This is a genomic window from Phocaeicola intestinalis, from assembly GCF_014837065.1.
GTDB classification, from domain to species: Bacteria; Bacteroidota; Bacteroidia; order Bacteroidales; family Bacteroidaceae; genus Phocaeicola; species Phocaeicola intestinalis.
On record NZ_JACSPP010000031.1, the window covers coordinates 1 to 41,218 of the forward strand.

The 41,218-nt window shown below is 46.8% G+C and carries 28 protein-coding genes; 7 read left to right on the forward strand and 21 right to left on the reverse strand.

Features of this window, described 5'->3' with window-relative positions; translation table 11 throughout:
* Positions 1-146: 146 nt before the first annotated feature.
* The 15 genes from H9625_RS10380 to H9625_RS10450 all read right to left on the reverse strand — a co-directional run bounded on the left by H9625_RS10380 (position 147) and on the right by H9625_RS10450 (position 26,715).
* A complete protein-coding gene (locus tag H9625_RS10380; RefSeq protein WP_022039263.1) occupies positions 147-1,457 on the reverse strand; it encodes a DUF4995 domain-containing protein in 1,311 nt (436 codons plus the stop codon).
* Positions 1,458-1,595: 138 nt separating this feature from the next.
* Positions 1,596-5,600: a hybrid sensor histidine kinase/response regulator transcription factor gene (locus tag H9625_RS10385; RefSeq protein WP_191764252.1), complete on the reverse strand. Its 4,005-nt coding sequence runs from the start codon at positions 5,598-5,600 to the stop codon at positions 1,596-1,598.
* Positions 5,601-5,956: 356 nt separating this feature from the next.
* Positions 5,957-7,921 (reverse strand): heparin-sulfate lyase HepC, encoded by a 1,965-nt coding sequence (gene hepC / locus H9625_RS10390; protein WP_394354934.1) that lies wholly within the window; start codon positions 7,919-7,921, stop codon positions 5,957-5,959.
* Between the two features lie 347 nt (positions 7,922-8,268).
* Positions 8,269-9,960: a RagB/SusD family nutrient uptake outer membrane protein gene (locus H9625_RS10395; protein WP_087209793.1), complete on the reverse strand. Its 1,692-nt coding sequence runs from the start codon at positions 9,958-9,960 to the stop codon at positions 8,269-8,271.
* 150 nt (positions 9,961-10,110) lie between these two features.
* Entirely contained in the window at positions 10,111-13,332 is a 3,222-nt protein-coding gene (locus tag H9625_RS10400; protein ID WP_394354933.1) for a SusC/RagA family TonB-linked outer membrane protein, read from the reverse strand.
* A gap of 156 nt (positions 13,333-13,488) precedes the next feature.
* The gene (locus H9625_RS10405; RefSeq protein ID WP_191764278.1) at positions 13,489-16,005 is read right to left on the reverse strand and encodes a DUF4962 domain-containing protein; all 2,517 of its coding nucleotides are present in this window, start codon (positions 16,003-16,005) and stop codon (positions 13,489-13,491) included.
* A gap of 680 nt (positions 16,006-16,685) precedes the next feature.
* A complete protein-coding gene (locus H9625_RS10410; RefSeq protein ID WP_140406964.1) occupies positions 16,686-18,260 on the reverse strand; it encodes a hypothetical protein in 1,575 nt (524 codons plus the stop codon).
* Between the two features lie 55 nt (positions 18,261-18,315).
* Complete coding sequence (locus H9625_RS10415; RefSeq protein ID WP_191764254.1) at positions 18,316-19,380, reverse strand: DUF6562 domain-containing protein; 1,065 nt, start codon at positions 19,378-19,380, stop codon at positions 18,316-18,318.
* Positions 19,381-19,402: 22 nt separating this feature from the next.
* A complete protein-coding gene (locus H9625_RS10420; RefSeq protein ID WP_191764256.1) occupies positions 19,403-20,164 on the reverse strand; it encodes a DUF3575 domain-containing protein in 762 nt (253 codons plus the stop codon).
* A 133-nt stretch (positions 20,165-20,297) separates the two neighbouring features.
* Complete coding sequence (locus H9625_RS10425; protein ID WP_191764257.1) at positions 20,298-22,901, reverse strand: DUF4962 domain-containing protein; 2,604 nt, start codon at positions 22,899-22,901, stop codon at positions 20,298-20,300.
* Between the two features lie 147 nt (positions 22,902-23,048).
* The gene (locus H9625_RS10430) at positions 23,049-24,401 is read right to left on the reverse strand and encodes a sulfatase family protein (RefSeq protein ID WP_087250764.1); all 1,353 of its coding nucleotides are present in this window, start codon (positions 24,399-24,401) and stop codon (positions 23,049-23,051) included.
* A 319-nt stretch (positions 24,402-24,720) separates the two neighbouring features.
* Positions 24,721-24,954 (reverse strand): hypothetical protein, encoded by a 234-nt coding sequence (locus H9625_RS10435; RefSeq protein ID WP_022039275.1) that lies wholly within the window; start codon positions 24,952-24,954, stop codon positions 24,721-24,723.
* A gap of 104 nt (positions 24,955-25,058) precedes the next feature.
* Positions 25,059-25,283 (reverse strand): hypothetical protein, encoded by a 225-nt coding sequence (locus tag H9625_RS10440; RefSeq protein ID WP_164496649.1) that lies wholly within the window; start codon positions 25,281-25,283, stop codon positions 25,059-25,061.
* Positions 25,284-25,375: 92 nt separating this feature from the next.
* The gene (gene proC, locus H9625_RS10445) at positions 25,376-26,155 is read right to left on the reverse strand and encodes a pyrroline-5-carboxylate reductase (RefSeq protein WP_255376610.1); all 780 of its coding nucleotides are present in this window, start codon (positions 26,153-26,155) and stop codon (positions 25,376-25,378) included.
* Positions 26,156-26,268: 113 nt separating this feature from the next.
* Positions 26,269-26,715, reverse strand: coding sequence for an acyl-CoA thioesterase (locus tag H9625_RS10450; RefSeq protein WP_022039278.1), 447 nt, complete (start codon positions 26,713-26,715; stop codon positions 26,269-26,271).
* Positions 26,716-26,834: 119 nt separating this feature from the next.
* On the opposite strand from H9625_RS10450, the gene H9625_RS10455 reads away from it, so the two are divergent.
* The 4 genes from H9625_RS10455 (at position 26,835) to H9625_RS10470 (ending at position 30,678) form a co-directional block, all read left to right on the forward strand.
* The gene (locus H9625_RS10455; RefSeq protein WP_191764259.1) at positions 26,835-28,118 is read left to right on the forward strand and encodes an O-acetylhomoserine aminocarboxypropyltransferase/cysteine synthase family protein; all 1,284 of its coding nucleotides are present in this window, start codon (positions 26,835-26,837) and stop codon (positions 28,116-28,118) included.
* A gap of 108 nt (positions 28,119-28,226) precedes the next feature.
* The gene (locus H9625_RS10460) at positions 28,227-30,023 is read left to right on the forward strand and encodes a MutS-related protein (RefSeq protein ID WP_191764261.1); all 1,797 of its coding nucleotides are present in this window, start codon (positions 28,227-28,229) and stop codon (positions 30,021-30,023) included.
* 78 nt (positions 30,024-30,101) lie between these two features.
* Positions 30,102-30,392 (forward strand): hypothetical protein, encoded by a 291-nt coding sequence (locus tag H9625_RS10465; protein ID WP_191764265.1) that lies wholly within the window; start codon positions 30,102-30,104, stop codon positions 30,390-30,392.
* A gap of 82 nt (positions 30,393-30,474) precedes the next feature.
* Positions 30,475-30,678: a hypothetical protein gene (locus H9625_RS10470; protein ID WP_191764267.1), complete on the forward strand. Its 204-nt coding sequence runs from the start codon at positions 30,475-30,477 to the stop codon at positions 30,676-30,678.
* Here H9625_RS10470 and H9625_RS10475 read toward each other — a convergent pair.
* A complete protein-coding gene (locus tag H9625_RS10475) occupies positions 30,642-31,082 on the reverse strand; it encodes a DUF6078 family protein (protein WP_022039281.1) in 441 nt (146 codons plus the stop codon). The genes H9625_RS10470 and H9625_RS10475 overlap by 37 nt on opposite strands.
* Positions 31,083-31,354: 272 nt before the next feature.
* Here H9625_RS10475 and H9625_RS10480 point away from each other — a divergent pair, with 272 nt between their 5' ends.
* Positions 31,355-33,298 (forward strand): glycoside hydrolase family 97 protein, encoded by a 1,944-nt coding sequence (locus H9625_RS10480; RefSeq protein ID WP_191764280.1) that lies wholly within the window; start codon positions 31,355-31,357, stop codon positions 33,296-33,298.
* A gap of 65 nt (positions 33,299-33,363) precedes the next feature.
* Here H9625_RS10480 and H9625_RS10485 read toward each other — a convergent pair whose 3' ends face one another.
* The 4 genes from H9625_RS10485 to H9625_RS10500 form a co-directional block, all read right to left on the reverse strand.
* The gene (locus tag H9625_RS10485; RefSeq protein ID WP_022039283.1) at positions 33,364-33,948 is read right to left on the reverse strand and encodes a hypothetical protein; all 585 of its coding nucleotides are present in this window, start codon (positions 33,946-33,948) and stop codon (positions 33,364-33,366) included.
* Between the two features lie 14 nt (positions 33,949-33,962).
* Positions 33,963-34,442, reverse strand: a complete 480-nt coding sequence (locus H9625_RS10490; protein ID WP_087251580.1) for an RNA polymerase sigma factor — start codon at positions 34,440-34,442, stop codon at positions 33,963-33,965.
* 286 nt (positions 34,443-34,728) lie between these two features.
* On the reverse strand, positions 34,729-35,508 hold the full coding sequence (locus H9625_RS10495) for a radical SAM protein (protein WP_087212751.1): 780 nt from the start codon (positions 35,506-35,508) through the stop codon (positions 34,729-34,731).
* A 173-nt stretch (positions 35,509-35,681) separates the two neighbouring features.
* Positions 35,682-37,706, reverse strand: coding sequence for a helix-hairpin-helix domain-containing protein (locus tag H9625_RS10500; protein ID WP_225226401.1), 2,025 nt, complete (start codon positions 37,704-37,706; stop codon positions 35,682-35,684).
* Positions 37,707-37,872: 166 nt separating this feature from the next.
* Between H9625_RS10500 and H9625_RS10505 the strand changes: the two genes are divergently transcribed.
* A complete protein-coding gene (locus tag H9625_RS10505; RefSeq protein WP_225226404.1) occupies positions 37,873-38,424 on the forward strand; it encodes a DUF4294 domain-containing protein in 552 nt (183 codons plus the stop codon).
* Between the two features lie 61 nt (positions 38,425-38,485).
* Here the strand turns inward: H9625_RS10505 and H9625_RS10510 are convergent, their stop codons facing one another.
* The gene (locus H9625_RS10510) at positions 38,486-39,025 is read right to left on the reverse strand and encodes an RNA methyltransferase (protein WP_022039080.1); all 540 of its coding nucleotides are present in this window, start codon (positions 39,023-39,025) and stop codon (positions 38,486-38,488) included.
* Positions 39,026-39,467: 442 nt separating this feature from the next.
* Here H9625_RS10510 and nadA point away from each other — a divergent pair, with 442 nt between their 5' ends.
* Positions 39,468-40,460, forward strand: coding sequence for a quinolinate synthase NadA (gene nadA / locus H9625_RS10515; RefSeq protein ID WP_087396300.1), 993 nt, complete (start codon positions 39,468-39,470; stop codon positions 40,458-40,460).
* Positions 40,461-41,218 lie beyond the last annotated feature (758 nt).

The window sequence follows — 41,218 nt, forward strand, 5'->3', positions numbered from 1 at the left end:
TACAAAAGGACGTTCGGAAGATGGCTGGAACTGATTGATTCTTTGGGCTACATAATTAGCTGCCCATTCGGAAAGAGACCGATAATCTGATTCAATAATTACTCTCATCGTATTTCTTTTATTAAGGATAATTCACAACTATATGTTCATTTCTTTTCGGCTAATGCTTCCGATGCAGCCAAACCGTTTCCTTCCTTGATGTCCAGATAACGCTTCATCGCTTCCAGGTAATAATAATCGGCATAGTTAAGAGGCGTATCAATTTCCGAGCCGTGCGGCAAAGAACCGGTAGAATGCATCAGGACGAAACCTTTGTTAGTGCCTTTTTGCGCCAGATAGTCTTTGCCCGACAAGCTTTCCAATTGTTTCTGCGCATAATCGAAATACCTTTCTCCATCGGGCACCATCGTACTCAGTTCTAAAAATGCCGAAGCGATGACCGCACCTGCCGAAGCATCACGCGGCGTATCTTTCTCTACAGGTGCATCAAAATCCCAATACGGAATCAAATCACTGGTGTTCACCCGTTTCATAATCATATCTGCTACCTTGACCGCCTGATTCAAGAACACGGTATCTTTGGTTTCCCGATAACAGGACGTATATCCGTATACCGCCCAACCTTGTCCACGTGCCCATGCCGATTCGTCGTTCTTGCCCTGATGAGTCATCCGGTATTGCACGGTACCGTCGTCGTTATAGCTTACCAAGTGATACGATGTATAGTCGGGACGGAAATGATGCTTCATCGTGGTAAGCGCATGTTGGACTGCTACCTCTTTATATTTAGGGTTGCCGGTCAACCGGCTCGCACTGAACAGCAAATCCAAGTTCATCATATTATCAATGATGACCGGGAAATTCCAATATCCGAAATCCCACGAACGGATACAACCTATCTGGGGGTCGAAACGGGCACACAGGTTATCGGCGGTCTTTACCAATACATTCTTGATGGTATCGTTCGGAGCCAGCCGCAACGCATTCCCGTAACTGCAATTAATCATAAAACCGACATCGTGGGTATCTTTTGCATCCGATATCGGATACAGCATGTTCGTGTACTGAATGGCATACTTCTTCAGTTCTTCATCACCGGTCAACTCATACGTGTACCACAAGCTTCCGGGGAAGAATCCGCTTGTCCAGTCTCTTATCGAACATAAACGAAGTTTCCCCAACTTATCGGCTGGCGGAGGCGCCAACAAGGAATCTTGAAACGTAGCCGGATCGCGTTGCAATTGACGGACCAGAAAATCCATCGAATAACCCGTCCAAAGCGAACGGGGCATAAGAGTGGAATCACCCAAATCAGAAGCCGTCTGTTTCAACTGGCAGGATGCTACATCCAGGGCATGAGTCACCCATTCATCCGATTGCACCGAAGGTTTTTCACTACAGGCACATACTCCGATAACCAGAGCCATACCCAACACAGGAATAGAAATTGTCTTCATACTATTACAATAAAGTCAGCTGTTACTATTAAATTCTTATCACCGCAAAAGTAAAACGATGCAGCCAACTTCGGTTTCTCTTATGTGGAAAGGAGTTTCAATCCCGTCAAAACAATTTCATTCCTGTAGAAAAAACTTTCATTTTTGTTGAACAGCCCCACCCTTGGCATATTCAGAAGGCATACAACCTATGTATTTCTTAAAACTGGTAGAGAAATACGAAGGGGTGCTGAAACCTACCATCGTGCTTATCTCCGCCACGTTGTACCGTCCTTCTTTCAATAATTTGCATGCTTGGTTGAAACGTATTTTCCGGATAAATTCCGTTGTAGACTCTCCCGTTATGCCTTTCATCTTCAGATGGAGCGAAGAACGGCTCATGCCCATTTCCAGTGCAAAGTCATCGGCAGAAAAATCAGGCTTCTCCAGATTCTTCTCCACCACCGAGACCGCCTTCGACAGGAATTCCTCATCCAGCCGGTTCAAGGCAATCTTTTCAGGTTCTATCTCCAATGATTTTGAATAATGCTCGATGGCACGATAATGGGTACGAAGAATGTTTTTGATTTTCATTACTACCACCGAGAGAGAAAAAGGCTTGGCTATGTAATCGTCTGCCCCTACTTGCAGGCCGTCCAACTGATCTTTTACCTCTGCCTTGGCAGAAAGGATAATGACGGGAATGTGACAAGTCTTCAGGTTCTGTTTTACATATTTGCACAACTGTATACCGTCCATAACGGGCATCATCACATCCGTTAGGATCAGACTGATTTCTTCGGTTTTCAGCAGCTCTACCGCCTCTTCTCCGTTTTCCACTTCCTTAACGATAAAGAAGCGTTCCAATCCGCGACTCATATAGTGCCGGATTTCATCGTTGTCTTCCACCACCAGCACGGTTTCTTTCCGTTCTGTATCCACATCTGATTCCGCCGGTTCCAGTGCCTCTTCCGTATCTACGATATACATATCCCGCGCATTGGTAGAATAGACCGGCTCCTCCTGTTGTGTTCCTCCGGACAATTCCTCTTCGGCATAGGCTTCCCGCGATAAAGGCAAGTAAACGGAAAAACAACTACCCTTGCCCACCGCACTGTCCACTTCTATCCGCCCGTGATGCAACTCTACCAGTTTCTGCACCAGCGAAAGCCCGATGCCGCTTCCGATGTGCTCGCTTTCCACCTGATAGAAACGTTCGAATATCTTTGCCTGCTTATTGACGGGAATCCCTACCCCCGTATCCTGTACCTGCAAAAGCAAGTCATCACCTGCCGCCTTCAAGTTGACGAAAATACTTTGTCCGTCGTTCGTATATTTGAAAGCATTAGACAGAAGATTGTTCAATATCAGTTCGATATAACTGGCATCACACCATACCTGCCGACCACCCAGTTCCGAACGCAAGTTATAATCAATGTGCTTCTTACGTGCCAGCGGTTCATAGTAACGGAAATTCTTTTCCACAATCTGACCGACATTGATGCATTTGACACGCAATTCGAATACCCCTTTCTCTGCTCTCCGATAATCCATCAACTGGTTGACCAAATGCAACAACCGGTCGGTATTGCGTTTCATGTATTCCAGCTGGCTACGTACCCATTTATCTGTCACCTTGTCCAGCAAGTCCTGCAAGGGAGCCACTATCAGCGTAAGCGGTGTACGTAATTCGTGAGAAATATTGATGAAAAAGCGTGTTTTCACCTCCTGCAATTCTTTCTGGCGCACCTTATCTGCCCGTTCCCAGTAAAAACGGATGACTAGAGTTATGACACCTATTATCATCAATGCGAACAACGCAATCGCCCACCATGTCTGATACCATGCCGGAAGTACCTTTATCTCCAGGCTGGTCACCTCGTCACACCACTTGCCGTCGTTATTGGCTACCTTTACCAGGAAATTATACGTACCGTGAGGCAAATTAGCATACGTCGCCCACCGCTGGTTATCGTCTACAACAAACCAGCGCTTGTCATATCCGTCCAATTTATAGGCAAACGTATTGTGCTTATCGGCTATGTAATTCGACACGACAAAGCTCAATGCGAAAGAAGACTGCTTATGATTTAAGGTTATCCGGTCCGTCAGGCTGATATGCTTCTGCAAGATGCCGGTCTGGTCATTGGGATGAACCGGATCGCCGAACAATCTCAGCTCGGATATGACCGCTCGCGGAGCGTATGGATTGTCCTGAAGACGTTCGGGGTGGAAAGCCGTAATGCCGTTGATGCCTCCGAAATACATCTCGCCCGATGAAGCCAGACAACAGGCATAGGGAGTAAACTGATTGCTCTGCAGGCCATCCACATCCGTAAAGTTCCTGAACTTCCGGCTTTCCGGATCGAAACAGGAAAGCCCGTTATCCGTACTAATCCATAACCGGTGTTTCTCATCCTCCAACACACCATATACGATGGCATCGGGCATACCGTCTGCCACCGAATAATGCACGACACTATCTCTTCCAGCTGAAAAGCCATACAAACCGTTACGGGTCGCAATCCATATATCACCGTCCGAAGCCTCGAATACACCGTAAACCGTAGCCGATTCAAAAGCAGATTCGCCGCTCACCATTCTGACCGAAGAGAGCGAATCTCCTTTACCGGAACATACCGCCAATCCGTCTTCGCCGCCTACCCACAAACGGTTCTCCCGGTCAAGCAGTAAAGTACGGATACGTTTCACACCCAATGAAACATTCCCCTTGATGTCCGAAAACGTTTTCGTCGCCTTATCGAAATGCACCAGTCCTTCTAACGTGCCAATCCATAAATGACGGCCGTCGGCACACGGCTGGATGGCGAATACATTCATATTGGTTAGCCTAGTAGTTTCCGGCATCAGGCTTTCAATCCTGCCCGTACGGCGGTCGAGAATGTTCAACCCTCCCGTATGGGTGCCGATATACACTTTACCGGCCTGTTCGTCTACATAGATGGCCTTCACATCGTTCGAGCCAAGCCCTTGTTCCTTGGTATAATAAGTATATTCCCCGGAACGGATATCGTAATAATTCACACCCCCGTTATTCGTCCCTATCCACAGATTGCCCGCACGGTCTTCGGTGATGCAACCGATGACATTATCATTCAACGAATTTCCTTCGGGCGAGAAACGGATATGGCGGAAACGCTCGCGAAGCGGATGATAGTAATTCAATCCGCCAAAGTAAGTACCCAACCACATGCCTCCCTGCGAGTCCATAAAGATGCTTCGGATAGAGCTTTGCGAAAGGCTCCGGTTCTGGCGGCGGTTGCTGGTATATACCTGAAACCTTCCGGTTGCCTCATCGTAAATATCCAGCGAAGTAAATGTCCCCACCCATAACCGGTTCCGGGCGTCAAGAGCCAACGAACGCACGAAGTTAGAACTTAATCCGTCCGGTCCTCCTGCCGTATAATGACGCAATTCACGTGTAGTCCTATCCATGCGGTAAAGCCCGTCGCCTTCGGTTCCTATCCAAAGGTGATTGCCGTGTTGCAATAAAGTCAAGATTTCCTTTCTTCCCAAAGGCAAAGCATGAAGATGCTCCAATGTCCGCGATGCGAATGAATACATCCACAATCCGTCTTTGGCTCCTATGTACAAAGAATCTTTGCTACGGTATATCGCCGTAGCTTTCAACCGGAACAAATCAGCGGGCAATCCGGACTGCACAAAAGATGTATCCGCTACATGAAACACATACAATCCGGCGGACGTATTGACCAACAAACGGCTATCGTCCACATCGGCGATTTGCATCACCCGGACATCTTCTTCTTTCTGAGGGCAACGGTAATTGCGGAAAGCATCCCTGTCCGCATCGTAATACGAAAGCCAGTTATTCGTACCTACCCATACGCCTCCTTTACCGTCTGCTTTGACGGCATACACCATGTTATCGCCAATGCTTCCGGCATTCCCGGTCTCGTGACGATAAACGGTAAAATCGTATCCGTCGAAACGGTTTACTCCATTAAACGTGGCAAACCACATATTGCCTTGTACGTCTTGGGTAATACTAAGCACGGTGCTTTGCGACAAACCGTCTTCCAGTCCGATATGGGCAAACGAAACCTGCCCCTGCATCCCGGTGCAAAACCAAACGAGGCATACGATCCCTGCGATTAGATTCCGAATAGGCTGTAATTTCATTTTGTGTTTCTATTTTTCCCAAAAGTAAGAAAAAATATGAATAACCGTACACTTTCTTTACTTTTTATTTGCAGACACACACGCATATAGATGCGCAAGCCCGCGAAAGTATATGCGTGGGGCTGCGCATATAGCTACGCATCAAGCGTTACAATTGTTACAATTACAGTTAATCGAAATTGTTTTTCATGTAAGCGCAACGGACGGAACAAGTGATACATTAAAAATTATATAGTATATATATTATATTATAATATATATACTATATAATTTTATAACCTCTGTTTCTTCCATTGGGAAGTCAATTCAAATTAACTGTAATTGTAACAATTGTAACGCATAAGCAACTAGAGCTATCAATAAGCAAGCGTGCGCTTCTGCCCGTCTACCGAAACCTCAATGCGAGACTCCCCTGCGAAGCGTGCCTTTATCTTCGGTTCCCCTTCGGGCAAGCGGTAGGGACAGATGACGGTGATATAGCGCAAGGGTTCCGATGCCTTCGGGGTGTTCAGCGATACGGAGGTACGCTCGGTGCGCTGGCGGTAAGCGATGGAATACCAGCCTTCTTCCTCCTTCAGCACGGTATGGCGGGGTGCGAAGCACTGGAGCTTGACCTGCACATCGCCCTCGAAAGCAGACGAAAGCGCCAGGTGTTCGGGGTCGATATTCACCTTTCCGTCACACAGGTGCCAGTTCAGGTTGACGGTGCCCGTAGCATCGCCCAGTGCCTCATCTACTATCACGAAGTACGAACCTTCGATGAAGAAGAACGTGCGCCGGTGAGTCAATCCCTTATAACTCTCGTGCTCGGTGACCAAGGATTGCACCTCGCCTTCGGGTTGCCAGCTTTTCGTGTGCGATACGCGGTCTTCCAGGTTCTTCCCGTCCAGCGTCAGGGTATTGTGCGAAGCGGTGCGGCGGAACCAGTTGCGCAGGCGGGTCACTTCCTCATTGCCTTCGTACACATACGAACCTGAGTCGGGGAACAAGTTCTTGCCTTGCACCCAAAGCTCGAACGTGCCGTTATCGGGCTGGCTATGCCATTCTCCCGCCGGTCCGGCTTTGATGACCATCACTGTGGCATCCTTCCCCCACCCGTTCCGGAAGGCGAAGAAGCCCGAATCGAGGAAGCCTTTCGAGAGGTTGGCAGGCGGAAGCCCTTCCTTTCCTTCGGTGGCAAAATACCGGATTTGGGCATTGTCGGGGAAGAGTTTCGCCCAAGCCTTGTATCGGGCAATATCCCCTTTCCGGCTGCCCCGCTTGGCATCGCTGAAGCAAGGATTCGTATAATCGGGGAAGCAGAGGTTCATGTAGAACACAATCATCGACTCAATGGTGTCCGTGTAGCTCTGCGGGAACTCCGACCGGAAACCGTTCACGTCCGCCATACGCAATGCCTTGCAGAAGATGTCGATGCACGCCGGGTGGTAATGCAAGTCCAGTTCGTATTGCCCTCCGTCAGGATAAACCTGCTTCTTGATTTCACGGTTCAGGATATCGATGCCACTCTTGCGCCATCCTGCAGCTTCCTTAAATTCGGGAAAGAAAGCCCCTGCATAGAGCACCCGTTGCGCCTCGAAAAGCAGGTGGTTGCCCTCTGCCGAATAGTTGCGCATCACGTGCAGGGCATGGCGGTGGTAATTGCTTAGGAACTGGGTGAGGAAAGCCGGCGTAAACGAAGGCGAAGGCAGGAAGAGCAGGAACTGGTTAATCTGGTCCTGCAAGCGGTGGCTCGCCTCCAGCGGACGCCAGGCGAAACGCACATTCTCCGCCTCGCCCTCGGCATCGTCCTGCAACTCATAAAGTGCCTTTGGTATCTCCACCAAAGGATTCTTCTTTATCCAGTCGGCATACTGAAGCGCCCACTCGCGGGCATACTTCTCATCTCCCGTCAGGCGGTAAGCCTTTCCCATGGGTGTAAACCATTTGTGGCGGTGCAATTGCCAGCGCAATTCATTGTCCTGCACAGGCCAATAGCGCCAGTCGATGTCTTTCCCGTAATTGAACGGAGGCTGGTATCCGTCGTGCACGTAGAAAGTATGTTCCAGCGCATCGTCCGCCCAGCCACGTTCGCGCTCGCTGAGCGAAAGATGTTCCAAGTCCAGGTCGGGCGTAGACACACCCGTCCGCGAGCGGTAATACGCCAACAATTCTTCGGCGGCACGGAGCGTATCGCCCGCATCGCAAGCCGTCTTTACTTTCTCCAGACCGGGATAGTCCAGGTTCAGCAACTCGAAAGCACTCCGGTCGAGCACTTGTGCCCGCATCAGGTTTGCCCATAGACAAAGGCAAATCAGGCAAAAAGTCTTCATGGTTTTGATTGTATTCATTTCTTTTATGTATGTGGTTAGGTATAGCAATTCTAAAGAAACGCGGATTATCGCAGATTCTTTTAATTTACGATTTGACAATTTACTATCTACTATTTAAGCTTTAAATCGTACTTCGTAAATCGAAAAATAGTAAATCAAAAGAATCCGCGTGAATCTGCGTTTCAAACATTGTTGTTGTAATAAACCAACAGAAGCCTCATCAAAAAAAGACAAGGCTTCCGCCGAACAGTAAAACTTATATGAAACCTACTAAAATAAGAATTAAGAATGAAGAATGAAGAATCACGTTGACCGTATGGCATTCTTCATTCTTAATTCCTCATTCTTCATTTATATCAGTATCCCGGATTATTCTTTCCTTCGTAATTCGGGTTGCTTTGTATTTCTACCAACGGGATGGGGAGCAATTCGTTCTTGCCGTCCACGAAGTTCTGGTATGCCGGATAAGCGGCATTCGTACCCCGGTTGACCGAGCTTTGCGAACCGAACAGGCGGAGTGCATCTCCCAACACACCCCAGCGGATGAGATCGAACTTGCGCTCTCCTTCGAAAGCCAGCTCGAAGCCACGTTCCCAATAGAGTGCCGTACGGAAACGTCCCTGTGCCGAACCATCATCGATGAAGGTCAGGTCGTGTGTCGCCTTACGGGTTGCCATCAGTTCTTCATAATTGGCATCGGTATATTCCGTAGCCCCTGCACGGGCACGCACGCGGTTCAGCAAGTTCCACGCCTCGGTGGTATTCCCTGTTTCATTGTAAGCTTCCGCCGCCATCAGCACCACATCGGCATAGCGCAACACGCAATAATTCACATCACCGTAATTCATGTTCTTGTTCCATGTTTCGGTAGGCATCCATTCGCGACGCCATTTGCCCGGATACCACGAACCGGCATTACGTTCCTGCTTCACGTGTTTCATGCTGTCCGTATTCCAAATGAAACGATAGGTACAGATGCTTACATCGCGGCGCACATCGGTTTCCTCGAAGAAGTCACGCCATTCGGGCACCACAATAAAGAACCCGTTGGCACGTCCCATGTAGTTCGCCATCTCCGAAGTAGGCACTCCCTGCACTTCAGCTACCGAAGGACCATTGTAGATGCCCCACGCTCCACCGTTGCGTGCTCCCTGCTGGTGGAAGAAAGCTATTTCGAAGATACTTTCCTGCGAGTTCAGCACATCTTGCGAAAAATTACGGAACAATTGTTCATAACCTCCGCTATAAAAATCATGATACCCGTTAGCCTGAATGGCTTCCCATTCGCTAATCACGGCATTGAAGTATTCGGCACGCTTGGTATCGTCCGGCCGGGTCATCTGCCCGTCCATTTGCAGGCTATAGCCGGCACGTTGCAGGTAGACACGCATCAGCATGGCTCGCGCCGCTCCCTGTGTTGCCCGTTCGGGGCTGGAGCTTGCATCTGCCCATGGCAGGTGTTCCTTGGCAAAGTTCAAGTCTTCGATAATCTGGTCGTAAATCTCTTCGCGGCTTACCCGTGCGCCGAAAGCGTCCTCATAATTGGACGTATAAGTAGTCTTGAACGGCACATCGCCCCAATACTTTATCAGGTCGAAAGCCAGGAAAGCACGCAAGAAACGGGCTTCGGCATCCAGCTCCTGCAGGTTCTCGCTCTCGGCATACCCGGGCATATTCACAATACCGTCTATCGCCATATTGGCACGGTCGATGCCCTGGTATTTCAATTGCCAAAGCCATTCTACCCATTCATTAGTGGAAGTGACCCGATAGTGCACCATATCGTGTATCGTATTGTCGGAATGGGTACGGGAGGTGTAATACATATCATCGGATGCCTGCCCCGCCATCTCGTACCATCCATAGTGGCGATAGTCGGATATGGAACTGTAAATGCCCATCACCGCCATATCGGCGTTGGCTTCCGACTCGAAGAACGAATCCTTGTCGTAGCTGGAATCGGGAGTCTCTGTCAGTGTGTCCTCGCAAGAGGGAAAGACGGCCAGCGAAAGAGCCGCCATTGCCATATAGAATATATGCTTTTTCATTTTACGTCAAGATTTGAAATTAAAGTGTACAAAGAAGAAACGCAGATTTCCGCAGATTAACACAAATTGAAATGATTATTAAAATTATACTCTGCGGAAATCCGCGTTAATCTGTGTTTCTAAACTGACACATATTTGTTGTTACTTAAATCAGAATGCCACGTTCACACCGAAGATAAACGAACGGCTGCGCGGATAAGCGCCGAAATCCACACCCGGAGTCAACGGGCTGCGCATGTTCGACACTTCGGGATCGAATCCGCTATACGGTGTCCATGTCGCCAAGTTATATCCCGTAGCATACAGACGCAGCTTGCTCAGTCCGAGTTTCGTAATCAGCTTCTTGGGGAAACTATATCCTAATGTAATGTTGGTCAGCTTCAGGAACGAAGCATCCTCTACGCCCCATGAGTGAATGTACTTGTCCCCCTCTTCGTTGTCGCGGAACGAAGCCACCGTCTTCCCTGCATTCATCGCCGTAAGCTCATCGGGGTCAGTCACCACCTCGCCTTGTGCATTGACGGTCATCCAACGGTTGGAACTGTTCATGACGTCCAATGCATTGTTGTTTTGCCGCCCCACCTTACTGTTTATCAACTTAGTAGCATTCAGCACATCGTTGCCATAGCTATACGTAAGGAAGATACTCAGGTCGAAACCTTTGTAGGTAAAGTTATTGTTCAAACCGCCGTAGAAAGTCGGAGTGGCATTGCCGATAACGGTCTTGTCGTTCTCGTCAATGATTCCGTTCTTATCCAAATCCTTAAACTTCCAGTGTCCGGGCTGCACACCTATCTGATTGGCGGAAGAAGCCACGCCGTCCTTCAGCGTATACGTCTGTGTAGCGGCATCATAAATGAAATCATTTACCTGATACAGACCTTCGGTCACGTAGCCGTAGAATTGTCCCAACGGCTCGCCCACGGCAATGCGATGCGTACTTTGGTTGTACCCGAACTGGGCTTCATACAGCTGCACCTGTTCGCCGGTCAGTTCCAATACTTTGTTCTTATAGTGTGAGAAGGTCAGCGTAGTGGTCCAGTTGAAGTCTTTCTTCGCGATGTTGACCGTATTGATGGTCAGGTCCACACCTACGTTCTTCGTTTCGCCGGCATTCACCATCATCGTGGTATAACCCGAAGAATAAGGCAATTGAGCACTTAGCAACAGGTCGCTGCTCCGGTTGATGTAGAACTCGGGCGAAATCGTGATACGCTGGTCCAAAAAGCCAAAGTCGAGTCCTAGGTTGAAAGTCTTGTTTGCCTCCCATTTCAGGTCTTCGTTCGGAATCTGCGTAGAAGCATAACCCGGCACCAGTTGTCCTCCCATCGCCGTATTGAGCGAAGAAAGCAACGCCAGACTATTGTAGCTTCCGATACGGTTGTTTCCGGCAAGACCGTAACCGATGCGGAACTTCAGGTCGGAAAAGATGTTCAGTTTCTTGATGAACTCTTCCTCTCCCAAACGCCATGCAGCCGACACGGCTGGGAAATAGCCCCACTTGTTATCCTTGCTGAACTTGGAAGAACCGTCGGCACGCATCGTCGCACTGAACAGATACTTGTCCTTGAAGTCATAATTGACACGGGCAAAGAAAGAGACAAGGTTATCGTCATCGTTCAGGAAACTATCCGAGTTGGTCGGTGTACCCAAGCCCATATCGTTCAACTGGAACTCATCGGTGGGCAAGTTACCTACTTCGGTCAATACATAACGTTCCCAGCGATGCACGTATTCCTGACCTGCCTGCACCATGAGGTGGTGTTTCTTCTGGAACCGCTTGTCGAAAGTAAACACGTTCGAGGTAGAGAAACTTCCGTCCTCCGTATTGCGGATGCTTCCGTAAATGCCGTTACGCAATCCCATAATCGACTCATCGCCATAGAAGAGTTCCCGGCGTTGCGTACGGTAACGCATACCGGTGGTATTACGGAACGTGAATCCTTTGAAGAAGGTATAGGTAAAGCCTCCGTTTGCCTGCAAGGTACGTATCTCGCGGTCGTCTTTTTCTTCGGCAGCATTGACCAGCGGATTCTGCACCACATTGCCTTGCTCGTCTACCAGCAACGGGTCTCGCCCTGCCAGCAATTCCTCATCGCTTCCCTGAATACCGATAGTCGGGCGGTATTGCAGGATTTGAGCCATCTTGTTGAAACGCGCATCGGTCGAGCTTCCGTTCTCGGTCGTACCGTTTCCGGCAACACCTGCACCCCAGATGTTACGCTGGTCGAACTGGAAACGGGCGTTCACACGCAACTTATCATTTACCTTTCCGTCTACATTCAAGGACAAGTTGTGCCGTTCGCTTCCGCTATACACCATCGCGCCTTCGTCTTTATTGTAGCTGTATGCCATACCATACTTGATGCGGTCGCTTCCACCATTCACACCCACACGGTAGTTCTGCGTAACGGTAGTGCTGCCCATGGTCAGGTCTTGCCAGTCCAGTCCACGGTTGGCATAATTTTCGTGTATTTCCAGAAAACTTCCATAAAGGTTCTGCCAGGCAGGCATCTGCACAGCAGGGTCGGTAGCCCACCCTATCGTACGTTCGTAATCGGCAAGTACGAACTCTTCGGTACTGAGCAGTTCCAGTTGCTTGGCAAGTTTGCGCACGCCCACGTATGCGTCAAATGTTACGGTAGCCTTCCCTCCATCGTCCTTTCCACTCTTAGTCGTAATCAATACAACACCGTTCGCACCCCGTGCACCATAGATAGCGGTGGCAGAAGCGTCTTTCAACACATCGATGCTTTCAATGTCGGCAGGGTCAAGGCTCGACATACCGTCTTCGGTAGGAAATCCGTCGATAACGTAAAGAGGCTCGTTGCTCTGCGTGATGGAGATACCGCCACGCACACGGATAGATGCCTCGGCACCCGGCTGGCCATCGGTCTGTATTACCTGCACACCCGCCATACGTCCGGCTATTGCCTGTGCCATATCTGATACAGGTGTCTTGGTAAGCTCTTCACTCTTCACCGAAGCAACCGAACCGGTCAGGTCCTTGCGTTTCATCGTGGCATACCCTACTACGACTACTTCTTCCAGCAACTGATTGTCGGGCTGCAAAGTGACATTGATTTGTTTCTGTCCTTTTACTGGAACTTCCACCGTTTTCATACCGATGTAAGAAAATACCAATACATCTTTTGATGCATCATTAACTTGGATGGAATAGTTACCACTCATGTCGGTAATGGTGCCACCTTTCGCATTCTTGATTGTAACGCTTCCTCCAATCACTTCCAGACCTTCATTGTCGATTACCTTACCAGTCACGGTAAAGCCTTGCGCCCATCCCACCGCTATGCCGACAAAGAAAAAGAAGAAGGCAAACAAGACGCCCTTCATAGTTTTCGGTTTTTTCATAATACGATTTGTTTTAAATTTATGACTAAGTTTTATTATTTTCATCTGTCGGCAAAGATAACGGGAGAAAACGAACTCTACGTTTTCTCCCGTTAAAAACAATTGCAAATACCAACAATAATATTTCAATCCTGTGCAAAACGCTTTCGAATTTGTTTAAAAACCCTTCCGGGTGGCTATCGGAGCACGGTCAGTCATTTCCATAACCTGATATTCGCCATCGGTTTCATCATAAAGCAATGACGAACTTGCTTCTTGCCGAAGATAAGGCACACCATCGATTACAGGAGACTCTTCGCCATAACTGAACACTACCGGTTCTGTATGATGACGCACCACAAGCCGGGGACTGTCCGAAGCATTCAGGCAGGCTTCTACCGTCCAGTCACCCCACGTAAACGTATCTCCGTCCCTGCGGATGATATAAGGACTTTCGCCTGCTTCGCATACTTGGATAAGGACAAGGTAGCGTGTTGCCGGTTGGTTGTCCGTACAAGCCGTCAGATGCCACTGGTTGGGGTATTCCGCTCCGCCGGTTGCAGGAGGCACCGCAAACTGGTCGGTCTGGGTGATATCCATCTCGCTTGAGCCAAACAATTGGGTTACGGCATAAAAACCGTCCGCTTCATCAGCAGTGCTCAACACCTGTTCTGCTTCGTTTATGTCGAACCGGACCGGACTATGCAACAACCAGTCCCAACGAACCGGCTCGGATGCCTCCAGTTCATCATAAATAAGCACCGTACGCGGATGCAACATCAGGACGTGCCGGCGGTATCGGGTAAGAGGAGTTTCACCGAATCCGTTATCGGGTGTCTGCGTGATACCTGCCTGGGCAAAATAGTTCACCCACATCGGGTCCTCGCTGATGCCGCAATAGGCATGAGAGGCATCACCGAGCGCATAACTGATGTGATTCCCTCCCAAGGCACGGACAATGCTTCCGTATCCCTCCGTAGAATAAGGCTGGCCGATGCCGTTCACCAGAATCGTATTATGGGCACGGGTATGCCGGTACGACATCAGGTTGTGTGCATCGGCAAACGCCTGGTAATAGCCTGTACTGCGGTACACATCGTGTCCTTTAAATAACAAATTAAACGCATTCTGGCTTGCCGTGGTATGGCTTCCCGAACCGAAGGTACTGGAACGGAACGACAAGGCAAGGTCATTCCCGGCATCTCCCAAATGGCTATGCATCGACACTTCTCCGGCATCGCTGTACCACACCATTTTGGCAGCATCTTCGGGCAAGGCAGACTCGTAAGTCCGGTTGGAACACATGCGGTACAAACGCAATTCGTAATCCTGCCGCACCAGCGACTGGCATTCACCGGCATACCACCCGGCATACGCATCGCCCGTCTCGCGTGCCAGATAATCGGCAAATGCAGCCGTAAGCCGGTTGGGCTGGTCGCCATTCTCACTGTTGTCTCCAAAACCAGTACTCTTCGAATCGGGCGGATTGGTGTAGGCAAGAGCCCGTCCTGCATTGCGGTACCACGGATGTTGCAGGAAGTCGAACCGCGCCACGTAAGAGAACAAGGCAGGCATGTAGGCAAGTGTCTTCACATTGGCAGGGAAATAGCCCGTCCCGTTATGCCAGATGCCATCGCGGTTGAAGCCCGAAGCCGGAGCACGTGCTGTCCAAAGCTCGTAATAATACTTCAATATCGGAAGCGCCTCATCGGCATATTCCGCCTTGTCATACAGCAGGAAAGCCGCCTGTGTCAGGATACGCATGTTCTGTTGCCAGAAATGATTGTCGAAGATATGGTTTTCTTCCACACCGCATTGCTCCTGATACGAATGACGCAGGGCACGCATCATCAGCTCCTCCGCACCCGAACGCTGCGTGGCGGTCAGGCGTCCGTAGAGCAAATCGTAAACCGCGGCATGAGCCAAAGTCAAGGCAGAGGTCGTAAAGTTATCGGTAAAGAGTTGTGTATCCGTAGGAGGCAGGGCAAGCATCGCATCCAGTAGCTCTACCAGCTTATCGGCATACCGCTCGTCCTGAAGCAGATAGTAAGCGTGATACAGCCACGTGGCATGCTGGCGCAAGGTCTCGGCATCGGCATAAAGGTCCATGGTGCCGTAGTCCGCCTCCAGTGCTATCGAGGCGCGCGCCGTCAATTGGCGGTATTCGGGATGAGATGTCACGTTCTGCCTTGCCTCATGGATATACGGATTGAGGAAACAATACAGGCGGGGATGCACACGGGGGGCATTCTCCAGGAAGTCCTCGAAAGGCGGAGTAATAAATACCGGCGTCTCTGACTTTACCTCGAACGCATACGTCTCACTCCATGCGCCGGGACTGGCACCCTCGGCATCGGTACTCCGGAAACGCCAGTACCATGTGCCGGTATCCAGCGCCCGGTGGAGGTTATACATACATCCGTCCTGCGGCTCGCTGATTTCGGCATCTTCGAAATCTTCCGTCCGCGAAAGGGCATACTGGAGTCGCTCGCCCGTCTTCATGGCTTGAGGGACAAGGAAAGGAACTGGATTGACTATCAGCTCGTTCGATATCTTGGGATAAGGCTGGGTGCGCACTTTGTCCTGATACGCATCCGGATAGGTCGTTTCAGGCTGCGGCACAGAAGGTTCCGGCTCTACTGCCTCATCGGAACAGGCAGGGCATCCCAGCCAACATACCGCCAAGGCAAGCATCGGCACATAGCACCGGAAAGGCAAGAAGTTTTTTTTCATTGCATGATGTTTATAGAATGTTGAAATTACTGTTCGTAATGATATGAGAGTGTACATTTTTGTTGATGCCATCATTGAATACCGGCTACACAGAATGCACAAATCTATACCGTGCATGATATACATAAATATCTGTAAAGTGGACAACACAATAATATACGTATAACTGCGTTTCCGGTAAGATTAATAATCTTCACGCTGTAAGATTAATAATCTTCAAGCCGTAAAATTAATAATCTTACAAAACGGGCAGTTCATTTACCGGATTGTAGCAGCCGGTTTTCCGGGCTGAGTTGTTCCTTTGCTCTGCGTTTTGGTATCTCCCGCATATAGCAAGATGCACCTATGTTCATCGGCATACGAACATAGGTGCATCAGTTATCGGATACAGGTTCTTCGGACCATGAATCCTGCTTACGAGCCAAGCCCGAAAGTTCATGCAAAGAGAATGTGTTCCCGAAACGTCCCGTATCGGTCACGCCGATTCGTTTCCATTCATTATTAACCGTTCATTTACCCCTCGGCATAACTCTGCCGGTAAGTATCGAGACACAACCTCTAACGCACTAACTAACGAACCATAACACTATTCCAACTCTGTTTACAGTATGAGTCCGATGATACCATGAACAATTCCTTGATTATTCGAAGATGGTGACTACAGGGAATACCACAGCGGAAGCACCTGTTCCAATGGTTTCAGGACTACCGGATGTTCCATCTGTAATATTATAAATAATACCCTGAAGTCCTTCTGCGGTTACCGTAGAAGATGCGCAATAGTAATTACCCGTATAAGCAGCTTTCAGCGCAGCAATCAAGTCTGCATTTGTTGTAGCCAAAGCTGCCTGCAGCTGTGCAAGGGAAGGAATATACCATTCGCTCAAGTTTTCTGATGCTGTAGCTTCTACCAGACTGTTATTAAAGAATGAGTTGAACATCTGATAAGCTGTAGCATCACTTGCCGTTCCTAGAGCCGTTTCAATAGCAGTACTGAAAGCCAATCCAGCATATGCATTAGCAGCATCATCTGTTACTGCCAGACCCAAATCTGTATAAGTATCTACTCTGTTACGATTCGTAGCCTTATTTAATGACATGGCGTATGCCTCTACAGTCTTACCTTCTGCATAAGTAGAGTTATCATTTTGACCTCCTAATGCGAATACCACAGCGATAGCTTCTTCAGCAGTTGCTACTTTTTCACCATTGGTATTGATATAGTCGCCTACTGCAAGCTCAGTAGAAGGTGTCGGGTCTGTTCCGGGTTCTTCTGTTCCGCCTTCTTCACCAGTATATTCATTGTCGATGATAATGTCTACTTTAATAGTTTCATCTCCCGGTTGAACAGGATTATCTTCATCCGGTGTTAAATAAACGGCATTGTTGGAAGAAGAAGCCTTTTCTTGCATTTCAGCAGCTGTTATTGAAATGCTCTTGCCTATCTCATCCGAAGCACTTGTAAATTTAATATTCGTATTCTTTGTTACTGTACTGTTCACGGGGAACACATAGCAGTAAAAAGCCAAATCGCCTGTAGATACATTCAATGTTTCATTGATGTTCAACTGAAGAGTTACAGCAGCTGATGCGGTTTGATTCAATACGCTATATCCTTGCATAGCATTGATGCTCGGAGTAATGATATCCAGTCCGGTCAATCCCAATTTCTCCAGATCTGAAGCCTTGATGGCAATGCGGCTAAAAGGACGCTTCAAAGTAATGCTACCACCAATATTTGCAGCACTTGCCACAGCACAAAAAGCATCGGCAGCAGGATTGTTAAAAAGCTTTACATTCTTATTCAAATTGTATTTCACTTCAAGCAAACTTGTCGCATTATAGAGAGCGGACTTACTCGCTTCAATATCACTTCCTTCTACATAGTCTGCCCAAAACAGATAGTTGGCTGCACCTTCCGGAGCTTCAAACTCAAAGCTTGCCTTGCCATCCGTTACAGCAACGATTTCATTAAAACCTTCAATCAATGTGCCTTCCGCATTTACCGCCTGGCAAATACAACGCATTACATAGCCTTCTACATCTAATGATTGGCTCGCACGAGTGACAAGCGCTTCATCCGAAACATTCACGCTCAGTCTTACCATACCGTCATTACTACCCGTACCTGAGGTAGAAACAATCTCTTCTTGGCTACAAGATGCGAAAAGCATCCCGAATACTGCCAACAACGAATACAAAAAATTCTTTTTCATGTGGTTAAGGATTTAAGTTAATATTATAAGTTAATATTATAGTTTATGGTTATTCTTATTCTACTGTAACACCAAGATCGGTTTCGTTATCGTAATCCGGATCTATGCCGATTCCGCCTTCATCTTCTCCGGGTTCATCTCCTCCTTGTCCACCTTGGTCATCACCGGTCAGGAACTCACCCGTCCATACGGTATTCTTGCCCCGTTCAAGCGGTACATTGAGTACGGAATTGGCTACGGTTACGTTTTCTTCGTTCACGATTTCAATTTCCATCGGGACGGAAGCGGAACCCTCGTTGGATACAAATACATAATCGAACCCTACACGAAGTTCGTCAGTACCTTCCTCGGGCAATTCGAACGAAGTGTTATATTGCATGTACATCAGCGAGTGCTTAGGCACATTATCAAGGGCGTTATAGCCTACCGGCAAATAACCGCTATACTTGATACGCGCGGTAAAGGTTTCGCCATTGACTTCACCATCGGCTACACGTTGCAGGAAGTCTGCCACATCGGTTGCAATCAGTTCGTAACGTGCCACGGGACGTTGGAGCGTTACATCCTGCTCGACCACCGCTCCCCACTGGTCAGCGTAAGCGGTAAGGTCGAGGGATGTAGTGCCCACAAACACATCTTTATATTCAGTATTGCCCGTATGAGAAGCACGGTTCGGGATTACAGGTACCAGACTTTGGGTGTTGTAGTGCAAATCTTCTTCGGGAGTCTCGGCACTTACATAGTCTTTCCATACCACCAACTGGTAGGAACGGGCATGCAGTTTCATGCTGACCGGCAAAGAAAGATGCGTGCGGTCGGTAATGTTCTCTACAAACACCTGTCTTGCCACAGGCTGGCGGTTGAAGTATGCCTCTACAATGAAACGGTGCAGGTAATCGGTATTGGCAGAAACCCGCGCACTGCTATTCTCCTCATTTCCCTGCTCGGGCAAATTCAAGTCGAGCGTCAGGTTTACTTCCACATTCACTTCTGTCGGGTCTACACCCAGCTCGCCATCGGCGGTCAGTTCGGGTTCCTCGTGCAAGGTGCAGGCAGCCATCAGGAAGGGCAATGCCAACAAGCCTGACCAAAACTTTCGTATATGTCTGTTTCTTTTCATGGAATGTTCGTTTTAAGTTCGTTTAAAAACGGTATACTAATGATGCACCTACCTTTGTCGGTCCCCAATAATGGCGGATGCGGGTGTCTATCTGCGCTCCGTTGTCTATATTATAATAGGTATCATACTTCATATTGGCATATCCGAAGCCTACGGTAAACTCTGCTCCCCAATGCTCGGACAAGGGAAGCTTATACCCGTAGCTCAATCCGGCTCCTGCCAACGGACGTCCGGTGTCCTGATAACGGCGGTCATCCCATTTCAAATTGTACCATCCCACATGGGCATGCAAGCCGAAGAAATGGCCTTTGCCGGTTTCCTGTCCCATCCACCAACGCAATTCGGGCTGGATAGCGGCTACACGTAACGCCTTATCAGGTTTCGCATCCCACAAACTCCACATCACTGGGATATCTACCGTCATGCGGGAATGCACCTGCACTTCGTAGTCCAAATTCAATACACCGATGGCATCGTAAGCAATGTTGGTCTTCAGCGCCATATAACGTCTGTCTGAAACAGATACGGTTTTCTTGTCTTTCTTGCGCTTTTCCGAAGCACGGGCTTTGCCTTGCTCTTTGGCTGGCTTCTCTTTTGTTTGTGCCACATTCTTTTTCGCCTGTGCTACATTCTTTTTCGCCGAAGGATTGTATACCGCAGTTTCTTCGGGTAAAGCCGAAGTCTGTATGCGGGGCTTCTCTACCGCTTGCGCCATTGCCCCTAAGGGCAACGCCGCTACGGCAAGAGTAAAGCAGGTATGTAAAAATCGTATTTTTAATCTCATGGCTGTAAATAAGTTTTTTAAGTTCTTAAGTTTGTGGGTTCTTGAGTTTTTAAGTTTGTGAGTCTTTAAGTTTTTAAGTTTGTGAGTCTTTGAGTTCTACAAACTAAAAAACTAAAAAACTCAAAAACTAAAATTATATTTCCAAGTCGGGCACTACGTCACGCATGGTGGTCACATACCCGTTCTCGTTCACCACGGTTTCTTCTCCTTTATACGTAATGCTTACATCGTCTTTCGTGCTGCGGATGAAGAACGAAGGCGCTCCGCTTGCCGAGACATTCACGCTGATGAGCCAGCCTCCTGCCTTAATGCGTCCGTCGGAAAGGATTTCGGGGTCTTTTGCCGGATACTTCAAGGCATGCGTATTGATAATCGTGGCAAAGCGATATACCTTTGCTTTTTCTGATTTCGCCGTAAAGTGCCAATGGTTCGGGTATTTCTTAAACTTTCCCTTATCGTCTGCACGGAGCCAGTTGACCGGCGGAACAAAGAACTGGCTTGTCGTATCGGTCTGCAAGGTTCCGGTAGAGAAGATGTAAGCATCCGATGCGCCACCCCGTCCCGACAAGCCTTGCACATGCACAAAGCGCGGATTGGAAGTATCTACCGTCATCGGCTGTGCCGTAGTATGCAACATAAAGGTATAATCAGCCGGTTCTGAAGCTTCCAGCTCGTCATAGATAAAGATAAATCCGGTCTTTCCCAAATTGACAATATGCCGGCGGAACTTGGTGAGGGGCACATCGTCCCAACCGTTTTCAGGCGTGTATTCCACATCCGAAACCTTGCCACGCTCTAACCACAGCGGAGAAATCACTTTTCCGTAAGCGTTAGAAGCATCGCCCAACACATAACCTATTTTGTCACTACAATAGTAACGGGGAATCCAACCGTATCCTTCGGTACCAATGCGTTGCCCCATACCGTTTACCAAAATGGTGTTGTGAGCGCGGGTCGCACGGTGGCACAACATGCTGTGTACGTCGGTAAACTCGATGTGATGGCCACTGCTATAGAAAATAGGCTTTCCTCCGTAGAACGTATTGAACGCATTCTGATTCGCCAGCGCATGGGAAGTGCTTCCATACGGGCTGCTCCGGAAGCTCCACATCGCATTGCCTCCTACACGGTCCCAATTGGTCTGGTACGAAGCCAAACCTGTTTCGGGGAACACTCTTCCGAAAGGCAAGGCAGTCAATCCCGGACCTTCGGGCAACGGCTTGTCGCATTGCAGACGGAACCAAGCCAAATCGCCGGGCTTGTTCAGCAACGCTTTCTTCATGTATTCAGGCTCAACCTTCAACGTGCGGCGCACAAAGTCGGCGGCAAACGAGTTGTTGGTCAGCTTAGCCAGTGCATCCAGGTAACTGATACGGATGCTGTTGGGGCGTCCTACATTCTGATGAGAGCTGCCGTTTCCTCCCGATTTGGAGAACGGAGGCTGCTGGTAAATGGTATACATGATGTTGTTGGTATACCAAGGATCGCTGAAGAAATCATATCCCGTCAGATTGCTATAATAATAAGGCACTTCTATCAGCGTACGGGTATTGACCGTAAAATATGAATCGCCGTTGTGCCAGCCGCCGTCTTTGTTCAGCCCGGGGAAACGTGCCCGCCATACATTGTAGCAATAATCCGTCCATGTAGCGGCTTCAGGCAAATCGCCATACGTGGCAAATGCAGCCATTGTCAGGATGCGCAGGGTCATCTGCCAGATGTGGTTTTCGGCGATATGGTTTTCCAGATAGTTATTGAAATGCTTATACATGGCTCCCCCTTTCTCCCGGATGGCATCCAGCAAGGTTTTCTTCTGCGCGTCGGTCAGCAACTCGTAAAACGAGTCATACGCCATGGAGCAAAGCGAAAGCAATGCCGAAGCGTTGAAGTCTCCTTTCACATTCTTATCCTTATCCCAGTCGGTCATCTCCAAGACACGTTTAAGAGCCTCATCGGCATACTTCCGGTCTTTCGTCAACAGGTAAGCACGAATCAGCGCCTCGGTATTCCCTTCCTCGGCATCAATGATGCGGCGGCTCTCGCGGGTAAGGTACGAATTGATTTGCATCTGGTTCGTGAGGTTCTTCACCTGACTGGTATTGATATCCTTCACCGTTTTCATCGGGGTCTGCATCACCTTATCGGCACGCTCCAGATACCATTGGTATTCTGCTTTCGGCTTTGCCTGTGCGATAAACGCATCCCAGCCTGCCTTCTGCACCCATATACGAGGATGGGTTGCAGGCACCTTGGCGATGGCTTCCTTATAAGAAGGCGGACAGAACTTCTTCGGGTTATCCCCCACCGTAAGTTCCTGCGTACTTTGCCATTCTACCTGCTCGGCTTCATTTACATAGCCGTATTGCCAATACCATTTCCCGGGCGCAAGGTCTTTATCAGGATTATAGAAAGGCCAGCGGGTTTCCACCTGCTTGACATCTTTCTTAAACTCTTTGTCACGGGCATAACGAAGCTGATAGTGTAATGTCGTTTTGTCCACCTTACGTACAGATTTCGCGTCCATGCCGTCCAGTATATCCACATTGATATTGGCATCGGCACGAAGCGGCCATTGGAAAGAGACATAACGGTCGTCCACCACCGCCTTATCTTTCGGATAAGGAGTGGCACGCATTTCATGCATCAAGGTGGTTTCGGTCAGCCTGATGTTCGTCTGGGCAGACGCCCCTACGAAGAATGCGCTCCATAGTAATGCTAAATAAAAGGTCTTCTTCATCGGTGTTTTTGTTTTTTTCGTTGTTGCAAAAATAACCAATACTTCGCTGATAGGCTTACACAAATGTTTTGTTTTCATTCAAAATCCAGCAAAGAATGTTCGATATTGTCTAATACATTTTTAAATTTGTGCAAAATGTCTGTTCTTTTAATCCTTTGGAATATATTTCTCTTTGAAATGAGTGGCTGCAGACGGATGGCAACGCATCCATTCGTCAAGCAAGGCACGATGCTCACGAACAATGGTTGAATACTTTTCTTCTACTGCCAGATTACGCATTTCTCCCCGGTCGGTACGCATATCGTAAAGCTGCTCGCGGTTCTTTCCGGTATCATACAAGACGTATTTATAATAAGGTGTACGCACCATCCAGCCCAATGTGCCTGCAGTCTCTCCGAAGAAGGTTTCGGTCACCACGTACGGGCGGTGCGCCTTTGCCGTATCTCCCTCCTCTGCCACCTCACGGAAGCTGACTCCCTGACGTCCCGAAGGCACTTCCACTTCCGCCCAGTCGCATACGCTCGGCATCAGGTCTTCTCCATTATTGATGAACTGGGGCAATACCTTTCCCGCATTCTTCCCGCTGGGAAGGCAAACGATAAAAGGCACGTTCACCACCTCTTCATACAGGGCGGTTTTCTGGTTCCATTGGTGTGCGCCGCATCCGTCTCCGTGGTCGCTGGTAAAGATAACCACGGTATTCTCCCACAAGCCCTGCTTGTCCACCTCATCCAGAATCTTCCCGATTTCCTTGTCCACCGCTTCAATCAGGCGGTAATACGCATTGCGGTACCGACGCCAGTCGTCCGGCGTGAAAGTCACGGTCGGATAAAGCCGATGGTTCTGCCTGCGCTCGAAAGCCAGGGCGTCGGCATCATACGGATTGACCGCAAAATTGGCAGGCAAGCCGGGACAATCTTCAAGCGCCGGCTCTTCGAACGAAGCATAGGGCGGATTCTGATGACGCGCATACTCGCAAATGTTATGCGGATTATCGAAAGAGGCGACCAGGAAGAAAGGCTGTTCGGAATTGCGACGCAAGAAGGCAACACATGCCTCGGCAAGACCGAAATCATTATGCCCGTGCAGGTTCTCGAAACCGAAAGCCTCCTTCGCCGGCAAGGAATTGGTATGCGCGTGCCATTTCCCGGCATATGCGCATTCGTATCCGCTTTCTTCCAATAACGTGCCCAATGTCCGTGTGCGAATAGAGTCGGGCATGGGTGTCCCGTTCTCGGTCAGTCCCACCTGACCGGGCGTGTATCCCGTAAACATGGACGAACGCGAGGGACCGCTCAAGGGCATGCTGCAATAAGCGTTCGAGAAACGCACGCCCCTCTGGGCAAGCCGGTCCATATTGGGGGTATGCACCTCTTCATTTCCGGCACAACTCATTGCCGTAGCGGTCTGCTGGTCGGTCATAATATAAAGGATATTGGGTCGCTCCTGTGCCATCAGTGCAGCAGGGGCAAAGAGGGAATAGATAATAAATGGTTTCATAGCGATTATCGTTTTTGACAAAAGTAACCGTTCTCCCTCAAAAACGACTTCAACAACCTGCAACGTTCTTTCAAATCCGTGCACCGGCTTTCACTTTTATGCAAAATACTTTCGAATCTGTACAATTCTGCCAAAGATAGTACTTCCGGAAGATTTTTATAAGTAACTCGCCTATATCATGGCACACAGACGCTATTTTAATGTACCAATGAATAATAAGGGCAATGTGCTAATTTATTCTCACATTAGCACATTGTTTATTTGTCTCTGTGTATTCTTGCGTAGTCTGTGTCCAATGATAGCATCAACAAATCTTGATTTAAACGAGATACCTCTTCCTCAGATACTTCACCCACTCCTGGTGCTTGCATGACTTGAATACCTTTTCTATCCTATTAAACAGCCATTCGTAAGTCAAATCAATGAAAGTATCTTTGCCTACATCGGTAAGCAATGATTTATATTCGGGTATGGCATACTCGCGGAAATGCTTGTTGCCTTGTGGGTAAAGATGGATATGGTGAAAATACTGAATATCTCCTTTGCACAGCATACCCCTATATGTGATTACGCCAAATTTGTCGCAAATGATTAGCTTTTATGAAAGAAACAATGTCTAATTCCCCGAACCATTATGCTGTTGTTATTATTCAGATATCACATCACTTGAACCAAACGGAGATAAAAGGCGATGATACAGACCAGATCGATAACCAACGCTATGACCGACCACTTGATGAACAGTTTCTTTTTCTTCACCACACCATACACAATACCGATAATTGCCGAGATCAGTATGCCGGCAGCTATCCCGAAGATGCCTTGCACCGCAAGCCCCACCAGTATCAACAGAGCCATGGTTATCAAAATGTTGTTTCTCATATTTGTTTAAGGAGTTAAGAAGTTAAGAAGTTAAGGAGTTAAGAAATCAGATGCATTACTATTGACTTTTAACTCCTTTAACCTTTTTTTAATCAGATACTTGCTTTAATGGCTTTGATAACCGCCGAAGTAAACCCATCGTGCTCCAGCGAGTTAACGCCCTTAATGGTGATACCACCCGGTGTGGTAACCTTCTCTATCTCCAGTGCCGGATGCGTGTCTTCGTTTTCCAACAAAAGACGTGCCGCCCCTTCTACGGTCTGCGCCACCATCTTCATGGCGTCTTTCGGACGGATGCCTGCTTCCACACCTGCCTGCATGGCTGCCTGCACATACTTCAGCACGTAAGCAATGCCGCATGACGTAAGCGAAGTGGCCGCCGCAAGCTGTTTTTCTTCTATCAACATGGCAAGCCCCATTTCATTGAACAAGTCCAACATTGTCAGTGTCTGTTGTTCGGATGCATTCCGGCAGGCTATCAGTGTCATACTTGCCCGCAAAGAGATAGCAGTGTTCGGAATAATACGAAACATTGGCATTTCGGGGTCTACAAAGTGGGCAAGGTCTTCGAAAGTCATCCCTGCCGCTACCGATACCAATACCTGAGGCTGGCGCAAACGCAAAGGCTTCAATACTTCTTCTACCTTCCAAGGCTTGACCGCTACAATCACCACATCGGCATCTGCCGCTTCGTGATTGTCTGTACTGACCTGTATTGCCGGAAATTCGACTTTCAGCTTTTCCAATTTGGGCATACTTGGATTGGTCACCGTGATGTCCTGTACCCGCACGTAATGTCCTTGTGCCAGCCCACGGGCAATGGCTCCGCCCATATTGCCGGCTCCGATAATTGCTACTTTCATGTCTGTTATTCTTTTTAGAAACGCAGATTTTCGCAGATGTTTTTATTCAATAGTCAGTGAAATAAAATTTCAATCTGCGTTAATCTGTGAAAATCTGCGTTTCCCCACATTATTAAATCTATTTACAATGGTTTCGAAAGTTCCTCCAACGACTTTCCTTCATATTCGCAAATGGTCTGCTTGAACGAATCAGGAAGTTCTACCGGTTCTTTGGTTGCCACGTCATAACCTACCATTACCGTACGGCACTGGCATTTCAGTACACCACTCGCCTTGTTGACGGCACGCTGCAACAAAGTAAAACTTTTATGTCCCAAATGAATGACTGTAGTTTCGATATACAACTCATCCGAGAAAAATACCGGAGCCAGGAAATCGGCATTGATGTTAGCCACTACGATACCTAGTGTGTTCCACTCCTTATCACCGAACACATCGCGCATATACGATGTCTTTGCCAAATCGTAAATGGAAAAATACGACGAATTGTTCATGTGACCATACTGGTCGACATCACTAAAACGAATCTGCACCGGCATCACATGCCTGTATGTAAGTTTTGTTGCCATATCATTTAAACTTTGTTCACCTCAAATATATATCTTTTTTTCCGTAAAACGCAACAAGTGCAGCATTTATTTCTTATTTTTGCGCACAATGCAATGAAATCAACTAATAGACATAAATAATGGAACAGAAATTAAGCAAAGAAACCCTCTGCGTACAGGCAGGATGGACTCCCAAGAACGGCGAGCCCCGTGTAGTGCCCATCTATCAGAGCACAACCTTCAAATATGACGATAGCGACCAGATGGCACGCTTGTTCGACCTGAAAGATACCGGATATTTCTATACCCGCCTGCAAAACCCCACCAACGATGCCGTAGCTTCCAAGATTGCTGCACTGGAAGGCGGTGTAGGCGCCATCCTTACTTCATCGGGGCAGGCGGCAAACTTCTATGCCGTGTTCAACATCTGTGAAGCAGGCGACCATATCGTCTGCTCGTCTACCATCTATGGCGGTACGTTCAACCTCTTCGGTGTCACCCTAAAGAAACTGGGTATCGAATGTACCTTCATCGATGCCGATGCGCCCGAAGAAGAAATCGACAAGGCTTTCCAGCCCAATACCCGTTGTATGTTCGGCGAAACCATCTCGAATCCCAGCATCAACGTATTGGATATCGAAAAATTTGCCCGCATCGCCCATAAGCATGGCGTGCCACTTATCGTAGACAACACCTTTGCTACCCCCATCAATTGCCGCCCCTTCGAATGGGGAGCCGACATCGTGACTCATTCTACCACCAAATATATGGATGGACACGCCACTTGCGTAGGCGGTGTCGTAGTAGATAGCGGAAACTTTGACTGGATGGCACATGCCGACAAGTTCCCCGGACTGACTACTCCCGATGAGTCTTATCACGGACTGACCTATGCCAAGGCATTCGGCAAGATGGCATACATCACCAAACTTACGGCACAACTGATGCGCGACCTAGGCTCCATCCCTTCACCAATGAACGCTTTCCTGCTTAATTTGGGACTGGAAACCTTACACTTACGCGTACCCCGCCATTGTGAAAATGCTCAGAAAGTGGCCGAATGGCTGGAAGCCAACCCTAAAGTAAAATGGGTGAACTTTTGTGGGCTCCCCGGCAACAAATATTATGAACTGGCACAGAAATACCTTCCCAACGGTTCGTGCGGTGTCATCGCTTTCGGCTTGAACGGCACACGCGAGGATGCCGTGAAGTTCATGGACAGCCTGAAGCTGGCTTGCATCGTGACCCACGTTGCCGATGCCCGTACCTGTGTGCTCCATCCGGCAAGCCATACCCACCGCCAGCTGAGCGATGAGCAATTGATAGAAGCCGGCGTAGCTCCCGACCTGATCCGCCTTTCGGTAGGCATCGAGAACGTAGACGATATCATCGCCGACCTTGAACAAGCATTGCAAAGTATTTAAATGAAGAATGAGGAATGAAGAATGAAGAATCGCTTCGCCCGCATAGGATTCTTCATTCTTCATTCTTAATTCTTAATTCTTCATTCAAAAAAATTCTTCATTCACCCCATGGCTCCAAACACCTGGTACACTCAACGCATAGACGAAACTTTACGACAACTTTCCCAAACCAAGACACAGATTAACCGCATCAGCCTGCTGCGCGTCCTGCTCTTTGTGGCAGGCTTTGCAGGACTGATTTTGTTCTATCGTTCCGGCACGTGGGCGGTAGTGCTCACCGTGTGCTGCACCTTCCTGCCTTTCTTTATCTTGGTCAAGGTGCACAACCGGCTTTATTTCCGCAAGGAACAGTTAGAAACCCAACTCAAGCTGAATCAAGATGAGCTGAAAGGACTGGAAGGCGACTATTCGGTTTTCGACGAAGGGCGCGAGTTCATCGATGCCGGACATCCTTACTCGTACGACCTCGACCTCTTCGGACGCAAATCGCTCTTTCAGGCCCTCGGACGTACCTGCACGCATATCGGGAAACAAACTCTTGCCACATGGATGCAACATCACCTGACAGAGAAAATCGCTATCGAAACCCGTCAGGAAAGCATCCGCGACATGAGCCGGCGGATGGAGTTCCGTGAAGCATTCCGTGTGACCGGTTCCATCAACCGCGGCGCGGATTCCGATGAAGAAGAGATAAGCCGCTGGAGCCGGACTCCTTCTGTCCTGCAACACCTGTGGTGGGTGAAACTCTGCCTTTGGGCTGTACCCGGCATCAATATCCTGCTGCTTGCGCTCGGATTGCTGAATATTCTTTCACTCAGCTGGTTCGGAATGATGTTTACCGTCTTCGTCATCCTCAGCTTCGGACTTATCCAGCGGGTAACCCTGATACAGGAAAGCTACGGAAAGAAGCTGAAGACCCTGAACCGCTATGCCAGACTGATAACCCTTGCCAAAGGAGAAACGTGGCAAGCCCCTGCCCTACGCCAACTGACCGATAAACTGGACATCGACGGACATTCTCCCGCCGAAGCCCTGACGCAACTCTCAAAGGAACTGGACCGCCTCGACCTGCGCAACAACCAGCTCCTGTATGTCATCTTAGAGGGAAGCATGTTCTTCCAGCTCCGGCAAATCGTGCGCATCGAACGCTGGAAAGCACGCTATGGGAAATACCTCATGGACTGGCTGGAAGCCGTAGGCGAACTGGACGCACTCTGCTCGCTCGGCACCTTTGCCTATAATCATCCGGCATACACCTATCCGACAATTACCAATCAGCCGTTCTGCTTCCTCGCCCGCAACATGGGACATCCGCTCATGCCCGAAGCCCAATGCGTGAAAAATGATGCCACCATCCCCTCACGCCCTTATTTCCTGATTATTACCGGAGCCAATATGGCAGGCAAGAGCACCTACCTGCGCACCATAGGTGTCAACTACCTGCTGGCATGCATGGGCTGCCCCGTGTGTTGCGAAAGCCTGACGCTTTATCCTGCACAACTCATCACCAGCCTGCGCACCACCGATTCGCTCTCAGACAACGAATCTTATTTCTTTGCCGAACTGAAACGCCTGAAACGCATCATCGACCTGCTGGACGAAGGACAGGAACTTTTTATCATCCTCGATGAGATACTGAAAGGGACGAACTCAGCCGACAAGCAGAAAGGCTCGCTCGACCTTATCCGCCAGTTCATGCGCCTGAAAGCCGACGGCATCATCGCCACCCACGACCTGCTATTGGGCACACTTGCCGACCAATTCCCCGAATATATCCGCAACTATTGCTTCGAAGCAGACATCAAGGATAACGAGCTGACCTTCTCCTACCGCCTGCGCGAGGGCGTGGCACAGAACATGAACGCCTGCTTCCTGATGCGGAAAATGGGGATTACCATCAGCTGATGGAAATGTCGGAGAAAGACACGGAGACATGCACTTGCTTGTGAAAACCCTTAGAAGCTGTTTTGAATTTATCGTGCGATGATTTGGGATGAGTTTTTGAGGCATTTTCGCTTCTGTGATGAGGAAGATAGCGGGCTATCTGACGAAGAACAGGAGCGAAAAGGACCAAAAAATCGCCCAAAGCACACACGAAAACAGATACATCAAGCCAAGAAAAACTTTTTGGAGAAATTCAAAACAGCTTCTTATATTGCATTGCATTCTCCCACGCAACAGGAAAGCTTTCCGCACGCAATAAGTGTTTCAGCCAGTTTTATTGCATTGAAACTAAAGTTTCAATGCAATAAAACTAAAGTTTCAATTATATAAAATCACCGATGAACTTATATTAGTGAATAAAGGCACCGGCATACATACAGCTTATCAGAAGCTGTTTTGAATTTATCGTGCGATGATTGGGGATGAGTTTTTGAGGCATTTTCGCTTCTGTGATGAGGAAGATAGCGGGCTATCTGACGAAAAACAGGAGCGAAAAGGGCCAAAAAATCGCCCAAAGCACACACGAAAACGGATACATCAAGCCAAGAAAAACTTTTTGGAGAAATTCAAAACAGCTTCTCATTCTTTTTTCCAAGTGTATTCGTACTGGCAATAATCGTATTCCGGTTCTTCAGCGATGCCATATTTACGGAATACCATGCGCACGTAGTCTTGTGCCTGAGGCGTGAAAGCCCTTTCGTGCCGCTTCAGCCGATAAAACAAATTTTTCCCGAAACTGCACAACAAGTCATTCTTTATCGCCATCGCCTTCTCGTGCATCAGTTTGTCGAACATCTTGCTCCAGCCGTAAGCGTACTTCACCGGCGTATCATCAAGAAACTCAGTGCACTTCTTTCCCGTCTGCTTCCATTGGGGGTTGAGCATGCAGACGTAACGCACGTCTTCCGGAATGAATTTCGTCACCTGATAACGCAAGCACTTGTCCGCGCGCTTGCAATTCCCGTTCAGGCAATGCCCGAACCTCTTCGGCACGATGCTGTAATCTAATTCTTTTATCATGATAAAGAAAAACTTTTTGTAGAAATTCAAAACACATTCTTACACAAAGGAACAATTTTATTAGGAAACAAGCAAGCCGAAAACAAAAATATTCACCACAGAGGCCACAGAGTACCACAAAGGAAAAATTTAAAAGACTCTGTGTACCTGTGGTGAGAAAATGCACAAAGCTATACCGCAACAGTATAAGCAGAACAGATTTGCATATCCGGAAAATTATTGATAACTTGTCGCCATATTTCAAATACCAGTAAAAACAAGATTGAAACATGATGAAGAAACAGGCATTTTTATTACTCCTTGCCTTGGGTACCTCTCCGGCATGGGCGCAACAAGCCACCGTATCAGGTCCTGATAACCAACTCAAGGTAGACATTACGGTAGAAGCAGGTACCCCGTTTTATTCTGTAACCTACAAAGGCAAGACCATGCTGGAAAAATCACCGCTGGGTTTCGTATCCAATGTAGGCGACTTCAGTCAAGGGATGACTTACATAAGCCAGAAAAACCGCACCCTCGAAGAAACTTACCGGATGGACCGCACCAAACAATCGGAAGTAAACTACCGTGCCAATGAACTGACCGTCACCCTGCAGAATGCAGAGCAGAAACCGATAGACGTGACTTTCCGGGTGAGCGACAACGATGTAGCTTTCCGCTACGAAATACCCCGTTACGGCGATACGGGCAGTATCGTCATCGAACGCGAAACAACAGGGTTCGATTTTCCTTCGTATACCACCACCTTCCTTACGCCACAAAGCGACCCGATGATAGGCTGGAAACGCACCAAACCCAGCTACGAAGAAGAATACACACCTGATGCCCCACTGACCACCCGCTCGCAATATGGCCACGGATTTACCTTCCCCGGCCTGTTCCGCATCGGTGAAGACGGATGGGCATTGGTCAGCGAGACCGGAGTAGATGCCAGATATTGTGCCTCACACCTGAGCGATGCCACTACAGAAGGTTTGTTTACCATCGCCTTCCCTATGCCGGAAGAGAATAACGGAAACGGAACAACAACGGCAGGACTGGCACTTTCGGGTACAACACCCTGGCGTACGATTACGGTAGGCGACGGACTGAAACCAATCGTGGAAACTACTGTGCCCTGGGACGTAGTAAAACCCCGTTTCACTTCCGGACATACCTATAAATATGGCAAAGGGACCTGGAGCTGGATTGTATGGCAAGACGCCAGCATCAATTACGATGACCAAGTGCGCTACATCGACCTGGCTTCGGCTATGGGATTCAACTATGCCCTGATAGACAACTGGTGGGACACAAACATCGGACGTGAAGGGATAGAAAAACTGGTAAAGTACGCACGTTCGAAAAACGTAGAACTGTTCTTATGGTATAGTTCAAGTGGCTATTGGAACGACATCGTGCAGGGACCTACCAACCGGATGGACAGCCCCATTGAGCGCAAACAGGAAATGAAATGGATGCAGAAAATCGGAGTGAAAGGCATCAAGGTAGACTTCTTCGGAGGCGACAAGCAGGAGACCATGCGCCTGTACGAATCCATTCTGAGCGATGCCGACGACTACGGCCTGATGGTTATCTTCCACGGCTGTACCCTCCCGCGCGGTTGGGAACGCATGTATCCCAACTATGTGGGAAGCGAAGCAGTACTGGCTTCGGAAAACTTGATATTCAATCAACACTTCGATGATATGGAAGCTTTCAATGCCTGCCTGCACCCGTTTATCCGCAATACCGTAGGCTGTATGGAATTTGGCGGCACCTTCCTGAACAAGCGTTACAACCGCACGAATGATGGAGGAACCACCCGCAAAACTACCGATATATTCCAGCTTGCCACGGCGGTTCTCTTCCAAAACCCGATTCAGAACTTTGCCATCACGCCCAACAACCTGACCGATGCTCCCCAACTGGCTCTCGACTTCCTGAAAGAAGTGCCCACTACCTGGGACGAAACAGTATTCCTTGACGGTTATCCGGGCAAATATGTCGTACTGGCACGCCGCCACGGAGACCGTTGGTACATAGCCGGTATTAATGCCGGAAAAGAACCGTTGAAGCTAACCTTAAATCTTCCAATGTGCCAGAAAGGCGATAAAGTATCGTTCTACTCAGATGCAAAAGACCGTACGCCCCAACTGGAACAACAAGAGATAAAGAAACCAGCCGAAGTAAAAGTAACCATCCAACCCGAAGGTGGCGTGATATGGGTGAAATAAAAAAATAACACACCAACACGAAGACACAAAGGATATTTCATCCATGTGTCTTCGTGTCTATTGTATCAATTCATCCGGGTATATTCTTCAATGTCACGGATAGCTTCTTTTGCCTTGCGACGAACGCTGACAAGATGCGACACACCTAAAATGGCTCCCAAAATGAAACCTGCCGTACCGCCATAACAGATAATTTCTCCTCCGACTTTCGGGTAACTCTCCACCATAAACCAGGCAATCCAGCAAAGGGCAAACGGTATGCCGAAATAAAGCCACCTTACTCCCAAACGATTCATGCGCACCAGTGCCTTGCTGACATCCAATAAGTTTGCAGCTGCTATTTCCTGCGCACTGATTCCCCGATGATTATAACGCTGAAAATACCAGGCAACCAGCAAGAAACAAGAAGTAAACACACAAAAAATCCACGAGTAACCCATCAGAATGAAATATACGTTGCAATAGACAAGGGCAAACCCAATCAACACATAAACGGTTTTCTTCTTCCGGTCAATATAAGAAACCTTGTCTTGCGTAGATTGCCTGATAAGTTTTTCGCTGACAATGGTTTCTTTCTCCAACTTAGCTTTCAGCAATTGTATTTGCTGCCGCATATCTTCCAGTTCGAAACTCTCTGAACGATTTTCCATAATGATGCATGTTTTTAATGGTTCGACATTTTTTTCAACTCTTCTTTGATACGATACAGGCGCACGGATACATTCTTAGCCGAAATCCCGACAATCTCGCCTATTTCTTCGTAACTGATATTCTCCAGCCACAACAAAACAATGGCACGGTCGAATGGCTTGAGCCGATGGATGCGGTCATACAACTGTCGGATTTGCCGGGCATCTTCATCTTTATCCTCAAACAAATTGATGTCCATGACAAGCGGAAGAGCAGCCCGTTTCTTCTTTTTCCTTTCGTAAGAAATGCATGTGTTAAAACTGACCTTCCATATCCACGTATCCATACTGCTGAGGTGCCTGAATGAACTGTACCCTTTCCATAGGTTGATGAGCACTTCCTGAAACAGGTCACTGACCTCATCGGAATCTTTCGAAAACATAAAACATACCGTATAAATGGTATTTTTATGCTCTTTCACCATTTGCGCAAATGTTGTATCCAATGTTTCCATATCCTTTAAAAGTTGTTTTTTAACCATTAGACGCAGCAACCAACGGGAAAACTACACAAAAATAGACATTTTTTCTACAAAATATGCTGGTGAATTAAGATAATTACTAGAGAGGAAAAGCACAAAAGTACTGGAAATAAGAAAATGCTATGCTACTAATGACGAATTTACAATTTGTCATCATATCTTCGTTTGTCGGATACGGTTCAGACACAAAGCAAAAGACTTTTACTTCATCGATTTCAGATTTATGCCTTGTTTCTTTCTACCACCGTACCCGATTCATTTAATAAGAAGCACTTGCCCGGAGACCAGCCTGTTCCAAGAGAGTCACGATGCGATCGAGTTCTTCGTGAGTAGCTTTCTGAAGAAAACTATCGGGCGTTTCTCTATCTATTGTATAAATCATCACCTGACGGGGAGCTATTGCCTTTACTACTTCCAGCCACGGAAGAACGAAAACATCCGAAGTATTGTCTACATCTTCGCCTTCATCAGTCTTTCCTTTCAGAAACATGGTCTGGATAATCAGATTGCCTTGGAAAGCCTTCATTCCTTCAATGATGCGATTTACATCGTATGAACCTGCCGGACGGTCTACCTTATTAATATAAGCAGTATCTACCGTATCCAGCTTCAGAATGTTATTGTCTACCCGGCACAACGCTTCGAACACTTCAGGACGATGTATTTGGGTAGAATTGCTCAACACACTTATTCTGGCATTAGGGAAATAACGGTTACGCAAGGTAATGGTATCTTCGATGATTTCCTTAAAATGCGGATGAAGCGTAGGTTCACCATTACCGGCAAAAGTCAAGACATCAGGAGCAGGACCATTTGCCTGCATATTTATCAGACGGCGTTCCAAAGCATTGTACACTTCTTCGCGTGTAGGAAGTTTCGCATGAGGACGATGGTCTTTATTGTATCCGCACTCGCAATAAATGCAATCGAACGTACAACATTTCCCGTCAGCGGGCAAAAGATTAATGCCTAGCGATACACCCAGCCGACGGCTATGAATGGGTCCGAAAATGGGAGAAGGATAAATGATGGTAGACATAAGCTTTCACATGTTTCTATTCGCATGCAAATATACAATAAGTAACGCAGATTGATGCAGATGAATGCGAATAAAATGAAGATAACTTCATAGACAGCTTCAGAGGCAGCTTCAGATAACTGTTACCGCTCGCACAGATAACTGAAACGGCAAAGTAATATATCTTCAGCTTATCACCATTTCAAACGCACCTGCACCTGTAAGTCCGCCTTATCACTTCCTTGTATTTCTTCAGTACCCGAACTGATACGGTTCCGGTCTTGATAGTGTGTCCATCCCCATTTGGCTTGAATCATCAGACGGTTCTTCCACGTATATTTCAAGTTGATTGCCATACGGGTACCTTTGCCATAAAACGAATTCATCGAAAAAGCATAGAGCAATCCGGGTTCGTAAACATAGATTCGGGAATTATAATCTTGCGTATGAAACCAAGTACCTGTCAATGATACCTGAACAGGAATTGGAGGAATACTTCCTTTCACCGTACCGCTCACATATCCCCCTTTCGATTTTTCCCGTCCGTTATACGAAGTCATCACTCCCTCTCCCACTCCTTTCAACGAAAGATATGCACTTGGCGCATACGAACATTGGTAATGCAAACGTTGCCTTACGTAAGGCAATACAAACTTTGTTTCATCAGGAGAAGTATAGTTTTTAGCCTTGTTCTTATAAGTATACTTTATTAACATCGAGAGTGAATTTGATGGTGAATAACTTAATTGGCATAATCCGTCGAATCCCGATGTATGGTCACGGTCCACCTGATACTTTCGATAGAAAAAATGAAAGAAATCACCGTAACACAAAAACTTGAACTGTCCTAAAAAACTGGTTTCCAATCCTAAATAAGCTCCTGTCTCGTTTTGAAGTTTCGAGTTTTCTCCGAAAGCATTCCCATAAAGCGACTGATAATGCTTGTCATAATACCGGTGAATAAGTAAAATATTAGTATGAACAGCCGGTTGATAACAGAGTGCATGAAGCGTAGCAACCTTTCCATGCTTATCTACAGCAGTCTCTCCTGAAAATGTAAACCGGTTCAGAAAGAATTTATAATAAACACCTGCATTATAAAAATACATTCCACGTGGATAATACAAATTATAATCACGTGCATCAGGATTCAACATCTTGTTAAAACGATTATACACAGCAGTTAATCCAAATTCTGTGTATTTTCCATTATAAGTTAAATTACATCCAGTCAAGTGATTGGATACCGTATGTTTCTTCTCCATATCTTTTTTCAACCGATGATATCCATCTGTTTTCAACGACCTTATAAACCCGTTTTCAACACGTGCATCCTGCTTCCTGAACGAATAAAAAGCAGAAACATTCCAGCATCTGCCCAATTGATAAGTGGCAGCTATCCCTTGCAGGTACTCCCCTTCTCCCACTGAAGTATATTTGGTAAATCCTTGTCCGAAACGGTTCTGGTTTATCATTCCTTTTCCTAAAGTAAAACTTCCTATGTTCAACACCAGTCCATACCCGAAATTAGCCTTAAAATTACCAATGGCCAATGTCTTGAGACGTTTAAAATTGGAAAGAAATACATATCCCGAATAGGAATCATATCCTTTCCGGTTGTATTGCACGAAAAAAGGTTCTCCTGCATCCTTCTCTGCGGTCAGTCCGATATATATCTGATTGCGATACTGAAAACGATAACGTATATTATGGTAAAACGGATCGCCATAATACCGTTTGTTAGGACTTTCAGCCAAGGTTTCTTCATCGTAACCGGCATACCCTGCCTTAGTGTTGAAAGGAATGTCCAAGCGTGTTAATAACTCTTGTTTATTGTATTTCCACAAGTTTTTCCATTTAAGTCTATCTTTTTCATTATCAGATGGTCCGATGTAGATAAAGTCGGTTAAAAACTTTCGTGTCTGCCAGTCCATTCCCTCTATTCCCAACAGTTCATTTTTGGTAAGCATTGGTCCGTATTTGTAGATATAATACAAGATATTCTCTATCATCCGGTCGGATAAAAATGGTAATTGCTCCAATTCTTCCTTAGTAATGGTATTGATATTAAAAGGATGTTCAGCTATTTCGCTCAACTCTTCATATTTTTCCTGCCAGCCCGCCAGTTCTTCAGGAGCTGCTATGTCTTCATTCCATTCCAGCCAGTCCGATTGTGCCAACAAGGGTGTTAATACACAAACAATTGATAGACAAAACATAAATAATCGTTTCAACATGGTATTCACAAGTTTTCAACAGAGATAAATACGTTAATTTTTCGTATAAGCTCTATTCGGGTTTAACTACAAATCATTATTATTTCTATTTTTGCGCATTATGAAAAAAACTCTCTACATAGCACTGGTTCTGTTTTTGGTTTTCGAGATGAGAACCAAAGCACAAACACATTCGGGTACTGCCTCAATGTACAAAGTACCTGTGTGTGTGTACAACGGAGATACTATACCTCATATAACGCTGAGAACCATCTATGTTTACCCCGAACTGCATTTTAAAAACAAACGCCAAAGAAAATATTACAACAAACTGGTAAGGGATGTAAAAAAAACCCTGCCATTGGCAAAAGAAGTAAACCGTGCCGTAATTGAAACTTATGAATACCTGATGACGCTTCCCGATGAAAAAGCTCGCGAACGCCATATCAAAAAAGTAGAAAAAGGACTGAAAGAGCAATACACTCCACGTATGAAGAAACTAACATTCTCGCAAGGGAAACTGTTGATAAAGCTGGTGAACCGTGAGTGTAACCAGTCATCCTATCAACTGGTAAAAGCATTTATGGGACCTTTCAAAGCAGGATTTTACCAAACTTTCGCTGCACTCTTCGGTGCCAGCCTGAAAAAAGAGTATCATCCCGAAGATGAAGACAAACTGACTGAACGGGTTGTGGTACTGGTGGAAAACGGACAATTATAAAGTTTATAGAAACACAGATCATCCCAACCACGTATCTGTGTTTCAGCGTTCAAACTGCATGTCACTTCGCCAACTCCTTAGCAAATTCCCATAAAATAATCCCTGCTGTAACTGACACGTTCAAAGAGTGTTTGGTGCCGAACTGGGGGATTTCGATGCATCCATCACACATATCCACAACCTCTTGCTTTACTCCTTTTACTTCATTTCCCAACACTACAGCATACCTTTTATCTGTTTCCAAAACCAGTTTGTCTAACATCGTACTTCCCTCGCATTGTTCAATAGCAAATACAGTATATCCCATCGTATGCAATTCATTTACAGCATCCTCGGTATTTTTAAAATATTTCCAGTCAACTGTATATTCGGCTCCAAGTGCTGTTTTATGCATTTCCGGATGTGGCGGAGTAGCCGTAATGCCACATAGATAAATACTGTTTACCAAAAAAGCATCCGATGTACGGAATACCGCACCGATATTGTGCAAACTTCTCACCTCGTCTAACACGACGACAAGAGGAAGTTTTCGGGATTCCTTAAATTCGTCTACCGTCAGACGGTGCATTTCGGTTACTTTCAATTTTCTTAATGTTCCCATAATTGCTGAATTATGATGCAAAGATAAAAAGTATATTCATAACCCAGTTGAAAACGGTTGAAAACCTGTAAAAAAAGAATGCATAGAAAATAAAAACTTTATCTTGGTTTATTCGGATAAATCTTTATAGACAGATGAAATCGAACTTTCAAAAAAAGAAAAAGAAAAGTTTCATCACAGGTTTAAACAGATTTTTTAATAGAAAATACCAAGACCATTAAGAGAAAGTTTTTAACTTTGCCACATATCAACTGTAAGTGAATAGCAGACATAAATAATGCATAATCAGATTATAAGCCTGTTGATGAACACTTGATAGCAATACAACATGAACTTATAACTTAAAAAACAAGATTTTTGCCTGATTTTTACGAACATTATCAACGGGATATTATAACAATCATAGATTTTCTTAAAAAAGAAAAGATTTAAAAATATGAATATGAAAAAAGAAGAATGGTTGAAAAAGGGATATGCTGATGAAGCTATCGACAAAGGTATGGACTTGAAAGCCGAAATCAGACGTTTGTGTAAAGAAAAGAATGCCGTTATTTTAGGGCATTTCTATCAAGCTGATGAAATACAAGAAATAGCCGATTTTATAGGAGACAGTCTGGCATTGGCACAATGGGCTGCTAAAACCGATGCGGATATAATCGTAATGTGTGGAGTACACTTTATGGGTGAAACAGCGAAAATCCTTTGTCCGGACAAGAAGGTGTTGATTCCTGATTTGAATGCTGGATGCTCGTTGGCGGATAGTTGTCCGGCAGACGAATTTGCCCGGTTCGTCAATCAGCATCCCGAACATGTGGTTATTTCATACGTAAATACCAGTGCCGCGGTGAAGGCATTGACCGATGTGGTGGTAACTTCTACAAACGCCAAGCAAATCGTTGAAAGTTTTCCTCAAGACCAACCGATAATTTTTGGTCCTGACAAGAATTTGGGGAACTATATAAATTCTGTAACCGGAAGAGATATGTTGCTGTGGGATGGTGCATGTCATGTGCATGAAAAGTTTTCCGTTGAAAAGATTTTAGAACTGAAAAAGCAGTATCCTGATGCTGCAATACTGGTGCATCCCGAATGTAAAGGACCAGTTGTGAAATTAGCAGATAAAGTAGCTTCTACTGCCGGACTATTGAAATATGCTGTAGAGAGTGATAAGAAAAACTTTATTGTAGCTACAGAAAGTGGTATTCTTTATGAAATGCGTAAAAAATGTCCGGATAAAAATTTTATACCTGCTCCACCAGAAGATAGTACATGTGCTTGTAACGAATGTAATTTTATGCGATTGAACACACTTTCAAAACTGTATAATACGTTGAAATATGAGTGGCCGGAAGTGAAGGTTGATGGAAAGATAGCTGAAAAAGCCATTAAACCCATACAAAAGATGTTGGACATATCTGCTAGATTGGGTTTGTAAAAAAGATTTGTTAAAAACTTTAGGGTATGCTGGCAAATTTCTTAAAACGTATTATAAAACATCTATTTGTTATGAAAAAGCTTGCATATTCCGTAGAAGTTCGTACCTTTGTACTGTGTTTTTCATAGTATTAGATTTAAGGTTAACAAAGGTTGGAGTACAGCGGTACTCCTTTTTTTATGTCCGTACGTTTGGTCCGGCTTCTTTTTGATAGTCCCACTATTCTTGTGGATTTCCCAGATTCAAGCATGCCTTTTGATGAACATAAGTGGGTTGCCCGTTTCACATAAGTACCCCTGCCGTTTCACATAAGTGGTCCTGCCTTACCACTTATGTCCGTCAGGATGTGTGGGGATGTTTTTTTTGTCCTGTGTGCCCCTCGCGCGCGCATAATTATATTAATGAGTACCCGTTTCAACCATTTTTCATCAGTTTTAAGAATATTCGTCCTGTAATATGTTGTATGGCAGCATTTTGCGTTTATATGTGTAAAAAAGTTCAGAAAAAAGTTTCCATATTGCTTGCAGTTCCGGTAAAAAGGCGTACCTTTGCAACCGCTTTCCGAAAGGGACGCCGCCTGAAAGGGTGACGGTCGGCGGGGCGGCGAAAAAAAATATTCCGAAAAATTTGGAGGAATGGAAAAAACGCCTTAACTTTGCAAACGCTTTCCCTCAAAAACGGGAGCAAGATCTTTGATATGATTTGGATACAGGAAACGCAGTACGAAAAGTGAATGACGTGAAGGTTAGAAAGATGTA

Coding starts and splice junctions, on each gene's coding strand:
- H9625_RS10500 (WP_225226401.1), bottom strand. CDS start 37,706: ATGTTTTGTCTATCAATTGTTTGTGTATTAACACCCTTGTTGGCACAA.
- H9625_RS10510 (WP_022039080.1), bottom strand. CDS start 39,025: ATGGGAACATTAAGAAAATTGAAAGTAACCGAAATGCACCGTCTGACG.
- H9625_RS10410 (WP_140406964.1), bottom strand. CDS start 18,260: ATGAAAAAGAATTTTTTGTATTCGTTGTTGGCAGTATTCGGGATGCTT.
- nadA (WP_087396300.1), top strand. CDS start 39,468: ATGAAAAAAGAAGAATGGTTGAAAAAGGGATATGCTGATGAAGCTATC.
- H9625_RS10400 (WP_394354933.1), bottom strand. CDS start 13,332: ATGAAAAAACCGAAAACTATGAAGGGCGTCTTGTTTGCCTTCTTCTTT.
- H9625_RS10470 (WP_191764267.1), top strand. CDS start 30,475: ATGATTGGGGATGAGTTTTTGAGGCATTTTCGCTTCTGTGATGAGGAA.
- H9625_RS10420 (WP_191764256.1), bottom strand. CDS start 20,164: ATGAGATTAAAAATACGATTTTTACATACCTGCTTTACTCTTGCCGTA.
- H9625_RS10495 (WP_087212751.1), bottom strand. CDS start 35,508: ATGTCTACCATCATTTATCCTTCTCCCATTTTCGGACCCATTCATAGC.
- H9625_RS10425 (WP_191764257.1), bottom strand. CDS start 22,901: ATGAAGAAGACCTTTTATTTAGCATTACTATGGAGCGCATTCTTCGTA.
- H9625_RS10505 (WP_225226404.1), top strand. CDS start 37,873: ATGAGAACCAAAGCACAAACACATTCGGGTACTGCCTCAATGTACAAA.
- H9625_RS10465 (WP_191764265.1), top strand. CDS start 30,102: ATGATTTGGGATGAGTTTTTGAGGCATTTTCGCTTCTGTGATGAGGAA.
- H9625_RS10480 (WP_191764280.1), top strand. CDS start 31,355: ATGAAGAAACAGGCATTTTTATTACTCCTTGCCTTGGGTACCTCTCCG.
- H9625_RS10455 (WP_191764259.1), top strand. CDS start 26,835: ATGGAACAGAAATTAAGCAAAGAAACCCTCTGCGTACAGGCAGGATGG.
- H9625_RS10440 (WP_164496649.1), bottom strand. CDS start 25,283: ATGAGAAACAACATTTTGATAACCATGGCTCTGTTGATACTGGTGGGG.
- H9625_RS10415 (WP_191764254.1), bottom strand. CDS start 19,380: ATGAAAAGAAACAGACATATACGAAAGTTTTGGTCAGGCTTGTTGGCA.
- H9625_RS10385 (WP_191764252.1), bottom strand. CDS start 5,600: ATGAAATTACAGCCTATTCGGAATCTAATCGCAGGGATCGTATGCCTC.
- H9625_RS10490 (WP_087251580.1), bottom strand. CDS start 34,442: ATGGAAACATTGGATACAACATTTGCGCAAATGGTGAAAGAGCATAAA.
- H9625_RS10430 (WP_087250764.1), bottom strand. CDS start 24,401: ATGAAACCATTTATTATCTATTCCCTCTTTGCCCCTGCTGCACTGATG.
- H9625_RS10460 (WP_191764261.1), top strand. CDS start 28,227: ATGGCTCCAAACACCTGGTACACTCAACGCATAGACGAAACTTTACGA.
- H9625_RS10395 (WP_087209793.1), bottom strand. CDS start 9,960: ATGAAAAAGCATATATTCTATATGGCAATGGCGGCTCTTTCGCTGGCC.
- H9625_RS10485 (WP_022039283.1), bottom strand. CDS start 33,948: ATGGAAAATCGTTCAGAGAGTTTCGAACTGGAAGATATGCGGCAGCAA.
- H9625_RS10475 (WP_022039281.1), bottom strand. CDS start 31,082: ATGATAAAAGAATTAGATTACAGCATCGTGCCGAAGAGGTTCGGGCAT.
- H9625_RS10380 (WP_022039263.1), bottom strand. CDS start 1,457: ATGAAGACAATTTCTATTCCTGTGTTGGGTATGGCTCTGGTTATCGGA.
- H9625_RS10435 (WP_022039275.1), bottom strand. CDS start 24,954: ATGCTGTGCAAAGGAGATATTCAGTATTTTCACCATATCCATCTTTAC.
- H9625_RS10450 (WP_022039278.1), bottom strand. CDS start 26,715: ATGGCAACAAAACTTACATACAGGCATGTGATGCCGGTGCAGATTCGT.
- H9625_RS10405 (WP_191764278.1), bottom strand. CDS start 16,005: ATGCTTGCCTTGGCGGTATGTTGGCTGGGATGCCCTGCCTGTTCCGAT.